Origin of the sequence: Staphylococcus pragensis, assembly GCF_004785665.1 — a bacterium.
In the GTDB taxonomy this organism is placed as follows: Bacteria; Bacillota; Bacilli; order Staphylococcales; family Staphylococcaceae; genus Staphylococcus; species Staphylococcus pragensis.
The window spans coordinates 57,672-100,488 of sequence record NZ_SRPJ01000005.1; the positions used below are offsets into that span (position 1 = coordinate 57,672).

Consider the following 42,817-nt stretch of genomic DNA (forward strand, 5'->3'; position numbering starts at 1 on the left):
ATATTACCTTTCGAACATTGGTTAGGAACTAATATTTATCCTCAATTAACAGCTTCATATATCGTTCCAAACGATGTAGAAGTAAAAAGAATTGTCTCTGAGGCAGGGAAAAAACTAGAAGAATGGAAAGGAGATTCTAATTTTTATAGTTACCAATCTAATAACTTAGAAGACGTAAGGTTACAGGTAGCAGCTATATATGCAACATTACAAAAAGAAAATATTGCTTATAAATATCCACCAGCAAGTTTTGAAAAATTTGGTCAAAAAATAAGATACCCACAAGAAATAATAAAATTTAAAAATGGGACGTGTTTAGATTTAAGTTTCCTTTTTGCAAGTTGTTTAGAAGCAGTGAATATTAATCCTATAGTGATTTTTATTAAAGGACATGCTTTTATTGGTTTTTGGTTAAAAAATCAAAATTTGATAGGTTCATATTCAAATGATTACACAGATATTTCTAAAAGAATTTCAGTAGGAACTAAAGAGATAGAAGTGGTCGAGACGACAGCATTAGTTAATGGTAAAGATTATTCATTTGAGGAAGCTGTTAAAATAGCTTGTCAAAATCTAGACAATCCTTATAATTTTGAATATATCATTGATATCACCTCATGTAGACATATAGGTATTAGTCCAGTTGTTACTACATCAAAAGATAATTATAATTTCAAAATGAATTATAAAGAAAAAGATTATATAACCAATGCTCCATCTACAAAAATTGAGAAAATAGAAGAGATTAATTATAAGATAAATCCTAGAGAAAAGACAGATATTTGGAGTAGAAACTTATTAGATCTTACTTTAAGAAACTCTTTAATTAATTTTAGAATGAATAAAAGTGCATTACAACTAATGGTTTATGACATTGCTACCTTAGAGGATGAATTATCAACATCAAACAAATTCACTATTATTGCTAAACCAGAGAATTTATCTACTACTAATACAAGTGGGTCATTTTTTAAAGCTAATTCAATAGAAAGCCAATATAAAAATTTAATTGATGCTGATTTCAATGAAGGTAGAATTCGAAGTTTTTTAACTAATTATATGTTAAATAAACAATTAAAGGACTTATATAGAAAAGCAAAATTAGCATTAGAAGAAAACGGAGCAAACTCATTATTTTTAGCAATAGGATTTTTAACGTGGAATGACCAAAAAAATATTGATATGAATTATATGGCTCCAATTTTACTATTACCTCTCTCTATAGAAAGAAAAACTGCAACCAGTAACATTCAATTAGAATTAAGTGAAGACGAACCACAATTAAACGTAACACTAGTAGAATATTTAAAACAGAAATTTAATATTGATTTAAGGCATTTAGTAGATTTACCAAGAGATGATAAAGGTATTGATATAAAGAGACTTATAGCTACAATAAGACACGCCATCATGGATAAAAAAGGGTGGGATGTTGAAGAAATAGCTGTAGTAAGTAATTTTTCATTTAAAAAATTTGTAATGTGGAACGATTTGAAATCAAGAAAAAATGAAATTGTTTCAAATTCTAATGTAGAAGCTTTAATAACTGGAAATTATAAATCAAATAGAAATATTGAAAATATAGATGCTCAAAAGATTGAGAAAGAAGTGGAACCGAAGAACTTAAAAGTTGGTAGTTTAGTTGATTCGTCTCAATTAGAGGCAATAAAGGCAAGTGAAGAAAGTAGCTTTGTATTACATGGACCTCCAGGGACAGGGAAATCTCAAACAATTACTAATATGATAATACATAATGTTAATAGAGGAAAAAAGGTTTTATTTGTAGCTGAGAAAAAAGCCGCTCTTGAAGTTGTAAAAGATAGATTAACACAATTAGAATTCGAAGATTTTGTATTAGAATTACATTCGAATACTACGAAAAAAAGACAATTTTTAGATAAAATTGAAAAGACGCTTTCGAAAAACATGAAAAATGATTCGGCAGATATCAAAAGTAAATCAAAAAAATTATTTGAATTAAAAAATAATCTTAGTAAATATGTAGAAGCTTTACATCAAAAACATAAAAGTGGATTTAGTGTTTATGATTTAATACAAAGATATGAACAATTTGAGGAAGTAAAAAGTATAATTACCATAAAAAAAGACATAGTGACAAAACTTACTGCTAATGATATAGGTACTATTAAAGATTTATTAATTTTAATAGACAATAGTATAGATAAATTAAGTTTCAGCTTAGATAATCATCCCCTAATACCTTTTAAAATAAATAAATATAGTGTTTCGAAACGTGATAATTTTGAATATTTAATTAATGACTTTGTAGAATCTAGCAATAAAATAGTTGATCAACTATCAGAATTGTTTAATGAAAGTAATTTAAATAGTACAAATATGGAGACATTAGTCTCTTATAAGAAAATAATAAACATGATAGAAAAATATAAAGGTTCAATGACACTAAATAAAATGATAATAGAACCTAAAAGTATTTCGTTAAAGACAGTTTTTGAGTTTGCGTCTAGTGTTCTTACTAAATATATTGAGTTGAAAGATAAAATTAATAATAAATATTCAGCTGAAACCTTAAATATAAAAGTTAGTGATTTATTAACTGATTATAGAGAAATTAAAGATTCAAAAAGTTTTTTTAAGAATAAAAAAATAAAAAATTTAATAGATCTTTTAAATAATGAATTACGTGAATATAGAACTTTGGATGAAGAAGAATTTATTAATGATTTAAAAGAAATTCAAGAATTTCAAGAAATGCGTAAAACACTTCAAAAAAGGAATGAAAATTTCTTAGAATCATTTGGAGAAGCGTGGAAAGGTAGATTAACTGACTTAGATAATCTTAGATATCTAGTTGATTTTATAGAAAAAAATAATATAACAGAGCTTGAAAAATCTAAACAAAATCAAATAAACGAAATATTAAAATTAAAAATTAGTGATTATGATAAATTTAAAGACTTAAAAGAAAGAATAGATTCGTTTGAAAAAAACATTGATTCATTGAAAAATGATTATAATATTGATGAACTATATTTACTTACTCTATCTATAGAAGACTTAAACAATATAGCTAATTATTGGAAAAAAGGTATAAATGATTTAAAAACATGGGCAGTATTAAATGAAAACTTTATAAAACTAGAAAAAATTTTACAAACTAATATAAAAGATAATTTTATTAAATTACAAAGTGAATTTAGCATAGAAAAACAGTTAATGAAAACTTTAGTAGAGCAATTTATTAGTTATTATTTTTCAACAAATGAAACTTTAGATTCATTTAATGGATTTGATTTGAAAGAAAAAGTCAAACTATTACAAGAAAAAGTTAAAGAATTCAATGATTTAAGTATTATAGATACAAAAAATCAGATGAGTTTGAACTTGGAAACAAAAAGAGCAAAAGAGATATATGAAAATGATTTTTTATCCTTACAAAAAGCTATACGCAGTAAGGGAAGAGGTCAGTCAATTAGAACTATATTCAATCAGACAGCTAATGTTATTCAAGATATATTTCCTGTAATGTTAATGAGTCCTTTATCAACAGCACAATATATTGACCCTAACTTTCCGAAATTTGATTTAATTATTTTTGATGAAGCTTCTCAAATACCAACGGATATATCTGTAGGTGCTATATCCAGAGCTAAAAATTGTATTGTTGTAGGCGATCCTAAACAAATGCCTCCAACTAATTTCTTTGGTTCTAACAATATCGATGAAAATAATATTGAACTGGAAGATTTAGAAAGTTTATTAGATGACTGTTTGGCTGCTAACTTTCCTGAAAAGTATCTGAAGTGGCATTATAGATCAAATCATGAAAGTTTAATTCATTTTAGTAATAGAACGTATTACAACAGTAATCTATTAACCTACCCTTCGTCGACTAAATTAGACTCACAAGTCAGTTTTAAAAATATTAATGGTATATATAGAAGAGGTAATGGAAGAATAAATGAAGAAGAAGCAAACTATATTGTTAATTTACTTATTAATCACTTAAAAAGTGAAAGTAAGGATAGTATAGGAGTTGTTACTTTTAATAGTCAACAACAAAATTTAATTGAAAATTTATTAGAAGAAAAATTAATAGAAAATACAGATTTAGATGAAAAAAATATTAATAGTAAAGAAAGTATATTTGTTAAAAATCTTGAAAATGTTCAAGGTGATGAAAGAGATATTATAATATTTTCAACTACTTTTGGTCCTGATGAAGAAGGAAAAATGACTATGAATTTTGGACCACTTAATAATGAAGGTGGATGGAGAAGGTTAAATGTAGCTGTAACGCGAGCACGAAAGGAAATGTTAGTTATTTCTTCATTCGAACCAGAAGATATAGATTTAAATCGAACGAAAGCAGAAGGGGTAAAAAGTTTAAAAGGCTTTTTAGAATATGCACGGAATTATAGAATACTCCCACCTGTTAATAGAAATATAGTTAGAGAATCAAATAGTATTATCACTACTTTGCAAAATGAATTAGAAGAAAAAGGTTACAGTAGTCAAATTAATATAGGAAATTCTGAATTTAAAATAGATATAGGAATTTTAAACCCCAAAAATAATAATCAATTTATACTTGGAATATTGATAGATGGTGAAAATTATTATAATTCAAAAACTTCAATTGATAGAAACATTATACAACCTAGTATGCTTAAAAGCTTAGGCTGGAATATTGAAAATATTTGGTCTATAGATTGGTACGAAAATAAAAAGCAAGAGATTCAAAAAATAATAAATAAATTAAAAAAATTAGAGGAGGAAATTTAATTGAAGAGAACAATTGAAAAAAGTTTGATATGGACAGGAATAGCTATACATATCATAGGACTTTTATTAGTGACCATTGGTATTATAGGAATGTATACTGCACCAAATGGCTCTAAAACAGATAATACGATAATAATAATAACATATATACTTACTATTATATTTTTGATAATAGCAATAATAGTAGTTACTAGAATAATTAATGATAATAAACTAGCAGGTATATTATTAATTGTTATAGGCGTCTTAGTTTTAATTCCAAATTTTATTAGTGCTATTTTATGGTTGATTGCGGGTATTATGTTATTAACTAGAAAACCTAAAAATAATAAATATGGTATCAATAATAGAAATAAATATCAAGATGGAAAGAAAGAAAGTAAAGGAAAAAATGTGATAAGTAATGATCCCTTTGAAAAAAAAGGTTCAAATTCTAATCCAGAGAATAAATTAAAAAAAGAAGATGTAGAAGATCCATTTAAGTATTAATTTACTCTAAAAATAAAGATAAATAATATTTGCAATAAATAAAGGTTATAAAGTGTTTGAACATGTACAAAGGCAATTTCTATTGAATTAATATAGAAATTGCCTTTTTTATAAATTTTTTGATTATTTTCAGCTAGTTAAGTCGCTACTTTTCGTATATTGAGTGCCACTAATACAAATCCAAATTTTCTTTTAATTTTATTTATTCCTCTAACGGATATTCGAATGAAACCCGTTCTAGTAATTTAGGTTTGAACCCACCTAAGTGAATATATGAGTTATTTTTTATGCTACAAAATATATTCAGATTTCAATAATGACATAAAATAGGCATCTTTATATTTACCTTTAGTGTAGAATTGCTCTTTGAGTAATCCTTCTGTTTTAAATCCTTGTGACTCGTATATATGAATTGCTTTTTTGTTATCTGTATCAACATATAGATAAATTTTGTGCATGTTTAATATATCGAATACATAAACTATCGCTTTTTCGAATGCGAATTTTGCATAACCTTTACCACTGAACTCAGGTTTAATAATTATTTGTATTTCACAATTACGATGGATGTAATTAATTTCTACTAATTCAACAATACCTACGATTTGATTTTCATCTTCAACGATAAAACGTCTTTCCGATTCATCTAATAAATGCTTATCAAATAAATACTGAAGTTCCGTTAAGGATTCATAAGGTTCTTCAAACCAATAAGCCATAATAGAATATTCATTATTTAATTCATGAACAAAAAGTAAATCACTATACTCTAATGCTCTTAGTTTCATAATTCCACTCCCAAGATTTTCTCATATATGTGCATTATAAATATAAATAACGAATAAGTCATCATTCACTGTGAACACTTTATTTTAACAATTCATCACATATTAATTCTCATTTTCTTGTTATTCTCGATTTATTACTCTTACTATGAAACCTATAAAATTCTCACATTTGATTGTATTAAGAATAAATATATCAATAGTAACAATAAAAAAATAAATAATAAAGCATCCTTCACCGTAAAAGTGAAGGATGCTTTATTTTTATTGTAAGTAGTATGATATTCATTTTGATAAATATTGATTAATTATAACATGAAAATTACTATTTAAAATAGTTGTTATAGAGTCATCATTCATAAAATCAGCATAGATTTTATCCAATATTTCTTCATCTTCAATTGCTGTGAAATGATATACTAGCCCTTTTACTATTGATACATAATTATGCTTTGCTAAGAGGTTACCAACTGTTCGCCAGTCTGACTGTATAGTTTCATGGTTCATAGATAATCCTCCTTTTATTTTAATGTCCATTTTTGACGTGCTTTAGGGTTAAGTGGATGCATGATTTCATTTGTTTCTGGGTTTATGAGCTTTTTTACTTTCTTTTTATGAGGTTTTAACATTTCCATCACTTGTTCAACACGTTCGATAACAACTGGTCGCTTCGCATAGGCTCCATAAGCTAGAATCACTGTGTCACTTTCACTTATCGCTTTCATCAAGTGAATATCAGTGTGCTCATCATATGGATTTTTGATGTGTTTGAGATTTTCTGGACTTTTAATATTAGAGAATAGATTTACAAGATATACAGCGCCATATTGTTTAGAATTAGCTAATTGGTTGAGGATAAGAACAGTTGTGAGATCGAGTGATAATACACCATCTAAATGAGGATACATCGTTATCACTGTACAAGCGGGTTTCTTTTCATCCCATGTTTTCTTGAGTAAGTAGCGGTGTTTTTTATCACTACTGAATATAGCTTCTGTGTGTATTGTACTTTTAATTGTATTCATATATCATCACTTCCTTTAGTATTCTTCTGGTAAAAGCATCACATAATAAAAAACGTCTACATCATCTTCTCGGATGACGTAGACTTTCTTAGGTAATGCATTTTGATTTTTTACATAGTTTGTATAGTGATATTCCAATTTGTATGCAGGTTGTTCTTGTTCATGTGTGATTGAGAGTATATTCTCATCTTCTTGCAGTTTAAAAATGTGTAGGTAATCTGTCTGAGGTTGATTGTCCCGTTCTTTTACCATGTTCCAAAGTAAGATTTGAAGGTCTAGAGATAAGTGTTCACTAATGCCTCTTGTGATATATCGATTGATTTGCATACTATTTTCCTCCATTTTGCTTTTCTTTCATGATGTCAATCACTTCGTTAATGACTGTAACAGATATTTGTGCGACTTTGATCCAATTATTCATGGTCATTCCCTCCTTCTCTTAGTAAATGGCGTTCATCGATAATCGTATTTTTAGTATCTGTAAGGTACAGAAAGTCCATATCAAAATGATCCAAATAACCAATGCTGATGAGTTGGTCATTGGCGTACATAAGAAATGGATAGATACTTAGCTCATGTAGCTCATCATTGTAGTAGGTATAAGTTTCAAGTGTGAGATGCGCAAGTGAAGTATGGTTTACAAAGCGAGTAGGAAGTATATTTTCTGCTGCTTCTTCTAACGCTTCACATTCCCATGTTTCGTTGTTAGATAGTTGGAATAGACGAGTTATATATTGTTTGAGTTCTTGAGTGATTGTTTCCATATCATTGCCTCCTAGATAGTGTGATAGTGATGTAGTTGATGTACATCATTGAGATAATATATATTTGATTTGTCATTTATTACGAATCCCGGTGGGGATAAGAGAAAATTCCGATCAAAAACCCGTGATAAACGTTGGTGTAACAAGGAAATTCCGGAATCCCACTCATTTTGACGAACAATCAACTCATTATTTATAAGTATTGATGATAGGGTTGGGTTTCTACTTCCTTATATATTATTTATTTATAAAGAATAACGGGATTTTAGGATTGTGCTTGCACAATCCTTCTGCTTCTTCGAGTAAGCAAATCCCATTCATTTCCCGGTAAAAAATCATTGTGGGATGTTCTTTAGCAATTTCAATATAAGCTTCGTGTAGTAGTAGATAGATGATGTCAATTCGCTATCTCATTAGATAAGTGTTATTGAAATTGATAAAGAGAATTCTTAAGCATAGTTAGAAATACTACAGAAAGAAAAAACGAAGTGCTTGAGGGCACTTCGTTAATATTACAATTGGTATTATTAATCTTCTTCACTAGAGTCGATATCATCATCTGAATATACAGGTTTAGGACTACCTATATCTCCGCTTTTATTTTTTATTATTTTAGTTAACATCTATACTAATTTTCACATAAAATTGGTATGCCATAGAATTTAAATAAGAAAATGTATAAGTATATGGAGAAATAGTTAGAAAAAATACTTGAGGAAAAATAAAATGAAGTGCTAAAAAACACTTCGTAGAGAATACAGTGATTTAATTGTTCATAGAATAACGTTTGAATATCTCTGGAGTATGTTTCCAATTGCACATATAGTTTCGCATTAATAATACCAAGCTTGCTTCTTATTGTAGTGATTGGTGCTAAGGCGGGTGTTAAAAAGATATCGACAACAACCAGTGGTTCTGTCACACCTATGCACATTCAACGAATACTAGATCTGGTTGATGCGCTAAATATAATTCGTGTAGTTGTTGAAATACGTCAGACTTTATAGCGCAACAAATGCAGCCTTCAACAATTTCACTTATAGGGATAGCCGGATGAATGAGTTGACTATCGATGCCCATTTTTCCGAATTCATATATAATGAATTCGGTTTTTAGGTTATGATCCAAGACCTCTGTAATCAGATGATTTAATGTCGTTGTCTTGCCGCTACCTAAGAAACCCCCAACAATAATAGTCTCCTAACTATGAATGAGATGTGCGATTTTATTCACGATTTTAAATAACTATTATGATAAAAGAAATAAAGGTAAGTTTTCAAAGCGTAATTACTACTATTTAAAAAATATATCAAACATATAATCATTTTCAAAATAAAATGAATAGATAAAGATAAATTAAACCTATTACTGTTGTCAGAGTTTTGCGATTTTAAAAATTAGCATTGACAATTACACCATTTAATGTAAATAATAAAACGTAACAATTTTGATTTAGGAGATGTGTACATGTTTAAGAAGAGTATTATTTTATTATTCGTGACTGTTTTAACGTTATCACTTGCAGCATGTGGCAAAGGCGATAGTGAAAAGTCATCTGATCATAAAGGTAAATTAGAAGTTAAGACGACAGTTTATCCATTAAAATCATTTGCACAACAAATCGGTGGTAAATATGTTGATGTTGAATCAGTTTATCCAAACGGAGTAGACCCACATACATATGACCCAAGTCAAAAACAAATGGTTGATATCGGCAAATCAGATTTATTCGTATACACAGGTGACAATTTAGACCCTGTAGCTAAGAAGATTGCCAAAGCAATTAACGACAAAGATAAAACATTATCTTTAGAAGCATCATTAGACAAAAATAGTGACTTATTAAAAGGTGAAGAACACGAACATGAGCATGAACATGGTGAAGAACATGATCATGGCGAAGACCATGAACATCATCATCATGGTAAATATGACCCACATATTTGGTTAGATCCTGTCATTAGCCAAAAATTTGCTAAAGAAATTAAAGATGAATTAGTTAAGAAAGATAGTGAACATAAAGATTACTATGAAGATAACTATAAAAAATTAGTTAAAGACTTAAAAGGCATCGATAAAGATATGAAACAAGCAGTTAAAGGTAATGAAAGTAAAACAGTTTATATCTCACATGATTCTATCGGTTACTTAGTAGATAGATACAATTTCAAACAAGAAGGTATTCAAAATATGAATGCTGAAGAACCTAGCCAAAAAGATTTAACAAACATTGTTAAACAAATTAAAGAAGATAAAGTAAAATATATCTTAGCTGAAGAAAATGTATCGAACAAAGTTGCAGAGACAGTGAGAAAAGAAACAAATGCAGAAACAATCAAATTCTACAATATGGGCTCACATACGAAACAACAAGATGACGACAAAAATACGTATCAATCATTTATGAAAGAGAACGTTAAAGCAATTGAAAAAGCCCTTAAAAATGAATAATATGATTTAAAATACAAGGTGACAGACCTTCGTGGATAGATCTCATGACAAGCATCATGAGGTCTTTTTTTAATAAACTAAAAAATTTCTTTTGACAGAAGAAAATATCTCTGATACTTTAAAGTATAATGACTATTCTTTTTTTAAATGAGTGGTAAGTGGTAATGATGTCGAAGAAGAAAAAAGATTTGTTAGAAGTTGCTGAGCGATATACATCAAATGGTACACATCGCCTGATATTAAAAGATGATAGTGTTATAATAGCGAATAAAGACTTTATTACCTTGATTAACACAGCAGGTTTAGAACAGTATATTACTAAGGCGCCTGAAATTGTGAAAAGTATAGAAGCTTGTAAACTATATGACTCACGTAATTTCAAAGATAATGTAGAAGGCAAACTTAAAAAAATGATATACTGACTATTAAAGACATTATTTATACTGAGAACCCAACATCAAAATTAGTAACACAAGAAGGGCTATTCTTAACAGTAAATAAAGATTTTATTGAGATAATCAAATAATACGATAATAAATTATTTATGTCCTAGGCTCTAGTAGTTCTAAGGATGGACTACGAATGATGTTGTATGACGCCTGAGGAAGTAGGATAAGTTTTGAGATGGTGGCTCGACCCAGCTTACCCGTAGCAAACATCACAACAGAATGAGTAAATGTTCATCTAAGAATTTCTTTAGACCGCTGCCTTAGGATTTAGATTTTAACTAAGGATATAAAAAATAATAAGCTAGTAAATGAATTCCTAAAAATTCATTTACTAGCTATTTTAATAGAAAGATGATAATAGTATATTAATTTAATTTCTTAATTGCGTTGTTTTAATTAAGTCTATTCCATGCTTCCATGGATTGTTTCGATATTGTGTTTCATCATTTTATAATATGAATCACCTTTAGATCCTTTTTCTCCGATTGAATCTGTAAAGACTTCTCCGTAAATGCGCTTACCAGTTTCTTCAGATAAGCTACTCATAGATTTTTTGTCTACACTTGTTTCAACTAATAAATGTTTGATGTGATTGTCTTTAACAAACTTGATCGCTTGTTTCATTTGTGACGGTGTACCTTGTTTCTCAGTATTGATTTCCCAAATATAGCCTGGCTTGATATCAAAGGCTTTTGAGAAGTATTTGAAGGCACCTTCACTTGTAATCATAGCGCGTTCTTGTTTTGGAATATCATTGAATTTATCTTTACTGTATTTGTTTAACTTATCAAGTTCAGCAAGATAAGCATCACCTTGTTTGTGATAGTCTGCTTTATGTGAGGCATCTGCTTTCACAAGTTGTTCTTGAATATTCTTAACGTATTGAATACCATTATCCAAACTTAACCATGCATGTGGATCAATCTTGTCCTTATTACCTGTTTCACCATTTAAATAGATAGGCTTAACGCCTTTAGACACCGCGAATACTGACTTATCATCTGTAGATTTGCCTGCTTGTTCTAAAGCTTTTTCAAACCAACCGTTACCAGATTCTAAATTGAAACCATTGTAGAAGATGACGTCTGCATCAGTAAGTTGTTTAATATCTTTCGGTTTCACTTCGTATTCATGCGGGTCTTGTCCTACAGGTACGATACTATGAACGTCTACCTTGTCACCACCGATTTGTTTGACCATGTCATAAATAATGGAATTGGTTGTGACAACCTTCAATTTGTTATGATTTTTAGAATGTTGTTCACCAGAATTTGAACTACATGCTGCTAGAACTAGAATCAATGCAATAAGTAATGGAATAAATTTTTTCATGTTGTGTGTACACCTCTATACTTTGTTTTTAATTTTGAAAAGAGAAGGGTCAAGATATATATACTAAATGTTGCAATGACAATCGTTGCCCCACTTGGAAGATTGTAAATAAAGCTAAAGTACAATCCGACAATCGAACTTACTACGCCAATCAAACTTGCTACAATCATCATTGAATAAAGATTCTTTGTGATTAAAAAGGCGGTCGATGCCGGTGTAACAAGTAATGCGACGACTAGGATAATGCCAACAGTTTGAATACTAGCAACGGTGACTAAGGCGAGTAAGAGCATTACAAAATAATGAATGACTGTAGTATTCAACCCACTTACGCGACTGAATGTTGGATCAAACGTTGAAATCATTAATGGTCGATACAATATGACAATCAGTAACATCACGATGGCACCAATAATAAGGGTTGTCCAAAATGTTTGTCGGGTAATCGCGAGCAAGTTACCAAATAAAATATGATGTAAATCTGTCGTGCTGTTTATCAGACTGATAATGATGACACCCGTTGCGAGAAATGCAGTGAAACTGATGCCAATCGCTGCATCTGGCTTTGTTTTACTATTGTTAGAAATGTATCCAATTAATAAACTTGCAATCATGCCAGTGACTAATGCGCCGATGAACATCGGAATATTGAATAAGAATGACAACGCCACACCAGGTAAAACGGCATGACTCATCGCATCTCCCACCAACGATAATCCACGAAGGATGATTAAACTTCCGACAGTCCCACAAACTACGCCCACTATAATAGATGTAATTAAAGCGCGATTTAAGAACTGATAATCAAATAAATGTTGAATGAAATCAGTCATTTGCTATGTCACTCCCTTCATTAAAAGTAGAAGTCACATTAAATAAAAATGTGTGATTGAGATATTGGGGTTGCATTGCTTGATGACTAGGACCGAAGAATCTAATTGTACGATTCAGCAAAAGAATACGGTCGAAATAGTCTTCTGCTTTAGATAAATCATGGTGCACAATAAGAATAAGCTTACCTTGCGCTTTTAATTGGCGAAGTTTCTCCATAATAAGTTGCTCACTATTAAAATCGATGCCTACAAACGGTTCGTCTAATAAATAAACTGTACTATCAGACATTAATGCTCTTGCTACAAGTACACGTTGCAATTGACCGCCACTGAGCTCGGAAATTTGTTTGTATTGCAACGCTTCTAAATCTAAGTCTCTTAATAGTTTTTGGAATTTTGTTTTAGACGCATGATCGACACGTTTGAACCAACCAATAGTTTGATAGCAGCCAGATAAAATGACTTTCTCAACATTGATTGGGAAGTCTAAATCTAATTGCGCTTTTTGAGGAATGTATGTAATGTATTGCAATTGTTTATGTATGGATTTGCCATATAAATACATCTCGCCACTAGCGTTAAACGTTCCGATCAAGCTTTTTAGCAATGAAGACTTACCCGCACCGTTGGGCCCCATGATGCCAATAATTTCCCCTGATATTGGAATCTTTAAAGAAATATCTTTCAGTACACGTTTATGATTTAAATACAAATTCATGTTGTTAATTTCTATCAACAAACCACCTCCTAAATAAAAGTTTAGGTTAACCTAATTTATTTTATAATAGCTTCCGAAAATAGAGCGTGTCAAGTCGAGGTAGTCAATAAAAGTGTGGAAATAGTATCAATTCCTTTCGGTAAATAAGTTCTAGAGTGAGCGTTAATCATTGATATAGCTACATTTGATTATCATTAGTTTGATTGACAATTAAAAATTTAAATATAAAATATAAAACGTAATAATTACGATTTATAAAAAGAAAGGTATGATTTTATGGGCAAGATACCTGTAACGGTATTGAGTGGTTATCTTGGATCAGGTAAGACAACATTACTTAACCACATTTTAAATAATCGTGAAGGCCGTCGAATTGCGGTTATTGTGAATGATATGAGTGAGGTAAATATTGATAAAGACTTAGTTGCTGATGGGGGCGGGTTATCTCGAACAGATGAAAAATTAGTCGAATTATCTAATGGTTGTATTTGCTGTACGTTAAGAGACGATTTATTGCAAGAAGTTGAGCGTCTAGTAGAAAAAGGAAATATTGATTATATTGTGATTGAATCTACAGGGATATCTGAACCGGTACCTGTTGCACAAACCTTCTCATACATTGACGACGCAGAAGAATTTAAAAATCATAATGAAAGATTAGCTTTTGAAGATTATACAAGAGAGTTAACGTATGATGATAATTTTTGTTATATTGCTTCAAACAATGATACATATGGATTTTCACATAAAAAATTTGACTTTAATACACATATAACTCAAGCAAAAATAAAAGGAGTTTCAAAGGATAATAATCTTTTAGTAAGTATACCTAAAGAGTTCAGTTATACAGTTAATTTTTATATTTTTGGATATATAAAAATTCCACCAAAATTATTTGTAACAATACTAGGGGAAGATTTAGAAGGAAATCAATTTAAAGATGAAATTGAAATTAAAGTCCAAAGGTATAAATTCAGTTATGTTCCGGTTCAAGCAGAAGTTACTTTATACGCTTGATATATAATAAAATAATATCTTAATTGAAAACCTCATCATTGGCTGATACGCAGAATAGTAATAGGTAGTATTCTAGGTGCATTATTAGCAACTGTATTTAATAGTCATTTTGTTAATGTAATTTATATAATCATTGCTGTGTTAGCTCTTATTCTAATGTTTATTAAAATCACACCATCTACTAGTCATATTAAGTTTAATCGCGTACTTTTAATTACAATAGGTAGTATCCTCGGTTTGGTATCCGGTATTGTAGGAGCTGGTGGAGCATTTATTATTATTTCAGTACTACTTGTTATATTTAAATTACCAATGAATATGGTTGTTACAAATAGTATTGTAATTGCATTCATTTCTTCTATTGGAGCATTTATTATTAAATTATTGCAGGGTTATATTCCTATCAATAGTGCAATACCGTTAATTTTAGGTAGTATACTATTTACTCCTCTAGGTATGAAAATAGGGCAAAAAATACCTGATTATATTCAAAAAGTGATTGTAAGTGTTTTAATCGTCTTTGCAATTATTAAGTTGATATTTTAAAAACGTGGGAGTGGGGCAACATTTATTTTGAATTTGTAGTCTCGCTCCCTAAATCAATTTATACGGTATTTAATTCAAAGGTTATTTATTAGAATCTAATCAATTTTACAAAATTTTAACAAAAAAAATCTTTTTCTAAATTGATATATAATAGCGGGTATGGTAATTTCAAAATAGATACTCGTATCTAACTTAATTTTTAGGAGTGGTTAATTGTATGAATAAAAATTCGAAGAAGAAGCTCGATTTTCTTCCAAACAAGCTTAATAAGTACTCAATTAGACGTTTCACTGTAGGGACAGCTTCGATTTTAGTAGGAGCTACTTTAATTTTCGGTGTTGCAAATGATCAAGCAGAAGCCGCTGAGAATAACACAACTCAAAAGCAAGATGATAGTTCAGATGCAAGTAAAGTAAAAGGTAATGTTCAAACTATTGAACAATCTTCTGCAAATTCAAATGAATCTGATATTCCTGAACAAGTTGATGTAACTAAAGATACAACTGAACAAGCATCAACAGAAGAAAAAGCAAATACAACTGAACAAGCATCAACAGAAGAAAAAGCAGATACAACTGAACAAGCATCAACGGAAGAAAAAGCAAATACAACTGAACAAGCATCAACAGAAGAAAAAGCAGATACAACTGAACAAGCATCGACAGAAGAAAAAGCAAATACAACTGAACCTTTAACAGATAATCAAGATGAATCTACTGAAGATGAAAGTATCGAAGCGAAAAAAGCTTTATTGACTGAATACATAACTTCTAATAGCGATGTATCAGAAGAGGAAGCTAAAGCCGAAATTCAAGATATCGATTTACAAGATGTTGATTTCAGTAACGCTAATGAAAATACATTATTAAGTACTTTAGTTAAAAATATTTCAAATAAAAAAGAAGAAGATGAAAAATTAGCAACTCCTAGAGCTATTTCAAGAATTGCAAGCCCAGTAATGTTAGCTGCGACTGATAATGTAGCAGCACAAGAAAGTGGTACAAATGTCAATAATAAAATTGATGTGACTTCATTACAAACTGATAAAAATACTGTCCGTCCTAATGATGGAGAAGGTTTTTCAGTAACATCAACATTCAAAGTTAATGGAAAAGTAAATGAAGGCGATTATTTCACTGTAGATATGCCTGATTATGCTAATTTTAATGGTATTGCTGATTATACAGCTGTGGATAATAAAATTTATCCTACTATTAAAGATGGAGAACAAGTAGTAGCCAATGGTGTCTATGATGTAGATACTAAAAAATTAAAATATACTTTTACTGATTATGTAAATAATAAACAAAATATTGAAGGTGGATTTAAATTACCTCAGTATATTGACAGAAAGACAGCAACACAAAGTGGCGATTATAATTTAAATTACAATGTAGCAGGAAATGAAGTAAATATTCCTATTAGTGTCCAATATGATAATTATAGAGATGGACATGTTATTGCGAATGCAACCTCATTAATTACTAACGCAGATATTTTCAATACTGGTTCACATGAATATACACAGTATATTTATGTAAACCCTCAATCTGTTAATAGTTATGATACTTGGTTAACTATTCAAGGTTATCAAAATCAAGTTAATGATAGTAGTGCTATATTTAATTCAAATGATACAAGCATAGAAATATTTGATGCCGAATCTTCTTCAAATATTAATCCAAGTTTCTATGTCAATGATAGTAATTATAGAAACGTAACTAGTAACTATCAAATTAATGAAACTGGAGACAAACAAGCAAAAATCTACTTTGGTCATATCGATCACCCATATATTGTTAAAGTAACTTCAAAAATTGATCCAAACTCTACAGCAGATTTAAAAACACGTATTCGCATGGATAATAAAAATTATCGAGGAACTACTGACTATTATATTCATGACAATACTGTTGAACGTAGTGGCGCAAACGGCATAGCTCAAGGTGATGAAGCTTTATATAACTTAGGCGATTACGTTTGGGAAGATACTAACAAAAATGGTATCCAAGACTCAGATGAACAAGGAATTGAGGGAGTAACAGTAACATTAACTCGTCCAAATGGAACTACAGAGACTACTACAACAGATTCAAATGGTAAATATCAATTCTCAGACTTACAAAATGGTTCATACGTAATTAATTTCCAAACTCCTGAGGGTTATACTCCTACTAAATCATATCAAGGTATGAACACTGAAGTAGACTCTAATGGATTAAGTACTGTTGGAATTATTAACGATGCTGATAACTGGACATTAGATAGTGGTTTCTACAAAACGCCAGTTAAATATAGTTTAGGAGACTATGTATGGTACGACTCTAATCAAGACGGTATTCAAGATTACGAAGAACGAGGAATTGAAGGAGTAACAGTAACATTAACTCATCCAGATGGTACTGTCGAAACTACTACAACAGATTCAAATGGTAAATATCAATTTGATAATTTAGACAATGGTGATTATACTGTTCATTTTGAAAAACCAACAGGATTAACTCAAACTGTGGTTGATTCAGGTAATGATGATGCTAAAGATGCAGATGGTGAAACTGTTAAAGTAACAATTAAAGATCACGATGATTTCACTATTGATAATGGATATTTCGAATCAACATCAGACAGTGAATCACAATCAGATAGCGAGTCAACATCAGACAGTGAATCAACATCAGACAGCGAGTCACAATCAGATAGCGAATCAACTTCAGACAGTGAATCAACTTCAGATAGCGAATCACAATCAGATAGCGAATCAACTTCAGACAGTGAATCAACTTCAGACAGCGAGTCACAATCAGATAGCGAGTCAACATCAGACAGTGAATCACAATCAGATAGCGAATCAACATCAGACAGTGAATCACAATCAGATAGCGAGTCAACATCAGACAGTGAATCACAATCAGATAGCGAATCAACATCAGACAGTGAATCACAATCAGATAGCGAATCAACTTCAGACAGCGAATCAACATCAGACAGTGAATCACAATCAGATAGCGAATCAACATCAGACAGTGAATCAACATCAGACAGTGAATCAACATCAGACAGCGAGTCACAATCAGATAGCGAATCAACTTCAGACAGTGAATCAACTTCAGACAGCGAGTCACAATCAGATAGCGAGTCAACATCAGACAGTGAATCACAATCAGATAGCGAGTCACAATCAGATAGTGAATCTCACTCTGACAGTCATTTACCAGATACAGGTGAAGAAGAATCAAACAAATCTGGATTAATTGGCGCTGGATTAGCAGCATTAGGCGGTCTATCTATCTTTGGAAGACGCCGTAAGAAAAATAGTGAGCAATAATATAGCTTAAGTTCAAATATGGACTTTATTAAAGTAAGACAAGCTAAGTAAAATTAGCTTGTCTTATTATACATAAGATAAAATTATAGATTGGAGTATCAAGTAACGATGACAATTTATAACTTGAATTTTGGAATTGGATGGGCAAGTAGTGGCGTAGAATATGCTCAATTATATAGAAGAAACATTTTTAAGTTAATGAAAGAAAACTTCAAGTTTATATATTTAGATTTTATACAAAAAGAAAATATTCAAACTCTTACTGAAAATCTTGGATTTGAAGATGATGAAATTATTTGGATCTATCAATACTTTACCGATATAAAAATTGCTCCTACAACTTATACCATACAAAATATAATAGATAGACTAGAGGATACTAATGTTGAAATTGAAAGAGTTAATAATAAAATAAAAAAAATCATTTTCGGAAATGATAATAACTATATTCGTTGCTATTTAAAAAATGAAAGTGAAAATATAGTGGATAGAGCTGAATATGTTTCAAAAGGGAAGCTCATAAAAAAAGAATTTTACAATTTTACAATCGTATTTACTGAATATTATGCGCCATATGAAAAAAAAGCTAAATTATATTTGAGAACTTATTTTAATGAAGATGGTTCAATTGCTTATGAAGAACATATATCTGGTAAAAATAGTATCTTTGTTTTTCCAAATGTAATATTGTATTCAAAATTAGAATTTATTGCTTACTTTTTAAGACAATTAAATCTTACTCGTGAAGATATACTTTTGATTGATAGGTCAAAAAATATAGGTCAGGTTATTTTAGAAAATAAAAATCAAGCTCGTTTAGGCGTAGTTATACATGCTGAACATTTTAACCATAGCAATACAAATGAGGATTATATATTATGGAATAATAATTATGAGTATATGTTCAACCATGTTGATTATATCGATTTTTTTATAACTGCAACTGATGCTCAGAAACAATTAATAGTAAATCAATTTAATCAATATAAAAATAAAAATCCAAAAGTGTATACTATACCTGTTGGTAGCCTTAAAGAATTAAAATATACTCATGAAAGAGCTTCTAATAGTATAATGACTGCTTCAAGATTAGCTAAAGAAAAACATGTAGATTGGCTAATTGAGTCTGTTGTTCAAGCGCATAAAACAAGACCTTCTATAAAGTTTGATATTTATGGTGAAGGTGCAGAAAAAAATAATCTTCAAAAATTAATTAATGAGAAAGAAGCAAATGAGTATATTAAATTAAGAGGTCACAAGAATTTAGAAGAAATATATATAAAGTATCAGCTATATTTGTCAGGATCTACAAGCGAAGGATTTGGATTGACCCTAATGGAAGCAATTGGATCGGGCCTAGGAATTATAGGATTTGATGTTAATTATGGAAATACAACTTTTATTAAAGATAGGTATAATGGTTATCGTATTCCTGAGTCGATAAAAAATCAAGGAACTAAAGAAATAGCTACAAAATTTGCGGAAAAGATAGATGAATATTTTGTAAGTTCAAATAAAATTGATCAAATGAGTCATGAATCATATTTAATTGCTGATGATTTTCTTCTTAACAATTGCAAAGAAAAGTGGTTAAGTTTAGTAAATGAGGTGCAAGATGATTAATATATATGAAAAATTTGATGATAAGACAATACTACTATATAGATCATTTGAAAATTCATCAATTAATAATATTAATATAGTACTAGAAGATGACGGTTTCTTACCATTTAATATCTTTTCTCCATATAGATATTTTACGAAAGAAAAGAAAGAACGTTTTAAGCCGCTTTATTTTAATGAAGTGCCTGTTCCAGAATATTGGGAGATAAAAGGTGACAATAAATCGGCAAAGATTATGGATAAAGGGAAAATTAGAGGTAAAATTATATACAAAAAAAATATAGGCCAATCACGAATTGTAGATAAAGTTGAATGGTTAAGTGAAGATGGTCAGTTGAAATATGTAGATTTTTATAATCAACAAGGTTTTCGCTTTGCTCAACTGTTATATGATGAATTTAAAATGAAAATTTTAAAACGTTATTTTGATAAAGAAAATAATGTAGTAATAGTAGAGAACTTTGTAACTAAAGATATTATATTGAACTATAATGATAAAAACTTATTTTTTAATAACAAAAAAGAATTTTATTCTTATTATTTAAGTCAACTTGAGGTGCCTAAAAATCACATTCTAATAAATTCTCTCTCATATCCTTTTTTAACTACTTACAGTTTTAAAGAGGAGATTGTAAATTACAAGATAGTATGGCAAGAAAATATTAAAGATTCAATTCCAGATAATATGAAAGTTGCGTTAAAGCATATTAAAAATGTTGAAATTCTAGTTCCAAATCAAGAAGAGTATCATAAAATCGTATCAGTAGTAGAAAATAACGATAAAGAAAAAATAACTAAGTCTGGATACGTTTATAATTTTAAAAAAGATAATCATTTTAAAAAAAATATCTTTATTCTTACCAATTCTGATGATATACCATTTTTGAGTGAAATCGTTGATCATAATCCAGAATTTAATTTTAAAGTAGCTGCTTTAACAGAAATGTCGTCTAAGTTGATGGGGTTAGATACTAAAAAAAATATTAAATTGTACCCTAAAATATCTAATAGTGCTGTTAGTGACCTTCTTAAAGAAAGCGACATATATTTAGATATAAACAAAGGTAATGAGGTCTTAAATATTATAGAAAGAGCTTTCAGCTATCAATTATTGATATTCGCTTTTAAAGAAACTGCTCATAATAGTGTTTGGATTGATGATTCAAATATATTTGAAATTAATAATTATAAGGCTTTGATTAGTAAAATTAATAAATTAAATAATTTGAATGGCTTTAAATTATTATTAGAAAAGCAATTAAGTCATGCTGACATCATTGATAAAGAAGAATTTGTTAAATTACTAAACTAAGTCGAAAGCATTGGTGAAAATTATAGATTTTAAAAAGATGCCCTGGGTTATAAGCCAGAGCATCTTTTTAATAATAAGGGTCTTACTCTTTTTTAACATATGATAGATTAAAACAAGACAGACGTAATGAGGAGAAAAGTAAAATTGTTGTTTACTATATTACTTTATTTTATTTTAAACTACTTCTATCTATTATTAAGAGTTTAGGATCAACTGAAAACGTTAAACCGTCGATTGCAATATCTAAAATCTATCTTATTTTAACATTAAAAAACCTCATTATTTCCCGATACGCAGAAGCGTACCACAAATAAAACTAAAAAATAGATTATGAAAAATATATCTTTGGAGGGTGTCGAATGAGAGACATAGAAGTAGAAAAAAGCCTATAAGATGATGAAAGAACAGGATAAAATAAATTTTGGTAAATACCATAAGACACTATTACATATACATACTCCAAGATCATATGATTTCAAATTATATGATGAATGGAATAAACAATCTATTAGCGAAGATGAAATAATTAGAATTGCTAAAAAAGAAAGTATTCTTTACAGTGAGTATTCTAATATAAATGATTTAAAGGAATTAGATATTTTTAAGAACTATAAGAATCTAAAGGAAATGCTTTCTTATTTTATTTAGGTATACAGCATATATACTAATGGAATATCAATAATTGTTGTTACAGATCATAGTACTGTGTGAAGAGTGGAATAAAGAATTCTGTATGGCTTCTGTTCTACTCTTTTTTATTAAAAATATATAATAAAAAATTTTTTAAAATAGTAAAATTTATACTTTGATTAACTTTTGACATAATTATGAACATCTAAATAAGTAAAAATCAAATATTTGAAATTGTGTTAATATGAATGTAGAAACTAAAGTAATAATTTCATTTAAAATAACTTTTAAATTTTATATACATATTAGCGTTGTGATACACGTATAGAGGGGGAATCAAAAGTGGAAACGCTAATGATTAAAGCAATGGGGACGGTGATACGTTTATCGATTGAACATCAACATTCGAGCACATTACTTCAAGAAGCTGAATTAAAAATTCATGATTGGGAATCTCAATTTAGTGCTAATGATCCAAAATCAGATTTGATGAATGTGAATCAACATGCAGGTATCGCACCAGTCAAGGTTAATCCTGAGATGTTTAACATGATACGTTATGGTTATGAAACTACACTATCTTCTAATTTTAAGATGAACATATTGATAGGGCCATTAGTTAAATTATGGAAAATTGGTTTCAAAGATGCATTGAAACCTAAAGAAGAAGATATACAACGCGCTTTAATGTGTATGAATCCTGAAAATCTTGTTCTAAATTCAAAGACACATGAAGTATTTCTTACACAACCAGGAATGGAGATTGATTTAGGAGCCATTGTAAAAGGCTATTTTGCTGATCAATTACAGCAATACTTTTTATCTCATGGTGTAGCTTCTGCCATTATCGATTTAGGTGGTAATGTTTTAACAATTGGTAGACAACCGGAAACTCTAGAAAAATGGCATGTAGGTATACGCAATCCTTTTTATAAAGACGCATTATCACTCGTTACATTAAATGTAGAGCATCAATCAGTTGTTACTTCCGGCATCTATGAACGCTATTTCATACAGGAACATCAATTATTTCATCATATTTTGGATTCCAATACAGGGTATCCTGTAGATAATGATATCGCTAGCGTGACAATCATATCTGATCATGGGATTGATGGCGAGGTATGGAGTACAATTTGTAGTTTTGGTCAATCACAACAAAATATTGAATTAATAAACCTCATAGATGGTGTTGAAGGCATCATTGTGACAAGAGATGGAAACGTTTTAATGACTTCAAAAATGCAGAGGTATTTATAAAACTTTAAAGAATACTCATAAAGAGTATTTTATTTTTAAGTATAAATGTGAAAAAAATCACAATATATTAGGAGGAATTGCTATGAGTAAAGAATTATTTGATACTTTTAAATTTAAATGTGGTGCCGAATTAAAAAATAGAGTATTAATGGCGCCCATGACTATCCAAGCTGGATATTTTGATGGAAGTGTTACATCAGAAATGATTGATTATTATCAATTTAGGGCTGGTGATGCTTCAGCAATTATTGTTGAAAGTTGTTTTGTTGAAGACCATGGGAGAGGCTTCCCAGGAGCTATAGGTATTGATAACGATGACAAAATACCTGGACTTAAACGTCTAGCAGAAGCGATTCAATCTAAGGGATCAAAAGCGATTTTACAACTTTATCATGCTGGAAGAATGGCGAATCCTAAGTTCAATGAAGGTGAACAACCTATATCTGCGAGTCCTATTGCAGCATTAAGACCTGATGCGGTACCACCAAGAGAAATGACACATGCTCAAATCAATCAGATGATAGAAGATTTCGGAGAAGCGACACGTCGTGCTATAGAAGCAGGATTTGATGGTGTTGAAATTCATGGTGCCAACACATACTTATTACAACAATTTTTCTCTCCGCATTCTAATCGAAGAGAAGATACATGGGGTGGCAGTCGTGAAAAACGCACGCGATTCCCAATCGAAGTACTAACAAAAGTTCAACATGTCGTTGCTGAAAATGAAGCCTCTCATTTTATAATAGGATATCGATTCTCACCTGAAGAAATTGAAGAGCCAGGCATACGTTTTGAAGATACAATGTTTTTACTAAATACTTTAGCAAAATATGAACCCGATTACTTCCATATATCAGCAAACAGTTACCAACGTACGTCCATAGTGAATCAAGAAGATACAGAACCTTTAATTAATAAATATCATAAAATGCAAAGTGCACAATTGGCACAAATTCCATTAATCGGTGTTGGTAGTATTGCGCAACGAAAAGATGCAGAACATGCCCTTGAACTCGGTTATGATCTTTTAAGTGTTGGGAAAGCCTATTTAGTAGAACCTCAATGGACGGATAAAATTTCGAAAAACGAAGAAGTTGAACAATTTGTCGATATACATGACCAAAAAATACTTCACATACCATCTCCTCTATGGAAAGTGATGGACTTCATGATTTTAGATAAAGAAGAAGAACATCGTAAATATGAAAGATTAAAAGCACTACAAAATAAAAAAGTGAAATTTAACAAAGGCACGTATCATGTTTATGCAAAAGGTCATAATGGCAATCTACCAATGAAAGTTCAATTGTCGGAAGATAAAATTGTAAGCATTGAAGTAGATGATAGTGGAGAGTCTGAAGGTATAGCGAATCCAGTTTTTGAACGTTTACCTCAAGATATCATCAATGGACAAACGTTAAATGTCGATGTCATATCAGGTGCGACAGTAACAAGTGAAGGTATCGTACAGGGCATTGCAGATGCAATTGAACAAGCAGGCGAAGATCCAGATATTTTACGGGCACGTCCTAAACCAGTTGTTCAGTGGTCTGATGAGGTCGTTGAAGAGACAACTGACGTAGTCGTGATTGGTACAGGTGGTGCTGGTTTAAGTGCAGCTGCTACGGTTTTAGATGAAGGAAAAGAAGTCATCATGCTTGAGAAATTTGCGGCTATAGGTGGCAATACCATCCGAACAGGTGGTCAAGTCAATGCTGCTGAGCCTGAATGGCAAAGTGCATTCCCTGCACTCGCTGGTGAAAAAGACACATTGATCCAGTTGTTAAATCATGATGAAAAGGATATAGATGAGGCTTATCTTGAAGATTTCAATACTTTAAAGCGTCAAATTAAAGATTACCTTGAAAAAAGTAGCAATAAAGATGATTATCTTTTCGATTCTGTTGAATTACATCGCATTCAAACGTATCTAGGTGGAAGACGTAAAGATCGTAATAATGTCGAAATTTCAGGTGATTATGATTTAGTTAAAACACTCACAGATAATGTTTTGGAATCAGTATACTGGTTGAAAGATAAAGGGGTACATTTTGATCGTTCATTTGTAGATATGCCTGTTGGTGCACTATGGCGTCGTGGTCATAAACCAATGAAAGCACAAGGTTTAGAGTACATTGAAAATCTAGGAGACTACGTTAAACATCATCATGGTCGTATTTTTACAGAAACTACTGCAGAAAAATTAATTAAAGAAGGTAATCAAGTTGTTGGTATTGAAGCACGTAAAGCAAATGGTGCTAAAGTTAAGATTCACACTCGTCACGGTGTAGTGTTGGCCACAGGTGGTTTTGGAGCGAATACTAAAATGATACAACAATATAATACGTATTGGGATAACATTCCAGATGATATTAAAACAACAAATTCTCCTGCAATTACAGGTGATGGTATACGTTTAGGTGTGCAAGCAGGCGCTGACATCGTAGGTATGGGATTCTCTCAAATGATGCCGATTTCTGATCCTAAGACAGGTGCATTATTCACAGGATTAATCGTGACACCTTCAAACTTCGTCTTCATTAATAAGGAAGGACATCGTTTTGTTAACGAATTTGAAAGTAGAGATGTATTATCTAAGGCAGCATTAGAACAAAAAGACGGCATCTTCTATATTATTGCAGACGCAAATATTAAAGCGCTAGCTATGAATACGACTGAAGACAAAATCAATCAAGAATTAGAAGATGGCACTTTAATAAAGGCTAATACCTTAGAAGAGTTAGCTCAAAAATTAAACATAGATACAACTACTTTTGTGAATACGATTGAAAGATATAATACTTTCGTAGAACAAGGACATGATGAAGATTTTAATAAAAATGCATTTGATTTAAAAATCGAAAAAGCACCATTCTATGCGACACCACGAAAACCTGCAATACATCATACTATGGGTGGTTTAAAAATCAACACACATGCACAAGTCGTTGATGTAGAAGGTCATATCATTAAAGGATTGTATGCAGCTGGTGAAGTTGCTGGTGGTATACATGCAGGTAACCGTTTAGGTGGTAATGCACTGGCAGATATTTTCACTTTTGGTCGCATTGCCGGTCAAAGTGCTGTAATGAAATAAAGGAGAACAGGAGGGCGTTTAATGATGAGTGAACAGTTTAATAAAGGAAAACAACTCATTGTAGCGATTATTTTAGGGATTCTCACATATTGGTTATTTGCACAGTCTTTCTTGAATATCGCACCACATGTGCAACGTTTCTATGATGTAGATATGAGTATTGTTAACATTGCGGTCAGTCTTACATCACTCTTAACTGGTGTGTTTATAGTTGTAGCAGGAGGTTTATCTGATAAGATAGGTCGAGTTAAAATTACTTACGCAGGTTTGATACTTAGTATACTTGGGTCTATTGCATTGATTATATCTCATGCGCCACTTTTATTATTGGTAGGTCGTGTGTTACAAGGCTTATCTGCAGCATGCCTACTTCCGGCAACTATTGCGCTAATTAATTCATTCTTTCATGGTGAAGAAAGACAAAAGGCACTAAGTTATTGGTCATTTGGTTCATATGGTGGAACAGGATTAGCATCACTATTTGCTGGAATGATAGCAACTTTTATTGGATGGCGTTGGATTTTCGTGTTGTCAATCATTTTCTCAATTCTTGCCTTAATATTGCTTAAAGGCATACCAGAATCTAAAGATGAATCTGCACATAATAAAAAATTTGATATTATCGGTATCATTATTTTTGTCATTATGATGTTAAGTATTAACATAGTAATAACGCAAGGTGATAGAATTGGATGGTTAAATCCTATTATTGTAATATTAATTGCCATATTCATTGTGACATTAATAGCTTTCTATATATTTGAAAAACGTCAAAATGAACCTTTCATAGATTTTAGTTTATTTTCAAATAATATTTATATTGGCACAACATTAGCTAATTTAATGGTGAATATGGATATAGGCTCACTTGCATTATTTAATATCTATGTTCAAGATGATAAACATTTAACAGGCGCACAAGCAGGTTTAATTACAATTCCATATATGTTGTGTAGTTTATTAATGATACGTGTAGGTGAACGTTTTATGCAAAATCGAGGACCGCAATTGCCACTTATGCTAGGTCCTATATCAATTACAGTGGGTATTATACTTTTAGCCTTCACTTCGTTGCCTAACATGATTTACTATATTGTGGCGGGCATCGGCTTTATCTTTATAGGTTTAGGATTAGGTTTCTTTGCGACACCAGCGTTATCTACAGCTGTATCTAATGTTCCGTCAGAAAAAGCAGGTACTGCATCAGGGATTATCAAAATGACTTCTACACTCGGTGCAGCATTCGGTATCGCTGTTGTAACTACAATCTATACGGCATTATCTGTCAATCACCCAGCACAATTTGCAGCTACAATCGCATTTATCGTAGGGGCAGGTTTAGTGTTTATCGCATTTATTGCCGCGTATTGTTTAATTCCTAGAAAGAATGTAGATGCTTAAATTGGGAGTTGGCGCAGTAAATATTATTAATTGAATTTTGATCGTATGATGAATGATGAATAAATAGTTAAACTTGATGATAGTCTTAAAATAGGAGATGCGTTTGAAGCCTTTTCTTCAGAAATTACGCTTGGAAGATATCAAGCACCATCCGCTGTTGCAAACTTAGTATCATTCTAATGATTCTGACTATATTACTGGTCAATTCATTTTAACTGATGGTGGATTAGTGTATAGATAAAAAGGGATACTTCGTCATGGTAATTAACGGATAAAAAAGCGTTTAAATATTTATATATAATGATTGTGTGCTTATACAAAATGTCAACTCAATGCATTCATGTGAGAGTGGGATGATGAGTCTGAGACATAAAGTCTCTGGATAAGTCAAAAAAGACAATTTCTATTGAAATAATATAGAAATTGTCTTTTTTATAATTTTTTGATTATTTTCAGATCAATTGAGCTGCTACTTTTCTCATATTGAGTGCCGTTCATACAAATCCAAATTCTCTTTTAACTTTATTTATTCCTCTTACGGACATTCGAGTGAAGCCCATTTCAATTTTATTAGAAGTAATTTAGGTTTGAACCTACCTAAATGAATATATGAGTTGTTTTTTATGCTATAAAATATATTCAGATTTCAATAATGACATAAAATAGGCATCTTTATATTTACCTTTAGTGTAGAATTGCTCTTTGAGTAATCCTTCTGTTTTAAATCCTTGTGACTCGTATATATGCACAGCCTTTTTGTTATCTGTATCAACATATAGATAAATTTTGTGCATGTTTAATATATCGAATGCATAATTTATCGCTTTTTCGAATGCGAATTTTGCATAACCTTTACCACTGAACTCAGGTTTAATAATTATTTGTATTTCACAATTACGATGGATGTAATTAATTTCTACTAATTCAACAATACCTACAACTTGATTTTCATCTTCAACAATAAAACGTCTCTCCGATTCATCTAATAGATGCTTATCAAATAAATACTGAAGTTCCGTTAAGGATTCATAAGGTTCTTCAAACCAATAAGCCATAATAGAATATTCATTATTTAATTCATGAACAAAAAGTAAATCACTATACTCTAATGCTCTTAGTTTCATAATTCCACTCCCAAAATTTTCTCATATATTTGCATTATAAATATAAATAACGAATAAGTCATCATTCACTGTGAACACTTTATTTTAACAATTCATCACATACTAATTCTCATTTTCTTGTTATTCTCGATTTATTACTCTTACTATGAAACCTATAAAATTCTCACATTTGTTTGTATTAAGAATAAATACATCAATAGTAACAATAAAAAATAAACAATAAAGCATCCCTCACCGTAAAAGTGAAGGATGCTCTAGTTTTATTGTAAGTAGTATGATATTCATTTTGATAGATATTGGTTAATAATTGCCTGTAAATCATTGTTAAGTACCGTTGGAAAAAAATTAAATAAGGAAAGGGATATTAAGTTTGACACGAGGACCAAAAAATTAGAAGTGATGCAAGACGAAATAAAGATATAAATATGTCATCAACAATTGAGTTATCACATAGCAATATAGATATTACAGAAATGAAGATGTCAGATATTGCTAAACATGCTAGTGTAGGTGGGGGGACATTATATCGACATTTTGAGAGCAAGGCACGTCTATGCGAATCAGTTATGGACAAGTAGGTTGAAGCTATGTTTCAAGAAATTGATACGTATTTAGAAAAACATAAAAATAATTCTCCTTATCAACGTGTTTTTGGAATTTTAAGCTATTTTTTGAATTTAAAAGAAACAAACTTTACAATTCTATCGTTTATTAAAAAGTCATCAAACCCTGCTGGATCCTTAATCCATATTCCATTTTATCATTCACTAGCTGATTTGATTAAATTGCAATTAAAAAAAGAATATTGAAAGTCTTGACTTTAAGGTTGATGTAATGCTCAATTGTTTTTCTTCAGACTTCTACTATTACTCAAAACATACACAGAAATTGTCTAGAACGGAATTTTTAGAACAAGTTTTAAACTTTATTTTTAAGTGAACATTGGATTCAAGAAATAGAAATATAAATTTTACAGATTTAGAAAAATATATTGAAATTGGTAAAAATGATAGAAATAGTTATTCTAAAAATAGGTCATGACGTGATATTTGTGAGAGTGAAAGAAGAACACATGAAAAATAAATAATCTAACCCAAAATATAATTAACAGGTAGAGATAAATTTTATACAACTCAATAGAATTTGTCTTTTTTCACGTATTCAGAAACTTTACATTTCAGATTCCGCAATAACTAATAATTACGTTTCTGTCTTTCAATAAGATGATTAGTTAGTGATACAATAAATTCATATAAAAAAGTATGAGAACCATTAAAATACATATAAGTATAAAAAAACGCATCATTAACTGATACGTAAAAGTATCCCACAAAAGCAATAAAAAAATAGATTGTGTGATATATTATAAAATTACTTATTAAATAAAGGAGAAATGGGTAATGATGATGTTTCGTGAAGCACTGATATGGATAGTGCTTCTCATATTTAACTTAATAAACACGTTTTTAGTACTTGTGGGAAAATCATCATTGTTCAAGGTTCCACTTTGGAGTACATGGTTAGTTTGGGGAATAGTTACTATAATTATAATAGGCGTTTTGCTTTTTAGAAAACATTTACAAAAAAAGCATCCACTCATTAATAAACGTCTCAATAATAAAGATTTTGAAGCGGGAGAATTCTTTGTACAAATGCCTTTATATATCATTGAGAATCAAAGCAATGTGATATACGGTAACGAGACAATAACGTATAAATCTATTTTTGTTAATATATTTCATAAATTATTGAGTCTCTTTGGTGTTCAAACAAAATATAGTCTATATATGACTTCTAGTGAGAACAATGTAAAAGTAATTCGTAAACATGTGGTAGCGAATAGACCTCAATATACGATGTATTTGAATAATGAAGAAGTAGGCACGCTTGAGATGAAAAAGTTCTTTAAAAGTGGGGGGAAGCAACAACTTCCTTACACGTTTAATTACAAATCTGAGGTATTTGATGTAAGTAGCCCATTTTTTAGTAATGAAACGAAAATCACATTTGAGAATGACGTAGTATTAACCGCAAAGCGTAGTTTTTTAGATATTTCAAAAAGTAAACGAACTAAAAAACGTGGGGAAAAACACACTATACACATTCACAGTACTAGAGTAGAGAAAGAAATATTACTAGCCATTTACTTACAATGCACGATCAATAAGCAAACACAATAAATGAAGTATAGCGATAGTATAAGGCGACCCGTATATTAGCGAATAAAGATTTTAGTACAAATATATCCTATTATCATAACGGCTAAAAAAGATAGTGAAGGTAATAAAGCAAACCATATTGACATAACTATCTCTCCTTACTCATCATATTCTGTATTGAAAATCTAAACTTATAAGTAAAAGTGATCGATGATTTTAAATATAGTTTAACAAAAATAATTAAAAATGAAATAACTCACAATTGATATATTAAAATGTATATAAAAGTTTTAAAGATAAAATAAGTTATGTATCACTCACTTGGAAATGAATGGACTAAGAATGTTACAATGCAAATGAGTAGAGGAGAGTGTTTATGAAAAAGATAATATTATTAGCTAGTCTATTAGGTTTGTCTTTTATCTTAGTGGCTTGCGGAACATCGGGAGAGCAGAAAGAACCTTCTAAAGATAGTCAAAAGTCAGAGAAATATACATATGAGTATTATGAAGTGCTAAATAATGGTTCAGAAGATACACCTAATGTGGAAATAAAATATAAAGATAAAAATGGTAAATCACATTTACATAAGACGGATTTAGAACACGTTTATGAACATATTTTAAATGATGGAAATAAAAAGCCTTATATAATTAAAGATGGCAAAAAGATTCATGTCTATCGTCCACCATATATGATTTATGGCGATGACGATATTGAAGGACAAGTTACTGCTAAAGATGAAGTATCTAAAGAGTAAGAGGTGAGTGGGTGAAGCATAAAGTATTAAAAATGATAAGTATAATGATAATCTTTAATGTGCTCTCGCTTTGTATATTGTCTACAAATTTAGAAGCTGTAACATCAAGCACGAGTAGCTCAAGTTCGAGTAGTAGTTCGTCATCTTCTGCAGTTAGAAGTTCAACGTCTTCAAGTTCGTCAATGAGTCGTTCAAGTACGATGAATGCTTCACGAGTTGCAAAACAATCAAGTCAACGTGCAGCGCAACAAGCTAGTCGAACAAATAGTATGACATATAATAACAAATCATCAAAATTCAAACAAGATACTGGTAAAATTCAATCTCAACAAGCACGATCAATGGTTTCTACAAGACATCGATATAGACCAGGGGCCTCATATGCGTCACAATTTATGGCCACTTCATATTATAATAATTGGTTATTTTTTTATTTTATTACATCCGGTATGTATAAAAATAAAACCAATCATGTTGAATACCAAAAAAACATGTTGAAACAACAAATGAAAGCACATGAGAAATTATATACCATTACCGTTCAAACTAATAAAGGCAAACGTTTAGTTGTTGTCCCGAAAAAGCAATACGATGAAATTAAAAACGGTGAGAAAGTGAAAATTAAAAATAGTGTATTGCAATAACTCACATTGAGTAATCCAACGTTCTTAATAGAAGGGAATTTTAATAAAGTTAAAGTGTGTTCATCATTTTAAAACTCTGTAATCGTCTAAAATGGCATATTAAAAAAAGCGTCTCAATGATATTGAGACGCTTAAAATTTATCTAGCCTTAAATGAGTCAATGGCTGCTTTGATTTTATCTCTAACACGTTGGAATTCTGACCAAGGTTTGCCAGCAGGATCGTCAAATCCCCAATGTTCTTTCTTTACATTAGGCGGCAATACAGGACAGTTTTGATCAGCATCACTACATAGAGTTACTACTAAATCGGATTGGTTTAGTATAGTATTGTCAATTAAATTAGAAGTATGGTTTGAGATATCAATTCCGACTTCTTTCATCGCTTCGATTGCTTTCGGATTGACACCGTGTGCCTCAATACCGCCAGAATATACTTGCCATTCATCACCTAAGATGTTCTTAGCCCAACCTTCAGCCATTTGGCTACGGCATGAATTACCTGTACATATAAAGTAAATTGTTTTTTTTATCCATAAATAGTCTCCTCTTTTTTTAGAAAATAATAAGTGTTAGATATAACCCTAACAGTGTGATAAACAGAACAGGAATCGTAATAACAATACCTGTTTTAAAATATGTGCCCCATGAAATTTTTACTCCCTTTTGTGTTAAAACGTGTAACCATAGTAGTGTTGCTAAGGAGCCGATAGGTGTGATTTTAGGTCCTAAATCTGCACCAATGATATTAGCATAAATCATGCCTTCTTTGATTAAACCGGTAGTTGCAGATTGTCCAATAGCAATTGCATCAATTAATACGGTAGGCATATTATTCATAATGGCTGAAAGAAATGCGGATATAAAGCCCATACCTATCACACTACTAAACAATCCATAGTTTGATATGCTTGATAGCATATTAGCTAATAATGCAGTAATACCTACATTTTTCAGACCAAATACAACTAAATACATTCCTATAGAAAAGAGCACAATATTCCAAGGTGCGCCTTTGATCACTTGTTTCGTGTTTACAACGCTTGATTGATAGGCCAATACAGTAAATATAAACGCAATTGAACAAGCAATTATCGATACTGGAATTTGAATAAATTCACTAACTATATAACCAATGAGTAAAATTGATAAAACAATCCACGAAAATTTAAATAATTTTGGATCTTTAATGGCTTGATCAGGCGTTTTAAGATTTTTAATTTCAAAATGGTTAGGAATAACTTTTCTGAAATATAGCCATAATACAACAATACTTGCAAGTAAAGAGAATAGATTTGGAATCATCATGCGACTTACATATTCAATAAATCCAATATGAAAGTAGTCAGCAGAAACGATATTAACCAAATTACTTACAATTAATGGAAGAGACGTAGTATCTGCAATGAATCCACTTGCAATGATAAAAGGAAAAATAACTTTTTGATTAAACCCAAGATTTCTTACCATAGCGAGCACGATTGGAGTGAGAATTAATGCAGCTCCATCGTTCGCAAAGAAAGCTGCTACAATAGCGCCTAACAACATAATGTAGACAAACATCTTAAACCCATGACCATTTGAAGCTCTGACCATATGTATAGCTGCCCATTCGAAAAATCCAATTTCATCTAAAATTAATGAAATGAGTATAACAGCGACAAAGGTTAATGTCGCATTCCAAACAATCCCTGTAACTTCTAATACGTCTGAAAAGCTAACGACACCTGTAATGATAGCAATAACAGCACCGATTAAAGCTGTAACTCCAATATCCAAACCTTTAGGTTGCCATATGATAAAAATCAACGTTAATATAAAAATAGTGATTGCTAATATCGTCATTGTTAACACTCACCTTTCTCTACTGTTTCACATATACATGGGACAGTACAGGAACTCAATAGAGTGAGTCGTGATGTAACGTTATCCAATACGTCATGATTCAATTTGTATAAAATTTTATTACCATCTTTTCTGGATGTAATTAAATTATTGTCTTTTAATACTTTCATATGATGACTTAATGTGGGTTGAGAAAAAGAAAAATGCTCTAATAAATCACAAGCGCATAATTCACCACAAGATAACAAATCTAATATTTCAAGACGGCTACTATCAGCCATCACTTTCAAGTATTGCGATATTTCACTATAATTCAATTTTTTCTCCCTTTCTACTTGAAATCTTTTATTTCGTTAATAATTTTTATTGTCACTTGATAAATTATATACTTGCTTAACTCCTAAATTATTAACTGGTTTAAAGTAGACTCTAGGTCTCATTATAATCAATAACATTAATATTCTGATATTCGATAAGGTATGACAAAGTAATTATCAAAACTTTCATTTTTAATTTTGTTTATCCAAAATGATTCATCTTCTTTTTTGTTACTAAAAAGGTCATCACGTTGATTTAGCGTAACTAACGATTGATTAACAACCCACCAATTATGGCCTATATTAGCTCTATTTAAATCTTCTACTAAACGTTTAGATTCTAAATAAGGTGTTTTTTCTGCTAGTGTTACGATTATCATCTGTGTTAAATTTTTATTTTGAATTTTAGGTAATAATGTTTCAACATTACTGGTAGTTTGAGTTGATTTTTTCTTTAATTCTCTATGATGATTTTCACTAGAATCAAGTAACAGCAAGGTATGGCCTGTAGGAGCTGTATCTACAATGACGTAATCCATGTCGTCTTGATTCTCCATAATGTCACTAAAGGCTTTGAAAAATGCTATTTCTTCTGTACAAGGTGATTTTAAATCTTCCATAATATAATCAATATCGTCTTGTGGTGTATCATCATTCACTGTGGCTAGTACTTCTTTTTTATACTTTTCTAATGCTTGTTCTTCATCAATATAAGCAGTATTTAAATTACTTGTAGTTTCAACATTAATTTCTTTAGTAGGGTCAGTAGTTGCTAAAAGAACACGATATCCTTTATTAGATAACGTTGTAGCTAATTGCGTTGCTACTGTCGTTTTACCAACGCCACCTTTTCCCATTGTAAATAAATATTGAACTTTACTATTTTCAATTTCATCGATTAATTTATTGAATTGCGGATGATCTTCAACAATAAAGTCATCATTTTCAATTAAGTTATCATCATTTAATAGATTAGTTAAACTTTCTATACCTTCTTCTTTCTGATTTTTATATGGAACGTAATAAGCATGATTGTTATTTAACCATTCAGTAAAATGATTAATGTTTTTATCTTGTTCTGATTTCATCTGACTCGAAATTAAACCGTGACTTTCTTCTATATAGTTGTTAATGATTACTTTGAATTTAGAAATTGACAGTTGTTGTAATTCTTGTTGCGCTCTTTGAATTTCATATATAGAAGAGTGAGTAGGTCTCGCAACTAACATCATGGTCGTATCATCTTGGTTACGTAGTTTTTCAAGTGCTGAATTATATTTAACTCTATTTTCATTTAAACCTGATAATTGACCTAAGCAAGAAGCGTCATTACTCGTTGTATTTAAATAATCTGTCCATGCAGAAGGTAATTCAAGCATTCTCAAGGTGTGACCTGTGGGAGCTGTATCAAATATAATGAAATCAAATTCTTGTTCTAAAGTTTTATCGGATAAAAAATTTGTAAATTCATTAAATGCTGCTACTTCAACTGTACATGAACCACTTAACTGTTCTTTCATTTCAGAAAGCACATCTTCTGGTAGAATACCCTCATAAGGTTCTATAGATTGTGCTTTATAATCGTCTGCAGCAGCAATCGGGTCAAAATTGGCTATAGAGAGATTAGGTATAGGTTGATATTTAGTTAATTTATTAGATAATTCCATTTGAAATACATCTTGTAAATTACTAGCTGGATCAGTACTTACTAAAGCTACTTTCTTTCCATTCTCTGCTAAGTTTAAAGCAATAAAACTTGATATCGTTGTTTTGCCTACGCCACCTTTACCAGTAAAAAACAAATATTTTGTTAACTCAATGTTATCTAAATTCAATTTATTTAAGTATTTAACAGCATCCATCTCCACCACAGCATCCTCCATTTCTCATTTGATTAACTGTAATGATTTCATCAGCTTCTTCTTGGGTAATATAAGCGCCCGTTTTAGCTATACCGCCTTCTATAAAAGTGATGGGTAAAACTTCATCACCTTTTTCTTGAATTAAACGAATAACTTCTTGATTTTTAATGAATTCATTCGGATTATTATTCATATTATAACGTTGAACTTCTATTTGATTTTGTTTTAAATATTCATTGATTTGGTTCGCTTTTATTAGTGTTTCATCCGGTTCTGGACCACATACCCCAGTAGAACAGCACATAGCTTCTTCGTATATTTCAATATTTAACATTATACTCACCTCATTAATTAATTTACGATTATAGACTAACATCTATATAGATGGGTGTCTATGTTTTTATTTGAGTTTTAAAAATTTTACTAAATTTAATTCTTAATAATACAATTTATAAAAAAATTATTTTAGTATTTCTGTGAGCAATACCTAAGTTTATGTAAAAATTATAGTTTTTTTCTTGCGATAATATGGATATTGATTTACATTTAATACATCAAAAAAAATTGATGTATTAAATGATATAAAACTACGTTGACAATAAGGAGGCGTGCTTGATTGCGAGTAAACCATGCAAGTACTTTAACTGTTGGTTATTTTGTAAGTTATTTAAATCTTGTTATGCTATCAAGAGAAATCAATTTAAAAGAAGCTACAATATATATGGAAAAGGAGTTTTTTAAAGGGAACATTAATCAGTATGGCGAATCAACAAAAAATAACTATAAACAAGCAATTCAAGAATTGAAATAAAGATAATATAAACTCAATGAAATATTATAAAAAGGATGGTATTTTATGGAAGTTATTAAAGCAAAGACTGATATGAGTGAAGATCAACAATTTGACTTTTATGAAAATATGTTTAATGCACTTGCCGATAAAATCAGATTAAAAATACTAAATCAAATTAGCCAAAGCTTCAATAAATCATTATGTGTATGTGATTTAGAAGAGTTATTAGATATAAAACAATCTAAACTTTCTTATCATTTAAAAAAATTAGTAGATGCAAATGTTCTTATTGCTGAAAAGCATGGCACATGGAATTATTATAAAATTAATGAGCAGCAAATACAGGTTGTTTTAAATGAAGATACTTGTTGTAAGATACTTTAAGTATCTTTTTTAATGTAGTATTAATCAATTTTTTTTGATTAATACATCAAGAAATATTGATTAATTAAATTTGGAGGCGTTATACTCATGTTAGATTCAATTATGGAATTTATAAAAACATTTGTGATGTTGTTTTTTGAACTATTCATACTATTTATCATCGTGAGCTTTATTGTAAGTATCATCCAGCAGATAGTTTCAGAAGAAAAAATAAAATACTTTTTAAGTAAACCTAATCAAGCTATTAATTATATTTTGGGAATGGCTTTTGGTGCGATGACACCATTTTGTTCTTGTTCTACAATTCCTATACTTGCAGGTTTATTAAATTCTAAAGTTCCATTTGGTCCTGCAATGAGTTTTTTAATTGCGTCACCTTTAATGAATCCCTTAATGATATTTATGTTATGGGCCTTATTAGGTTGGAAAGTTGCTGTTGTTTATTTTATTGTACTAGCAATCTTTAGTGTCTTAACGGGTCTAGTATTTTCAAAAATGAATTTATCTAAAAGTTATAAAGGTGTAAATGTTAAAGGCGATGAGTTTTTCGCTAATAAACATGGATCTCGTTTTAAACAAGCATTAAATGATGCTTGGGCATTCTTATATCCAATGATTCCTTACTTATTTATCGGTGTATTTATTGGTGCTTTTATATATGGCTTTGTACCCGAAACATTTATTACTAAATATGCGAGTGGAGGTGGCATTATATCCGTATTTATTGCTTCTATTATAGGTATTCCTATGTATATTAGACCTGAAACCATGTTACCTATAGCTGAAGCATTAGCTTCAAAAGGAATGTCGCTTGGGACAGTTGTTGCTTTGATCATTGGTGGTGCTGGTGCAAGTATTCCAGAAGTTGTATTATTATCGAAACTATTCAAGAAAAAATTTGTAATCTCATTCGTTATCGCCATTTTAGTTGTAGCTATTTCTACAGGTTTGATGGTGAACATCGTTATTTAAAGGAGGTGAGATAATGGGAGTCAAAGACGTATTAAAAAAATTAAAACCTCAGGAACAATCTTGTTGTTCTGTAGAAATTGAAGAAAAAAATGAAAAAAATGAAAAAGAGCAACAGGATAATAATTGTTGTTGTAACAATTAATTTAGAAGTCTGTAAAATATATGCTTCTAATAAATGAACGACAAATTCCAATGTAATAGTATGGAATTTGTCATTCTTTCGTTTCAATTAAGGAAAATAATGTTGTTTATTTAGTATTTCTTTAAGACTTATAACAAAAAGACGTTAATTAAAAATCGCATCATTAACCTATGTGCAGAATCATATTATAAATAAAACTAAAAATGAGGTTGTATATAACTCACTCTGAAATTGATTGAATATATAATATCTTTAATAAAATGCAGCTATTGTGGCGTAGAATTTGAGAATCAAAAAATGATTAATATAGTTTGAAAAGACTGAATATAAATACTAGAAAAATAGCCAGTAAATGAGTTTATTATGAATTCATTTACTGGCTTCATTAAATAATGATCTAGACAATTTGCTTTTCTAGACCTACTTTGAAGTGCGTTATTTTCTTTAAGAATAGTAATATATGATTTGTGTTGATAATGCTAACCTTGGTCAGAGTGTATTGTCATGCGATAGTTCAGATGAGATTTTTTAATTAAAACCTTGTTTTAAACATCGATGACAAGGTCTAATGTAGGACGTGTAGACATTATTTTCAGAATGATATAAACAAATCCATAAATGGAGATAAATCGAAACTATTTATACCCTGGGGGGGTATATGTTATAGTATAAATAACTTTACTATAACATTTTTATTAGGAGGGGTTAATTTGAAGAATAATGGTGAAGCGCATAATCATAAAAATCACATGAATCATTCTAATCAAATGCATCATGATAACCATACCTCACATCATCATAGTGGCCATGCACATCATCATGGAAATTTTAAAGTTAAGTTTTTTGTTTCATTAATTTTTGCAATACCTATCATTCTTTTATCGCCAATGATGGGTGTTAACTTACCTTTTCAATTCACATTTCCAGGTTCTGAATGGGTAGTGTTAATATTAAGTACAATTTTATTCTTTTATGGTGGTAAACCGTTCTTGTCTGGTGGTAAAGATGAAATTGCTACAAAAAAACCAGGCATGATGACCTTAGTTGCCCTAGGTATTTCAGTAGCTTATATTTATAGCTTGTATGCTTTTTATATGAATAACTTTAGTAGTGCAACTGGTCATACAATGGACTTTTTTTGGGAATTAGCAACCTTAATTTTAATTATGCTATTAGGACATTGGATAGAAATGAATGCTGTCGGAAATGCTGGAGATGCTTTAAAGAAAATGGCAGAACTGTTACCTAATAGTGCGATTAAAGTTATGGATAATGGCCAACGCGAAGAAGTTAAAATATCAGACATCATGACTGATGATATCGTCGAAGTAAAAGCCGGAGAAAGCATTCCAACAGATGGTATTATCGTTCAAGGACAAACATCTATAGATGAATCCCTAGTCACTGGAGAATCTAAAAAAGTCCAAAAAAATCAAAATGACAACGTCATCGGGGGTTCTATTAATGGGTCTGGAACAATACAAGTCAAGGTTACAGCTGTGGGAGAAGATGGATATCTTTCTCAAGTTATGGGACTTGTTAATCAAGCACAAAATGATAAATCTAGTGCTGAATTGTTATCTGATAAAGTAGCGGGTTATTTATTCTACTTTGCTGTAAGTGTTGGCGTGATTTCGTTTATTGTCTGGATGCTCATTCAAAATGATGTTGATTTTGCATTAGAACGTCTTGTAACTGTGTTAGTCATTGCTTGTCCACATGCTTTAGGCTTGGCAATACCTTTAGTCACTGCACGTTCAACTTCAATTGGTGCACATAATGGTTTAATTATTAAAAATAGAGAGTCTGTAGAAATAGCTCAACATATCGATTATGTAATGATGGATAAAACTGGTACTTTAACTGAGGGTAACTTTTCTGTGAATCATTATGAGAGCTTTAAAAATGATTTGAGTAATGATACAATATTAAGCCTTTTCGCCTCATTAGAAAGTCAATCTAATCACCCATTAGCTATAAGTATTGTTGATTTTGCGAAAAGTAAAAATGTTTCATTTACTAATCCACAAGACGTTAATAATATTCCAGGTGTCGGATTAGAAGGTCTAATTGATAATAAAACATATAAAATAACAAATGTCTCTTATCTTGATAAACATAAACTTAATTATGACGATGACTTATTTACTAAATTAGCTCAACAAGGTAATTCAATCAGCTATTTAATTGAGGATCAACAAGTCATTGGCATGATTGCTCAAGGAGATCAAATTAAAGAAAGCTCAAAACAAATGGTAGCTGATTTACTATCAAGACATATTACACCAGTCATGCTTACAGGTGACAATAATGAAGTGGCACACGCTGTCGCAAAAGAATTAGGTATTAGTGATGTCCACGCACAACTCATGCCAGAAGATAAGGAAAGCATTATAAAAGATTATCAAAGTGACGGTAATAAAGTCATGATGGTCGGAGACGGTATCAACGATGCGCCGAGTCTTATAAGAGCCGATATTGGTATAGCAATTGGTGCAGGCACAGATGTTGCAGTGGATTCAGGTGATGTCATACTTGTTAAAAGTAATCCATCAGATATCATTCATTTCTTGACTCTTTCAAATAATACTATGAGAAAAATGGTGCAAAACTTATGGTGGGGTGCAGGTTATAATATTGTTGCTGTACCTTTAGCAGCTGGTATTTTAGCATTTATCGGCTTGATTTTATCACCTGCAATAGGTGCTATTTTAATGTCACTAAGTACGGTTATTGTTGCAATTAATGCCTTTACATTAAAATTAAAATAAAAGATAGGAGTTTTATTATGATTAAAAAATTATTTTTTATGATATTAGGATCATTACTAATATTATCAGCTTGCTCCAATAATGATGAAAAAGATAAAGACACTAATGACCAAAAAAGTGAGAGCCATATGAAGCATAATGATGAAAGTAAAGTTCCTGAAGGTATGACATCGACTAATGAGGGTGAATTTAAAGTAGGAGATAAAGTAACGATTACAGCAGGGCATATGCCAGGTATGAAAGGTGCAGAAGCTACTGTAAAAGGTGCGTATAAAACATATGCTTATGTTGTAAGTTATAAACCCACAAATGGAAATGAAAAAGTAAACAATCATAAATGGGTCGTAAACGAAGAGATCAAAGATGCACCTAAAGATGGATTTAGTAAGGGCGATACTGTTAAATTAGAAGCAAGTCATATGTCTGGTATGAAAGGGGCTACAGCCAATATAGATAACGTGAAAAAGACTACTGTTTACGTAGTTGATTACAAATCCAAAGATAATGGTAAAATCATTAAAAATCATAAATGGATGACAGGAAATGAACTGAAAGCACGATAAAAATCTAGTTCTAGATTGAGAAATAAATAGATATAAAGATATCCTCCTTAATCAATAATTTAAATAACTTATTATTGTTAAGGAGGATATTTTTTAGTGTGTAAATTAAAAAGAATTTTAGAAGAATAACATTTATCAAAAAACTGTTCATTACCTTATTAAATGAAATTATATAATTAAAAACCGCATCATTAACCGATACGCAGAAGCGTATCACAAATAAAACTAAAAAATAGATTGTGTATAATATAAAAGGAAGGGATTTATATTAAAATTTTGAATTCAAAAATTATTGAAAGGGAAGCTACCTTAGAAATTGAATCTATGGCCACTAATACATTGAAAATAAACCCAGACATTAATTCTTACTATACAGAAATGTCTTTCGATGGAGAATTGGAAGTGTATGATCCTGAAAATTTGAATAAAAAATTTCGTTGGAAAAATACAAGTTCAAGTTAAAGGAAAAGAAGTAGCTAAAAGAGGAGGTAAGATTATTCGTCGAAGTAATGGGTTCTGTTGCAAAGTAAAAAAATATAGCTAACCACTAATTTATCATGTCAGTGTTCGCTTAACTTGCTAGCATGATGCTAATTTCGTGGCATGGCGAAAATCCGTAGATCTGAAGAGACCTGCGGTTCTTTTTATATAGAGCG

37 protein-coding genes and 7 pseudogenes (1 of these 44 running past the window's edge) are annotated in these 42,817 nt (G+C 30.4%); 26 read left to right on the forward strand and 18 right to left on the reverse strand.

Features of this window, described 5'->3' with window-relative positions:
• On the forward strand, positions 1–4,767 hold the 3' portion of the coding sequence (locus tag E2558_RS09470; RefSeq protein ID WP_229716430.1) for a DUF4011 domain-containing protein. It extends 213 nt beyond the left edge of the window; 4,767 of the gene's 4,980 nt are visible here — the last part of the coding sequence; its start codon lies beyond the left edge, outside the window; its stop codon occupies positions 4,765–4,767.
• Positions 4,768–5,256 carry a hypothetical protein gene (locus E2558_RS09475; RefSeq protein ID WP_126564574.1) on the forward strand — a complete coding sequence of 163 codons (489 nt, stop codon included), beginning with the start codon at positions 4,768–4,770 and terminating at the stop codon, positions 5,254–5,256.
• Here E2558_RS09475 and E2558_RS12480 read toward each other — a convergent pair.
• The 7 genes and pseudogenes from E2558_RS12480 to E2558_RS12575 form a co-directional block, all read right to left on the reverse strand.
• Positions 5,253–5,489: pseudogene (locus tag E2558_RS12480) on the reverse strand (IS5/IS1182 family transposase); the annotation flags it as partial. The gene E2558_RS09475 and the pseudogene E2558_RS12480 overlap by 4 nt on opposite strands.
• A gap of 57 nt (positions 5,490–5,546) precedes the next feature.
• Positions 5,547–6,044, reverse strand: coding sequence for a GNAT family N-acetyltransferase (locus E2558_RS09480; RefSeq protein WP_135789027.1), 498 nt, complete (start codon positions 6,042–6,044; stop codon positions 5,547–5,549).
• Positions 6,045–6,326: 282 nt separating this feature from the next.
• On the reverse strand, positions 6,327–6,548 hold the full coding sequence (locus E2558_RS09485; RefSeq protein ID WP_135789028.1) for a hypothetical protein: 222 nt from the start codon (positions 6,546–6,548) through the stop codon (positions 6,327–6,329).
• 14 nt (positions 6,549–6,562) lie between these two features.
• A complete protein-coding gene (locus tag E2558_RS09490; protein ID WP_126564912.1) occupies positions 6,563–7,066 on the reverse strand; it encodes a DUF1643 domain-containing protein in 504 nt (167 codons plus the stop codon).
• A 15-nt stretch (positions 7,067–7,081) separates the two neighbouring features.
• Positions 7,082–7,393, reverse strand: a complete 312-nt coding sequence (locus E2558_RS09495; RefSeq protein ID WP_053018072.1) for a DUF960 family protein — start codon at positions 7,391–7,393, stop codon at positions 7,082–7,084.
• Between the two features lie 86 nt (positions 7,394–7,479).
• The gene (locus tag E2558_RS09505) at positions 7,480–7,830 is read right to left on the reverse strand and encodes an SAUGI family uracil-DNA glycosylase inhibitor (RefSeq protein WP_126564913.1); all 351 of its coding nucleotides are present in this window, start codon (positions 7,828–7,830) and stop codon (positions 7,480–7,482) included.
• Between the two features lie 757 nt (positions 7,831–8,587).
• Positions 8,588–9,024, reverse strand: a pseudogene (locus tag E2558_RS12575) (GTP-binding protein); the annotation flags it as partial.
• A 273-nt stretch (positions 9,025–9,297) separates the two neighbouring features.
• On the opposite strand from E2558_RS12575, the gene E2558_RS09515 reads away from it, so the two are divergent.
• The 3 genes from E2558_RS09515 (at position 9,298) to E2558_RS12635 (ending at position 10,807) form a co-directional block, all read left to right on the forward strand.
• Positions 9,298–10,281 (forward strand): metal ABC transporter solute-binding protein, Zn/Mn family, encoded by a 984-nt coding sequence (locus E2558_RS09515; protein WP_126564914.1) that lies wholly within the window; start codon positions 9,298–9,300, stop codon positions 10,279–10,281.
• A 167-nt stretch (positions 10,282–10,448) separates the two neighbouring features.
• Positions 10,449–10,703 (forward strand): hypothetical protein, encoded by a 255-nt coding sequence (locus E2558_RS09520; protein ID WP_070673380.1) that lies wholly within the window; start codon positions 10,449–10,451, stop codon positions 10,701–10,703.
• 14 nt (positions 10,704–10,717) lie between these two features.
• Entirely contained in the window at positions 10,718–10,807 is a 90-nt protein-coding gene (locus E2558_RS12635) for a hypothetical protein (protein WP_229716435.1), read from the forward strand.
• 325 nt (positions 10,808–11,132) lie between these two features.
• On the opposite strand, the gene mntC is transcribed toward E2558_RS12635, so the two are convergent.
• From mntC to E2558_RS09535, 3 genes are read right to left on the reverse strand one after another with little or no spacing between them, the layout of a single operon-like run.
• Positions 11,133–12,062: a manganese ABC transporter substrate-binding lipoprotein MntC gene (gene mntC / locus E2558_RS09525; protein WP_126564915.1), complete on the reverse strand. Its 930-nt coding sequence runs from the start codon at positions 12,060–12,062 to the stop codon at positions 11,133–11,135.
• On the reverse strand, positions 12,059–12,895 hold the full coding sequence (locus E2558_RS09530; protein ID WP_126564916.1) for a metal ABC transporter permease: 837 nt from the start codon (positions 12,893–12,895) through the stop codon (positions 12,059–12,061). The genes mntC and E2558_RS09530 overlap by 4 nt, the downstream gene beginning before the upstream one ends.
• A complete protein-coding gene (locus tag E2558_RS09535; protein ID WP_126564917.1) occupies positions 12,888–13,631 on the reverse strand; it encodes a metal ABC transporter ATP-binding protein in 744 nt (247 codons plus the stop codon). Before E2558_RS09535 ends, E2558_RS09530 begins: the two co-directional genes overlap by 8 nt.
• 258 nt (positions 13,632–13,889) lie before the next feature.
• Here E2558_RS09535 and E2558_RS09540 point away from each other — a divergent pair.
• The 10 genes and pseudogenes from E2558_RS09540 to E2558_RS09580 form a co-directional block, all read left to right on the forward strand.
• Positions 13,890–14,240: pseudogene (locus E2558_RS09540) on the forward strand (GTP-binding protein); the annotation flags it as partial.
• A gap of 444 nt (positions 14,241–14,684) precedes the next feature.
• Positions 14,685–15,176 (forward strand): annotated as a pseudogene (locus E2558_RS09545) (sulfite exporter TauE/SafE family protein); the annotation flags it as partial.
• Positions 15,177–15,393: 217 nt separating this feature from the next.
• A complete protein-coding gene (locus tag E2558_RS09550; protein WP_135789029.1) occupies positions 15,394–18,501 on the forward strand; it encodes an SdrD B-like domain-containing protein in 3,108 nt (1,035 codons plus the stop codon).
• Between the two features lie 108 nt (positions 18,502–18,609).
• The gene (gtfA, locus tag E2558_RS09555) at positions 18,610–20,124 is read left to right on the forward strand and encodes an accessory Sec system glycosyltransferase GtfA (RefSeq protein ID WP_126564910.1); all 1,515 of its coding nucleotides are present in this window, start codon (positions 18,610–18,612) and stop codon (positions 20,122–20,124) included.
• Positions 20,117–21,436, forward strand: coding sequence for an accessory Sec system glycosylation chaperone GtfB (gene gtfB / locus E2558_RS09560; RefSeq protein ID WP_011274397.1), 1,320 nt, complete (start codon positions 20,117–20,119; stop codon positions 21,434–21,436). The genes gtfA and gtfB overlap by 8 nt, the downstream gene beginning before the upstream one ends.
• Before the next feature lie 393 nt (positions 21,437–21,829).
• Complete coding sequence (locus E2558_RS12360; RefSeq protein WP_162489193.1) at positions 21,830–22,084, forward strand: hypothetical protein; 255 nt, start codon at positions 21,830–21,832, stop codon at positions 22,082–22,084.
• Between the two features lie 336 nt (positions 22,085–22,420).
• Positions 22,421–23,326 carry an FAD:protein FMN transferase gene (locus E2558_RS09565; protein ID WP_049335353.1) on the forward strand — a complete coding sequence of 302 codons (906 nt, stop codon included), beginning with the start codon at positions 22,421–22,423 and terminating at the stop codon, positions 23,324–23,326.
• Between the two features lie 82 nt (positions 23,327–23,408).
• Positions 23,409–26,426 (forward strand): NADH-dependent flavin oxidoreductase, encoded by a 3,018-nt coding sequence (locus E2558_RS09570; RefSeq protein ID WP_049335212.1) that lies wholly within the window; start codon positions 23,409–23,411, stop codon positions 26,424–26,426.
• A 24-nt stretch (positions 26,427–26,450) separates the two neighbouring features.
• On the forward strand, positions 26,451–27,827 hold the full coding sequence (locus E2558_RS09575; RefSeq protein ID WP_049335355.1) for an MFS transporter: 1,377 nt from the start codon (positions 26,451–26,453) through the stop codon (positions 27,825–27,827).
• A 63-nt stretch (positions 27,828–27,890) separates the two neighbouring features.
• Positions 27,891–28,068 (forward strand): annotated as a pseudogene (locus E2558_RS09580) (acetoin reductase); the annotation flags it as partial.
• 97 nt (positions 28,069–28,165) lie between these two features.
• Here E2558_RS09580 and E2558_RS09585 read toward each other — a convergent pair.
• Positions 28,166–28,396 (reverse strand): annotated as a pseudogene (locus tag E2558_RS09585) (IS5/IS1182 family transposase); the annotation flags it as partial.
• 57 nt (positions 28,397–28,453) lie between these two features.
• A complete protein-coding gene (locus tag E2558_RS09590) occupies positions 28,454–28,951 on the reverse strand; it encodes a GNAT family N-acetyltransferase (RefSeq protein ID WP_017175155.1) in 498 nt (165 codons plus the stop codon).
• Between the two features lie 425 nt (positions 28,952–29,376).
• On the opposite strand from E2558_RS09590, the gene E2558_RS12495 reads away from it, so the two are divergent.
• The 5 genes from E2558_RS12495 (at position 29,377) to E2558_RS09610 (ending at position 32,514) form a co-directional block, all read left to right on the forward strand.
• A complete protein-coding gene (locus E2558_RS12495; protein ID WP_229716404.1) occupies positions 29,377–29,529 on the forward strand; it encodes a TetR/AcrR family transcriptional regulator in 153 nt (50 codons plus the stop codon).
• A gap of 9 nt (positions 29,530–29,538) precedes the next feature.
• Positions 29,539–29,760, forward strand: coding sequence for a hypothetical protein (locus E2558_RS12500; protein WP_229716406.1), 222 nt, complete (start codon positions 29,539–29,541; stop codon positions 29,758–29,760).
• Positions 29,761–30,351: 591 nt separating this feature from the next.
• Complete coding sequence (locus E2558_RS09600) at positions 30,352–31,131, forward strand: LURP-one-related/scramblase family protein (RefSeq protein ID WP_126564925.1); 780 nt, start codon at positions 30,352–30,354, stop codon at positions 31,129–31,131.
• A gap of 355 nt (positions 31,132–31,486) precedes the next feature.
• Positions 31,487–31,870, forward strand: a complete 384-nt coding sequence (locus E2558_RS09605; protein WP_049335216.1) for a hypothetical protein — start codon at positions 31,487–31,489, stop codon at positions 31,868–31,870.
• Positions 31,871–31,881: 11 nt separating this feature from the next.
• Positions 31,882–32,514, forward strand: a complete 633-nt coding sequence (locus E2558_RS09610; protein WP_126564924.1) for a hypothetical protein — start codon at positions 31,882–31,884, stop codon at positions 32,512–32,514.
• 138 nt (positions 32,515–32,652) lie between these two features.
• Here the strand turns inward: E2558_RS09610 and arsC are convergent, their stop codons facing one another.
• The 5 genes from arsC to arsD form a co-directional block, all read right to left on the reverse strand.
• Positions 32,653–33,045, reverse strand: coding sequence for an arsenate reductase (thioredoxin) (gene arsC / locus E2558_RS09615; protein ID WP_126564923.1), 393 nt, complete (start codon positions 33,043–33,045; stop codon positions 32,653–32,655).
• A gap of 22 nt (positions 33,046–33,067) precedes the next feature.
• Positions 33,068–34,357: an arsenite efflux transporter membrane subunit ArsB gene (gene arsB, locus E2558_RS09620; RefSeq protein WP_049335222.1), complete on the reverse strand. Its 1,290-nt coding sequence runs from the start codon at positions 34,355–34,357 to the stop codon at positions 33,068–33,070.
• A gap of 2 nt (positions 34,358–34,359) precedes the next feature.
• Positions 34,360–34,674: an ArsR/SmtB family transcription factor gene (locus tag E2558_RS09625; protein WP_039984126.1), complete on the reverse strand. Its 315-nt coding sequence runs from the start codon at positions 34,672–34,674 to the stop codon at positions 34,360–34,362.
• Positions 34,675–34,811: 137 nt separating this feature from the next.
• Positions 34,812–36,536 (reverse strand): arsenical pump-driving ATPase, encoded by a 1,725-nt coding sequence (gene arsA, locus E2558_RS09630; protein ID WP_188349594.1) that lies wholly within the window; start codon positions 36,534–36,536, stop codon positions 34,812–34,814.
• The gene (gene arsD / locus E2558_RS09635; protein WP_002449502.1) at positions 36,523–36,870 is read right to left on the reverse strand and encodes an arsenite efflux transporter metallochaperone ArsD; all 348 of its coding nucleotides are present in this window, start codon (positions 36,868–36,870) and stop codon (positions 36,523–36,525) included. Before arsD ends, arsA begins: the two co-directional genes overlap by 14 nt.
• Before the next feature lie 282 nt (positions 36,871–37,152).
• Here arsD and E2558_RS09640 point away from each other — a divergent pair, with 282 nt between their 5' ends.
• The 6 genes from E2558_RS09640 (at position 37,153) to E2558_RS09665 (ending at position 42,161) form a co-directional block, all read left to right on the forward strand.
• On the forward strand, positions 37,153–37,347 hold the full coding sequence (locus E2558_RS09640; protein WP_002441924.1) for a hypothetical protein: 195 nt from the start codon (positions 37,153–37,155) through the stop codon (positions 37,345–37,347).
• A 45-nt stretch (positions 37,348–37,392) separates the two neighbouring features.
• A complete protein-coding gene (locus E2558_RS09645) occupies positions 37,393–37,713 on the forward strand; it encodes an ArsR/SmtB family transcription factor (RefSeq protein WP_002449352.1) in 321 nt (106 codons plus the stop codon).
• Positions 37,714–37,800: 87 nt separating this feature from the next.
• Positions 37,801–38,685: a permease gene (locus E2558_RS09650; RefSeq protein WP_126564921.1), complete on the forward strand. Its 885-nt coding sequence runs from the start codon at positions 37,801–37,803 to the stop codon at positions 38,683–38,685.
• Between the two features lie 13 nt (positions 38,686–38,698).
• On the forward strand, positions 38,699–38,827 hold the full coding sequence (locus tag E2558_RS12550; protein ID WP_017175598.1) for a hypothetical protein: 129 nt from the start codon (positions 38,699–38,701) through the stop codon (positions 38,825–38,827).
• A gap of 710 nt (positions 38,828–39,537) precedes the next feature.
• Complete coding sequence (locus E2558_RS09660; RefSeq protein ID WP_168210238.1) at positions 39,538–41,598, forward strand: heavy metal translocating P-type ATPase; 2,061 nt, start codon at positions 39,538–39,540, stop codon at positions 41,596–41,598.
• Between the two features lie 17 nt (positions 41,599–41,615).
• On the forward strand, positions 41,616–42,161 hold the full coding sequence (locus E2558_RS09665) for a YdhK family protein (protein ID WP_049335234.1): 546 nt from the start codon (positions 41,616–41,618) through the stop codon (positions 42,159–42,161).
• Positions 42,162–42,732: 571 nt separating this feature from the next.
• Here the strand turns inward: E2558_RS09665 and E2558_RS09675 are convergent.
• Positions 42,733–42,817 (reverse strand): annotated as a pseudogene (locus E2558_RS09675) (IS6 family transposase); the annotation flags it as partial.

Excerpts from the sequence above, each read along its gene's own strand:
- E2558_RS09480 (WP_135789027.1), bottom strand. The coding sequence starts at position 6,044 with ATGAAACTAAGAGCATTAGAGTATAGTGATTTACTTTTTGTTCATGAA.
- E2558_RS09485 (WP_135789028.1), bottom strand. The coding sequence starts at position 6,548 with ATGAACCATGAAACTATACAGTCAGACTGGCGAACAGTTGGTAACCTC.
- E2558_RS09490 (WP_126564912.1), bottom strand. The coding sequence starts at position 7,066 with ATGAATACAATTAAAAGTACAATACACACAGAAGCTATATTCAGTAGT.
- E2558_RS09495 (WP_053018072.1), bottom strand. The coding sequence starts at position 7,393 with ATGCAAATCAATCGATATATCACAAGAGGCATTAGTGAACACTTATCT.
- E2558_RS09505 (WP_126564913.1), bottom strand. The coding sequence starts at position 7,830 with ATGGAAACAATCACTCAAGAACTCAAACAATATATAACTCGTCTATTC.
- E2558_RS09515 (WP_126564914.1), top strand. The coding sequence starts at position 9,298 with ATGTTTAAGAAGAGTATTATTTTATTATTCGTGACTGTTTTAACGTTA.
- E2558_RS09520 (WP_070673380.1), top strand. The coding sequence starts at position 10,449 with ATGTCGAAGAAGAAAAAAGATTTGTTAGAAGTTGCTGAGCGATATACA.
- mntC (WP_126564915.1), bottom strand. The coding sequence starts at position 12,062 with ATGAAAAAATTTATTCCATTACTTATTGCATTGATTCTAGTTCTAGCA.
- E2558_RS09530 (WP_126564916.1), bottom strand. The coding sequence starts at position 12,895 with ATGACTGATTTCATTCAACATTTATTTGATTATCAGTTCTTAAATCGC.
- E2558_RS09550 (WP_135789029.1), top strand. The coding sequence starts at position 15,394 with ATGAATAAAAATTCGAAGAAGAAGCTCGATTTTCTTCCAAACAAGCTT.
- gtfA (WP_126564910.1), top strand. The coding sequence starts at position 18,610 with ATGACAATTTATAACTTGAATTTTGGAATTGGATGGGCAAGTAGTGGC.
- gtfB (WP_011274397.1), top strand. The coding sequence starts at position 20,117 with ATGATTAATATATATGAAAAATTTGATGATAAGACAATACTACTATAT.
- E2558_RS12360 (WP_162489193.1), top strand. The coding sequence starts at position 21,830 with ATGATGAAAGAACAGGATAAAATAAATTTTGGTAAATACCATAAGACA.
- E2558_RS09565 (WP_049335353.1), top strand. The coding sequence starts at position 22,421 with ATGATTAAAGCAATGGGGACGGTGATACGTTTATCGATTGAACATCAA.
- E2558_RS09570 (WP_049335212.1), top strand. The coding sequence starts at position 23,409 with ATGAGTAAAGAATTATTTGATACTTTTAAATTTAAATGTGGTGCCGAA.
- E2558_RS09575 (WP_049335355.1), top strand. The coding sequence starts at position 26,451 with ATGAGTGAACAGTTTAATAAAGGAAAACAACTCATTGTAGCGATTATT.
- E2558_RS09590 (WP_017175155.1), bottom strand. The coding sequence starts at position 28,951 with ATGAAACTAAGAGCATTAGAGTATAGTGATTTACTTTTTGTTCATGAA.
- E2558_RS12495 (WP_229716404.1), top strand. The coding sequence starts at position 29,377 with ATGTCATCAACAATTGAGTTATCACATAGCAATATAGATATTACAGAA.
- E2558_RS12500 (WP_229716406.1), top strand. The coding sequence starts at position 29,539 with ATGTTTCAAGAAATTGATACGTATTTAGAAAAACATAAAAATAATTCT.
- E2558_RS09600 (WP_126564925.1), top strand. The coding sequence starts at position 30,352 with ATGATGATGTTTCGTGAAGCACTGATATGGATAGTGCTTCTCATATTT.
- E2558_RS09605 (WP_049335216.1), top strand. The coding sequence starts at position 31,487 with ATGAAAAAGATAATATTATTAGCTAGTCTATTAGGTTTGTCTTTTATC.
- arsB (WP_049335222.1), bottom strand. The coding sequence starts at position 34,357 with ATGACGATATTAGCAATCACTATTTTTATATTAACGTTGATTTTTATC.
- arsA (WP_188349594.1), bottom strand. The coding sequence starts at position 36,536 with ATGGATGCTGTTAAATACTTAAATAAATTGAATTTAGATAACATTGAG.
- arsD (WP_002449502.1), bottom strand. The coding sequence starts at position 36,870 with ATGTTAAATATTGAAATATACGAAGAAGCTATGTGCTGTTCTACTGGG.
- E2558_RS09645 (WP_002449352.1), top strand. The coding sequence starts at position 37,393 with ATGGAAGTTATTAAAGCAAAGACTGATATGAGTGAAGATCAACAATTT.
- E2558_RS09650 (WP_126564921.1), top strand. The coding sequence starts at position 37,801 with ATGTTAGATTCAATTATGGAATTTATAAAAACATTTGTGATGTTGTTT.
- E2558_RS12550 (WP_017175598.1), top strand. The coding sequence starts at position 38,699 with ATGGGAGTCAAAGACGTATTAAAAAAATTAAAACCTCAGGAACAATCT.
- E2558_RS09665 (WP_049335234.1), top strand. The coding sequence starts at position 41,616 with ATGATTAAAAAATTATTTTTTATGATATTAGGATCATTACTAATATTA.